The organism is Nocardia aurea (assembly GCF_003123685.1).
GTDB classification, from domain to species: domain Bacteria; phylum Actinomycetota; class Actinomycetes; order Mycobacteriales; family Mycobacteriaceae; genus Nocardia; species Nocardia aurea.
This window is the reverse complement of the sequence record NZ_QCYJ01000102.1, coordinates 57,360-114,558: the sequence shown is the minus strand read 5'-3', so window position 1 is coordinate 114,558 and position 57,199 is coordinate 57,360. Positions and strand designations below refer to the sequence as shown.

Sequence of the window (57,199 nt, the reverse complement as noted above, 5' to 3'; positions counted from 1 at the left end):
TGGGCAGATCTGGATCCGGCAACGTGGTGTGGAGCCGGCGAGCGCCGACCGGCTCGACACCGCGATCGTTCGCGGTGAGGGCATTCGGCGTCGGTGCGACCGGATCCGGGCCGGATTCGTGCGGTGACACGGACTCCGGCGACGGTCTGTCGCCAGAGGCGGACTCGAACTCGACACGCTCGCTCGGCCCCGATTCCGGCAGAGACGGTACGCCGGGGGATTCGCCGCGGTCGGTCGGCGCTGATTCCCGTCGAAGTCCCACGGGCGGTTCGACACTCTCGACCCGCGCGCGTGCCTCGCGCGGAATATCCGCGCCCGCTTCGCGCGGAACATCCTCGGCACCCGTCGACTTCGGTCGAAGCGAGGATTTCGGGCCCTCGTCTCCTCGATCGCCGTCGGGTGTCGGCAACGGCCGGGTCCGCTTCCTCGACACCGCCGCCGAGTCGACATCCCTGGCCACATCCGGCACCGATACGAGTTGCGGAATCGCGACCGAGGAGAGCGCGTCGTGCGCGGCTTCGGCGAGCGCGCCACAGGAGGGATAGCGGCGGTGGGGCTTCTTGGCCAGGGCCGTGGCGATGACGGCGTCGAATTCTGCCGGAAGGTCGGGACGCAACGCGCGCGGGGACGGTGGCCGCGCGGTGAGATGTGCGGCGATCACGGCGGCCTGATCGTCGCGCGGAAAGGGGTAGGTCCCGGTGAGCAGGTGGTAGAGGGTGCAACCCAGTGAATAGATATCGGAGCGGTGATCGGCGAGATTGGAGAACCGTTCCGGTGCGGCGTAGGCGAAGCTCGCCGAGATGGACGACATGGTGACGGTATCGTCGCGGGTGCGGGCGATACCGAAATCGGTGAGTAGCGCGCGAATTTCATCGCGTGGCCCGTATTCGACCATCAGATTGGCCGGTTTCACGTCGCGGTGCACCACACCCTGGTCGTGTGCGAAATCCAATGCTTCGGCGGCGTCTCCGACGATCCGAACCGCGTGTTCGGGCGCGAGCCCGCGCGGCGAGGCTTCCAGCAGTTCGCCCGCGTCGCCGCCCGCGATGTAGCGCATAGTCAGCCACAGCGCGTCGTCCTCGGGACCACTGCGGTCGTAGACGGCGACGATATTCGGATGGTCGAGCCGGGCCGCCACGCTCACTTCACGATCGAAGGCCGCACGCACTTTCGGATCCGCGTTGAACCCGTCGGTCATCAGTTTCAGCGCGACGGACCGTTCCAGGCGCGGATGCCGAGCCAGATACACCGATCCCATACCGCCGGTGCCGAGGCACCGTTCGATCACGTATCCGGCGAAATTCGCCCCTACCTGTAACTGCACTCCACTCCCCGAGATCCGCGTGCGTCGTACGCCACGCGTACCAACCTGCCACACCATGGTGCACTTTCACACTCGGTGGCAGTGGCATCGGCCCCGCACCCGGGGCGGTGGGTGACCGGCGTGCCCTGCTCGGTCGCAAGCCGTCGACGGCGATCGGTCCCGACCGGTTCGTGCGCCCGGCTCGGGCCGCGGAAAAGTCGAGCCGGTGTCGTGTAACGCCTCCGGGGTGCCGCGCGACAGTGAACGTGAGTGTTCGTGACCCGCTCGCGGGGAAGCGACATTCATCCGAAATCAGCCAAGCCCATTGCGCGTCTGTCTGTTTCAGGCACGACGCGGGCCTTGTATAGGGGGGACCTGTGCAGATCATGCAGATGTCGAATCGGGGGCGCCGATGGCGCGCGAGTATCGGACTGGTGCTCGGCGTCGTGGTGCCGGTACTGATCGTGACCGCGTGCTCGGTCGACGAACAGAATTCCGACCCGACACGCTCCGGAACCGCGGCGGCCACCGCGAGCAGTGTCTCGAAGACGCCGTCACCGACCGGTGCCGCGTCGACGAACAATCCCGGTGAGACTCAGGGAAATCCGGGCGGTGCGGGTGGAGGAGACACCGGACAGACCGGCGGGGAACAGCCGGGCGACCCCGGCGGAACCGATACCTGCGGTGCGACCCCGTGCGGTACCACGGGCAATCCCGCTCCGGCGCCCGGTGGCACCGATACCTGCGGCGGTGCGACGGTGTGCGGCGCCGCCGTGTGGGATCCCTGTTGGATATCCGACGCCGATATCACCGAACTGGGATTCCGTCCGGACAGCCGACAGGTGCTCAGCAACTCCGGCGGCGTGAGCGACAAGAGCTGCCAGTGGCAATCCCTCACGGGCAAATCCGAATTCACGATCGCGTCGACCTGGCAGACGCTGGAGGAATTCAAGCAGAGCGGGCGTTATGTGGACTTCGGCTCGCTGTCGGTCGGCGGCCGAGACGCCTACCGATATCGTGCGGCCCAGGACACGAACAAGATCGGGTGCTACATCGGCATTCCGGTGCAGGGCGGCCTCGTCGCGTTCGTCACGCGGAATCTGAAGCCCGACGCGCCTCAGGAACCGTGCGTTGCGGCGCAACGTATCAGCGAAGCTCTGGTCGGCTATGTGCCCCGAGCGATGTGATGGAGCCGAGCTCCTGCGACGCCGGTCACCACAATCGGTGACCTGATCACGTTTTCGGCCCCCGGTGCACCACGCGCCGGGGGCCGGTCTCGTTCCGGCGGCGGATCATCGGCCGATGTCGTCGTTTCTCGCGCCTTTGCCACCCGCCGCCGTGCTCGACAGCATCGAGCCAGGGCCGATCGTCCCATGACATACACCTGTCTAGGCATATGTCTGGACAGTGAAACGTTGCCCGCGTAGTCTCGGTCACTGCCGGGATAGACCACGCGATTCGGCGCCATGGGAAGGCCCCGATTGCCGGAGTCGGCTGACCGAAGAGGAGAACTATGACCATCGATTTGCCGGCGGAATTCGACTTCACCGATCCCTACCTCTGGGAAGCTCGTCGGCCGGTCGAGGAGTTCGCCGAGATTCGGCGCACCGCGCCGGTGTGGTGGAACGCTCAGACGAAAGAGCAGGCCGACCCGTTCGGTGACGACGGCTATTGGGTGGTCAGCCGACACGAGGAGATCAGAGAGATCTCCAAGAATCCGCAGTTGTACTCCTCGCATCGGAGTGGCGCCGTCATCCGTCTTCCGTCCGGCACCACCGCGGATATAGCCGAGGCGATGAAGAGTGCGCTGTTGCTCAATATGGACCCGCCGAAACACACCAAGATCCGGCGCATCGTTTCCAAGGGATTCACGCCGCGCGCGGTGGAGGGGTTGCGTGCCGCGCTGGCGGAGCGATCTGCCCGCATCGTGCACGAAGCCCGGAAGGCGGGCGGGGGAGACTTCGTGGAACAGGTTGCGTGCGAACTGCCGTTGCAGGCGATCGCGGAGCTGTTGGGGGTCCCGCAGGATGACCGGCACAAGCTTTTCGAGTGGTCGAACGATTTGCTCAATCATTCCGACGACCCGGAGTTCGGTGATCCGGCCGTCGCGTCGATGGAGATGCTCGGATATGCGATGGGCATGGCCGAGCAGCGCCGCGACAATCCACTCGACGATATCGTCAGCACGCTCGTCAGCGCGGATGTGAACGGCGAGGCGTTGACCAGCGACGAATTCGGCTTCTTCGTGATGCTGCTGGTGGTCGCGGGAAACGAGACCACGCGTAATGCGATCACCCATGGAATGAAAGCTTTCGTCGACCACCCCGATCAGTGGGCGTTGTTCCGCGAGCAGCGCCCTCGGACCGCGGTAGACGAGATCGTGCGATGGTCTACTCCGGTAACGGTGTTCCAACGGACCGCAACCGCTGATACCGAACTCGGCGGACAGCAGATCCGCGCCGGGCAGCGACTCGGATTGTTCTACGGTTCAGCCAATTTCGACGAAGACGCTTTCGAAGACCCGTTCACCTTCGACATTCTGCGTGACCCGAATCCACATCTGGGTTTCGGCGGAACCGGGACGCACTTCTGCGTGGGCGCCAACCTGGCTCGGCTCGAGATCGAGTTGATGTTCGGCGCCATCGCCGATGCCATGCCCGATCTGCGGCAGGAGTCGGAACCGCAGCGGTTGCGCTCCGGATGGATCAACGGCATCAAGCACTGGCAAGTCGCCTACCGTTAGCGCGTTCCGGGGTTGCGCCGTGGGTGGAGTCGGCGCCGTCCTGTCCGAGTCATGAGAAGGTGATGACCGGTTTCACGACGGCGCCGGAGGCGGCATCGGCGATCGCGTCGTTGACGCGGTCGAGGGGGTAGGCGCGGATCAGTCGTTCGATCGGCAGCTTTCCGTCCCGGTGCCACTGCACCAATTGTGGTAGGTAGGTGTGCGGATTCACGTCGCCTTCGATGCTGCCGCGTATCGTTTTGCCTCGGCCGATGAGTTTCGCGACCTCGACGGGAAGGGGGGAGGGGCCGAGGCCGACCAACGCGAGAACGCCTCGCGCGGTGAGGGAGTCGATCGCGGTCGCGATGACCGGTGCCGCGCCGGTGGTGTCGAGAGCGTGGGTCGCTCCTCCGTTGCCGAGGGCGGCGATCTGTGCGGCGACATCGGTGTCGCCGCCGTCGATGACGACATCGGTGCCCAGTTCGGAGGCGAGTTCCAGTCGTTCGGGGGACAGGTCGACCGCGACGACGGTCCCTACTCCGATTGTCCGCGCGGCCATGACTGCCGACATGCCGACACCGCCGACGCCGAAGATCGCCAGTACGGACGAAGTGTCCGGGGCCAGTACATGGGTGACCGCGCCCGCCCCGGTCTGGACCGCGCAGCCGAACGGAGCGGCCGACACCAGGTCGACATCCGGATCGATGACGACGATATTGCGCGTGGTGGCGAGCACGTGGGACGCGAAGCTGGATTGTCCGAAGAAGCCGCCGGTGACCGGTTCCTCACCCGCCCGCAGTGGTGAGTCGGGGCCGAATCGGCCCGCGTTGAGTGTCGCCCAGTGGGCGCAGTATCCGGGCAGGTCGCACGAACATTCCGCGCATTCCCCGCAGCTCTGATAGGTCATCAGTACGTGGTCGCCGACCGAGACCCCGGTGACCCGCGAACCGACGGCTTCCACTATTCCCGCGCCTTCGTGACCGAGCACGATGGGCAACCCCGGCGGAAAAGCCTCTCGGGTAGTCGAATCGGTGTGGCAGATGCCGGACGCGACCACTCGAACGAGAACCTCGTCGGCGGTGGGCGCACGCAGGGCGAGCGTTTCGATCGCCAAGGGGGCGTCGCCGCCACGCGACACTGCGGCGGTGATTTTCACAGCTCTTCTCCTTGCGGCCGGTTCGCACCAGCCTGTCGCTTCAGTACTTCATAGCTCCGGCGTCGACCGCTATCTGGCTCCCTGTGATCGACGCCGAACCGGGCCCGGCCAGCCATGCCACCACATCCGACACCTGTTCCGGTGACATGAACCCGGTGTGCCCGTTCGCGGCGGCCCGCAGCGGCGCAGGCGGAAAGCTGTGCAGGAAGGACGGGTGGTTGCCGAACAGTTCCACCATGGCGTTCGGTTCGACCATGGGCGTGTCGACCGAGTACGGATGGATGGAGTTCACGCGGATGCCGAACTCGCCCGCTTCCAGCGCCAAAGTATTCGTCAGTGCCACCAGTCCGTGTTTGGACGCCGAGTAGTGACCGTTGCCCGGTGTGGCCTTCAACCCGGCCGATGAGCTCACGATGACGATCGATCCGCCGTTGTTCGCGGCGATCATCGCGGGGACGGCGGCTCGGACGGTGCGCCACGTGCCGCTGAGATTGACTCCGACGACGGTGTCCCAGTGTTCTTCGCTCATTTCCCACAGGCGTCCCCAGCTCAGCACGCCCGCGTTGGCAACCAGGACATCAAGGCGTCCGAACCTCGTAACACCCTCGGCCACAACGCCTTCGAGAGCGGCCAAATCCCTGACGTCGACCACGCGGGTGAGGGCCACGCGTCCGAGCGCTTCGATCATGCGCGCTGTTTCGGCGAGATCCTCGGCGGTGGCCGGGGGATAGGTGATGGTGTCCGACAGCGGTGCGCAGGCGTCGATCGCGATGATGTCGGCGCCCTCGGCGGCCAGACGGAGTGCGTGCGCGCGACCCTGGCCGCGCGCGGCGCCCGTCACCAGGGCGACCTGTCCTCGCAAGGACTCGGTACGGTCGGTCGTCGGCGCGCTGCCTCGTGCGGTCATCGGATCACTCCCGTGTGTCGATATGTGGTGCGCGAGCGTGATCGCGCGCGGGTCCTTCGGATACCGTCCGGACCTCGCCCTCTATTGGACACTAGTCTAGACAGCTGCTCGATCCGCTTGTGGATTCGCCTGCCGTGCGCGGGTGATCAGGACCGCCATGACATCGGCGACTGCCTTCTCGAATAGCCCGGGTGTGCTGATCGTGGACGTCGGGGGAATTCGGCAGCGCCGTTGGGTCGAGTAAGTGCTCGCCTGCCGGGGCCGCGGAAGCCGAGTCTGCCTACAGACCGACCCGGCAGTTCCCTCAGCGTTGGGTCGTTCGAGGGGCGGAACGTCCGACGGATGGCGAACCGATCACCGACCGCGGAGTCGACCCCGGACCGAGCGGTGGTGCGGTGGGAATCGGTGTGCCCGCCCTCGGCACGCTCGTGCTCGTCTTCGGGACCGAGGAGGTCGTCCGGGAGGCTGTGGGCGCCTTCGTCGTGGTCGAGGTCGACCTCGTCGTCTTCGGAGGCGGCGTGGTGCCCTCCGACGAGGGTTGCAGCAGTGCGATTCCGGCACCGGTCCCGCCGGCGACGATCAGGAATCCCAGTGCTACGCGACGGCGCAACCGACGACGCCCGTCCGGCCCGGTGGAGGACGGCGCTCGCGCCGGGTTCCGCACCGTCGCAGCGGGATCCAGCGCGGAGCGCGCCGCCTCGGCGAGCGCGGCGCAGGTGCCGTACCGATCATCGGGGCTCTTGGCCATCGCGGTGGCGATCACGGCGTCGAGTCCGGCGGGCAGTTTCGGGCGGATATCCCGTGGCGCGGGCGGCGGGGCTGTCAGGTGCGCGGCGATCACGGCGGCCTGATCGGTGCGTGGATACGGATGACATCCGGTGAGCAGGTGGTAGAGAGTGCAACCCAGCGAATAGATATCGGATCGGTGGTCCACGGTCGCGGTGAACCGCTCCGGTGCGGCATAGGCGAAACTGGCCGCGACCGAGGACAGGGTGACGGTGTCGTCGAGTGTGCGGGCGATGCCGAAGTCGGTCAGCAACGCGCGTTGCCCGTGGCGGGGGTCGTCATCGATCACCAGGTTGGCCGGTTTCACATCACGATGGACTACCCCTTTCGCGTGAGCGAAGTCGAGAGCGTGGGCGGCATCGCCGATCAGGCGCACCGCCAACTCGGGTGGCAAACCGTCGGGGGCGGCAGCCAACAGGGTGTTTGCGTCGCCTCCGGCGACGTAGCGCATCGTCAGCCACAGGGCCGGGTCGTCGGGTCCGCTGCGGTCGTAGACGGCGACGATGTTCGGGTGGTCCAGTCGTGCCGCCAGCGCGGCCTCGCGATCGAACGCGCCACGGACTTTCGGGTCGGTGGTGAAGGTATCGGCGAGGACCTTCAACGCGACGAGCCGTTCCAGCCGCGGATGGCGAGCCAGATACACCGATCCCATACCGCCGGTGCCGAGCAGTCGAACGACGATATACCCAGCGAAGTTCGTTCCCGCCCGCAAATGCACGCCCGGCACCATTCCTCCCGTGGCGTACTTCGCGCACGCCGTCCCGAATATGATGACCGCGCGTACCGTCGTTCGCACGACAGTTGCTCGGAGCCGACCGGGATTTCGCCCTCGATGCTCGCACGTCGAGAACGCTGTACTCGGCTCCGGTCGGTGGAACCGCGTCGATTCATTTCTTCCCGCAGTGGATCGGCATTCCGGACGGTGGCGGCGGGTACCTGTACAGCCCCGAAAACTCACCGGCGGGCGTCGATCTCTACGGGGGCCCGTGTGTCGAACCGGTCGACCTCGGTGACGGCTGGTGGATGTGCGATTTGGCCCTCACCGGCTACTGACGCGGCATGTGGCGATCGCGTCCACGGATCCGGCTCCCCGCCGACAGTTCTCTGCCTACGCCCATTAGAGACATATACGCAAAATTTCTCAAATCCGGTTACATCGGTGATATGTGACCGTTTCGGGCCGTTCGTAGGCTCACGGAATCCGGCCGATCTCCGACAGAAGCGGATTCCATGACCGAAACCTCGCACCCGGCGCCGGAGCCCTCGGGCAGTAGCGCCGCCACCTCCGGCATCGTCGAGACGACGGTGTATCCCAAGCGTCCCGCCCGGGCCGTCGACCTGGCCAAGGCCGCGCCGCTGGGGTGGTGGCCCGCCGTGGCCATCGCGCTTGTCGCGTTCATCGACCGAGTCGAGATCAACCTGATCGCCGGTGCGCTACCCGCCATCCAGGACCATTTCGGCTTCAGCGACACTGCTGCGGGCGCGATCCCGACCGCCGCCAGTATCGCGGGCGCGCTCCTGCTGCTACCCGCCGGACGCCTCGCCGACCGGGCGCCGCGCGTCGCCACGATCGCGGTCGTGGTGCTGGTGTGGTCGTGCTGTTCGATACTCAGCGGCCTGGCGACATCCTTCGTGATGTTCTTCCTGGTCCGCGTTCTCATCGGCGCCGCCGGGCAGCTCTACAATCCGCCCGCGTCGAGCCTGCTCGCCGACTGCTATCCGGCCCGAAGTCGCGGCAAGGCATACGGATTCGAACGTGCCGGGTACTACCTGGGCCTGCCCACCGGCGTCATCCTCGGTGGAGCGCTCGCCGAGGCGCTGGGCTGGCGCGCGGTGTTCTTCGTCGCCGCGGTACCCGGTCTGCTGGTCGCCGCGCTGGTGCTCACCGTCCGGGAACCGTTGCGCGGGCTGGGTGATCGTCTCGACCGCCTACGCGCGGGCCCGGAAACCCGGCAGACCGACGAAATCCCCTCCACGCGTGGTGAATCCCTGCTCGGGGAAGCGCGATCCCTGCTGCGGGTGCGCACGCTGACCGGCATCATCATCGGACAGGCCCTGCTGTCGCTCGGTATCGCGGGCGTCTTCTACTGGCTGCCCACCTTCCTCGAACGCACCGAGAACCTCGACTACGACGCCGCTTCCGGGCTCGCGGGCGCGGTCGGCGGCACCGGAATCGTGATCGGAATCGTCGTCGGCAGCCGACTCGGTGACCGATTCCACGGTATCCGACCCGGCTGGCGCGTCACCGTCGCCACCGGATTCCTGCTGCTCGGCGCCCTGACCCTCACCGGTGCGGTCCTGCTGCCCGGTGTCGCCGTGCGCGTCAGCATGATCGCGCTGGCCTGCGTCGGTTTCGCGGGTGCCATACCGAATCTCACGGCGGCATCGGCCGATGTGGTACCGGCCGAACGTCGAGGTATGGGATTCGCCCTGCTCACCTTCCTCGTCACCCTGGGCGGCGCGCTCGGACCGTTCTTCGTCGGCGTCACCTCCGACCTGGTCGGCTCGACCGCGTACGGCGGCGAACCGCTCGCGCCCGCCATGCTGGCCCTGGTACCTGCCATCTTCGTGGCGGTCGCTGTGCTGCTTCGGATCCGGGCGCGCTACGAGGACGACGCGCGGACCGCGCGCCCGACCTGACGGTCCGCTCGGACTCAGCTCGTCCGGCGGTACCGGATGTGCGTGGCCAGTGGCGAATGCAGCACCTCGACGGGCTCGAACCCGAAGGAATCGACGCCGTCGAAGATCCGTTCGCCGGACCCGAGCAGGACGGGGGCGATGTCGAGCGTCAGTTCGTCGATGACCCCGGCGACGAGCGCCTGGCGAACGGTGGAGGCGCCGCCCGCGATGTCCACGCCGTCCTCGCCCGCCGTCTCGAGCGCCTGGGCGTAGGCGGAGTCGAAGCCGTCGGTGACGAAGTGGAAGGTCGTTCCGCCTTTCATCTCGATCGGCTCGTGGGCGTGATGGGTGAGCACGAACACCGGTGCGTGGTAGGGCGGCTCGTCCCCCCACCAGCCACGCCAGTCGTCCTCCCACTCGCCGCGGATCGGCCCGAACATGTTGCGGCCCATCACGTAGGCGCCGCGCGGGCGCATGAGCCAGCCCGCGGCGGTCTCGTCGTTCGCGGTGGTGCGCTCGTCGCCGATATGCCAGCCGTGCAGCTCTATTCCGCGCCTTCCGAGTGGGTGTGCGCGCCCCTGGTCCGGCCCGGCGACGAATCCGTCGAGCGAGATGGACATGTGACAGGTGGTGTCCGGCATTCGCGACCCTTCCAAGGTGATTGCGTTTTGCAAGTGGTGGATCGCATCTACCCGAGCCGACGGCAAACCGAAAGGACATCGGTGGACGGCGACTCGGCCGGTCCTTCATCCGACCCCACGGCCGGTATTTCGCGAGGTTCCGACGCGACAGGTCGATCAGTAGAGGTAGATGGCGAGCAGCGCGATCCAGATGACGGCCAGCCAGGCGTCGGTGGTGATCCGGAGCCAGAGTGGCGCGTGCCGGACTTCCATGAAGTAGCGGATGATCAGGCGGCATTTGATCAGTCCGAGGACGACGACACCGGTGATCAGACCGGTGTCGAGGCCGCTGGCGTCGGTGTGGCCGGGGGTGAGGCGCCAGGCGACGAGTGTCGACGCGGTCAGTGCGATCCAGACGTAGACGATGACGCGTTTGTCGCGGCGGAATTCGGTGGCGGTGGTCACTGGATCACCTCATGAGGTAGACGATGGCGAAGATGACGACCCAGAGCAGGTCGATCATGTGCCAGAACAGGGCGCCCTGTTCGACGATGCCGACGCGTTGTTCCGCGGTGTCGCGTAGTTCCCGGACGACGATGCCGAGGATGAGCATGCCCAGGAGCAGGTGTGCGAGGTGCACGCCGGTCAGGACGAAGTAGAAGCTGAAGAATTCTTCGGAGACGGTGTGGCCGTTGCTGATCTCACGGTGCCATTCGAAGATCTTGACCAGGGTGAAGATCAGTCCGCATGCCGCGGCGGCGAGCTCGAGCTGTCGTGCGCTGCGGATCGCCCGCTCCCGCACGGCGATGACGGCGAGGGCGACGAACATCGAGCTGGTGAGTAGTACGACGGTGTTGGCGACGCCGATGCCGATGTCGAGATGTTGTTGGGCGGCAGAGAACTCGTCGGCGGATCGGGTGCGGAAGACCATGTAGACGACGAAGTAGGCGCCGAAGAAGAACAGGTCACCCAGGATCATCACCCACATGTCGATGTCGCCGGGTAGGTGACGCGACCGCCGGGCTTCGGCGGGGCGTGTCTCGGGAGCGGAGAGGGTCATCGGGTGACCTCGGCGGGGTAGAGGGGCGGAGTGTGCGCGGTTTCGGCCTTGGTCGCGTTGCGCAGGATCGGGAGCAGGCACACGATCCACAGTGCGAAGACGACCACGGCGACGTAGAAGGTGATCATCCCGTTCCAGGCGAACGCTCCCGAGTGGAAGACCCACATCTGGGTGGCGAGGACTTCGGTGACGATCTGCCAGATCGAGATGTAGGCGAACCATTTGGGGAAGATGTGGTTGCGGTCGTAGAGGATGGCGATCGCAAGGACCGTGTAGGCGGCGGTGAAACAGCCCAGCGAGCCGTTGTAGGCCAGCATGCCCAGGTCGTAGAGCATGTGCTGGATGGCTGGGTCGCGGTCGGGGCGGAAGGTGGCGGTGAGCCAGCATACGAGCAGGAGATGGAATCCCGGGATGGCGCCGACTCCCATTCCGGCGATGTAGGCGTAGGCCAGCAGTGAACCCGAGGACATGCGTTTCATGAAGTAGCCGATGATGCCGTTGGAGACCGCGGCCCCGCCCGCGAGGACCAGCAGCACCGCGAATCCGGCCTGGATGCTCCACTGGTGTTTGTCGAACCACTGCGCGACCTGGAGGTCGGTCACGTCCGGACGTGGTGGCGGCGTGGCCCTGCCGAAGAACACCACGCCGACCGACAGTGCGGTGTAGAAGGCGGCGAAGAGCCAGTAGGTGATCCAGACATCCAGTCGCACTCGGCTTTTCGAGCCGACGCCGTCCGCGGGCGAACGGTCCGGCGCCGAGGCGGTCACCGCGGTCATGACGGGCTCACCTCCTGTCGGGCTTGGCGATCGAGCGCCGAGCGCACGAGGAAGAACATCACCGCGACGAACAGGGCGAAAGCGCCGTTGCGCAGCCAGAACGACACGAAACCGTCCCAGGCGAGCGGGCCGTCACGAAAGACCGCGGCACCGGCCGACGGGGCCATCGCCAGCGCGGTGAGCACCGAGTAGGGCGCCACCCACTTCGGGAAGATCGGATGCGCCTGATCGTCGAAATATACTGCGAGAGCGAGCAATACGAATTGAGCGACCAGCATGCCGATCGGTGCGATGAAGATGATCCACGCCAGATCGTTGAGCACTTGGATCAGTTCCGGTCCGCGGTCGGGTCGGAACGCGGCCACGGCGAAGAAGATGTTCGACAGCGCGAACAAGGTCACCCCGGCCACGATCGAGGTGAGGTAGGAGAAGGCGAAGATCTGACTCTGCCCTCTCATGCGCAGCATCTGGCCCATGATCAGCACGAAGAACGGGACGATCATGACCCCGCACAGGTTGAATCCGACCATGCTGAAACGGATCAGCGGGGTGTTCTCCTCGTAGAACCGCGCCACTTCCGTCGCGGTCATATTCGGTGACATCGGCGGGAAGAAGCCGGGAAACGCCACGAACAGCACCAACAGCGCCAGCGCGACCACGGGGGTCGACCACAGGATGACCTGTTGGGCTCGCAGATTCGTGGCCCCGGATCGCTCCTCGTCCTCGGTGAGTAGCTGCATGTTCGTGGCTCCTGCCGGATCGGTCGATGTCGCGGCCGCTGCGGGCGAGCGCCGCGCGGTGGACCATGGCGAGGAGCATCCCAAGTTTTCTGACTATGGTCAATAATTGAGACGCGGTAGAGTTCCTGCTATGGCGGTGGTTTCACGCGGATCAAAAGATGACGGTAGTCAGAAAAGGGCGACGCCGGTCCGGGCGCGTTCGCACGCCAGCCGGGAAGCGATCATGGGGGCGGCGATGGCGCTGTGGCGCACGAAGGGGTTCGCCGACACCACCGTCACCGACATCTGCAAAGCCGCCGGAGTGTCGAAAGCGTTGTTCTACGTGTACTTCTCACGCCGCGAGGACGTGCTGCTCGAGGTGGAGGTGTTCACCATGCGCGACGCGCACCTGGCCGCCGAGGCGGTGGTCTCGGGCGATTACACGCTGATCGAACTGATCGCCGCGGTCGTGGGCACCCTCGAACAGCGCGCCCGCCAATACCCGCCGGAACTGATCTTCGAGACGGTGCTGGAGACCTACCGGATCGAACGCCGCGCCCTCGCCGAGGGGGCGACCCAGGCCGATATCGCCTACCTGTTCCTCGAACCCTTCCGGCGAGCCCATCGCGACGGCCGCATCCACGCCGAGGTCGATGTCGTGCGTGCCGCGCGCATCGCGCAGATGCTGGTGGCCGACGGGATCCGCTGCTGGGCCGCCGCCGGTTTCGACGACCCCGCGCTCGCCGAAACCCTCGCCGCCGAGATCGGTGCGATGCTCGCCGCGGCCCACGTCAGCGCGTGAGAGGTTTCTCGAACACGCCGATAGCAATGGATCGCACCCACATCGGGTGGGGTCATCCGGCCGCCGCGATCCGATTCGCGAACCGATATCAACGCCGCGCCGTACCTGATACGCCGGTCCGCGACTCGTGAAAGGCGGCCTCGGCGGATCGCCGTGCGGCCACGCAGGTGCGGAGTTCCGTTTTCGATTTCGAAAACGGTGTTCTCGCTTCGAGCGAACTGTATTCTGATGCCGTCCGGATCGCAGGTCCGGTCGCGGCCCATTCCGACCGGGGGAGTGGGCCCCCGCGACAGGGCGTATCCGCGCCCCGGGTCGCGGCCGAGCGATGCTTGCAGCCGCTCTTCTCTATCCGATTCCAGTCGCAATTGGGAGCTGTCAATGAAGATTCGTCCTGCTGCTGTCGCCGTGGGGTTCGCCCTTGCCACCGTGATCGGCGCCGGTTGGAACACCGCCGCCGCGGCACCGCCGGCGTTTGTCGACCTTCCCGCGAGCGACTGCGCCGTGCTGAGCCAGATCGGTTCCGCGACGATCAGCACACTCGCGCCGTTGCAGTCGGCGCCTGCTGATCAGGCCGCGGCCGGTCTCGCGGCCTACGTCGCCCAATTGCGCGGTCAGGAGAGCCAGGTCAGTTCGCCGGAGGCGCAGGCCGCAATCGAAGGGCTGGCCAGCGCCCTCGAGAATTCCACTGGACCGGAGTCCGCGGGTGCGGTCTACGGTGCTCTCGGCAGGGTGAATTCCGCCTGCTCGTAGGTCCGACGACCAGGTGGTCGGTGCGCGGGAACGGTTCGCCGTCCGTCACCGACCTCCGCTGTCCGGGCGCGGAGTGGGTCGAGTAGCCCCGCTCCGCGGCTGACAGATCGAATACCGAAGGCCCGCTGTGGACAGTGGGCCTTCGTTGATTCTCGCGCAGTCCGGGGGCGAGGGGGCTCGGGCATGCCCCGGGGTGACGGTCGTCGGGTGGCGACCGTTCAGCATCGGATTCCGATGGGTACACGTGCGGCGAAGAAGCCGTCCGACCCTGTCCGAAAAACTTTTCTCGCGACAGCGATGATTCCTGCGGCGGTGCTCCGTCTTATCGGTTGACGCGCTACCAACCCGGCGCACCGACCAGGAGGACCTGACATGACCACCGCCAACCCCACCGCCGTCATCTCCGACACCGCCACCCACCGTCCCGGCAAGATCCGCAACCGCGTGCTGTGGACCCTGCAGACCCTGCTCGGCCTGTTCTTCGTCATCGCCTCCGGCGGACCGAAACTCGTCATGCCCAACGCCCTGACCGACAACGCCCCCGAGAACCTCACCATCCCCATCGGGCTGTTGATCTTCATCGGAGTCGTCGAGGTCGCCGGCGGAATCGGCCTGATGGTGCCCAAGCTGAGCGCCCTGGCCGCCGCGGGCCTGTCCGTCCTGACCGTGCTCGCCGCCGCGACCCAGGCCTTCATCGCCGACAAGCCCGCGATGGCGATCTTCCCGCTCGTCCTCGCCGCGATCTTCGCCTGGATCGCCTACGAGCGCCGCGCCACCCTCACCGATCTGCGTGACTCGCTGACACGATGACAAATCCATGAACACGATCGGCGATCGGTGGCCCCGCCCACCGATCGCCGATCGTGCGTGCCCGGGTCGATCGCCCGTCGGGTTGGCGGCGATCGATCCGTGGGGCCACCCGGCGCGCTACCGATCCGGCAGATCCGCCCGGACACGAGAACCGTCCGTGCTGCGTGCGTACTGCCCGGGCGTCATGCCCAGAATGCGTTTGAAGTGTCGGATCAGGTGCGGTTGGTCATGAAAACCGGTGGCGGCGGCCACCTCTCGCGCGGGCATCCCGCTCAGGAGCAGCGGGCGGGCGAGATCGACCCGTCGGGAGATAAGATACCGGTGCGGCGGCATCCCGAATTCGCGGCTGAACGCGCGTATGAGGTGGGTGGGATCGGCGTGCAGGACGGCTGCGGCGTCGGTGAGGGAAATGCCTTCGGCTGTGCGGGAATCGAGCAGTTCGCGCAGGCGGCGAGCCAACCGGGGATCGGCGCGCGAGGGCGCCGGGTCGGTGCCGTGCAACAGGTCGCGGAGTCGGTCATGGATGAGAGCGAGGCGACTACCGGCCTCCAACTCCTCGCCGACGTGGGTGAGCGTCGTATGCAGCTGCCGGACGCGGCGATGCAGGAGCGGGTCGGTGAAGGTCGGGGTGTCGACGGCGCAACCGATCATCGCCTCGGAGAAATAGGCATCATCGAGGTACAGAACGCGTTTGCGGAATCCGCGCGCGGTCGCGGCCTGCCCGTTGTGTGGAACATGCGGTGGCAGCAGCGACACCATCGAACCGAGGACCCCGTGTTCGTGACGGTCGAGGTCGTAGCGGACCGCCCCGTCGTCGACGATCAGCAGTGTCCAGGAATCGTGGGCGTGCATCGGGTAGACGTGCCCGACGAACCGGGCATGGAAGACCTCGACGATGCCGGGAACCCGCGGCTGCCAGGCCTTGACCTGCTCGACACTGCCGCCGACAACCATGCCAGGATCGTACAAGCCTCGGCAGCCATGGGGGCGGCAGAGTCGACGGCATGGAAAACCTGCGATTCGATACCAAGCTCGCGGTACTGCTGCGCGCGGACCTACAGACCTGGCAGCGGCTGAATGTGACAGCGTTCCTGGTCAGTGGCCTGGGCACGGCACAACCGGAGGTGATCGGAGCGCCGTACGAGGACGCGGACGCGACGGTCTACCTTCCGATGTTCCGGCAACCGGTACTCGTCTTCGAGGGTGGTAAGGAAGTGCTGCGCAGCGCGCACAGCAAGGCCCTGACGCGGGGACTGCCGACGGCGGTGTTCACCTCCGATCTGTTCACCACCGGAAACGACCACGACAACCGGGCCGCGGTGCGGGCGGTCGGCACCGACGCCATGGACCTCGTCGGCATCGCCGTGTACGGACCGCGCAACGTCGTGGACAAGACGCTCAAAGGCGCGCGAATGCATCCGTGACAGGGCCCTGTGGTCCGAAACCGATCACCGCCGCGGTGCCGACTGCGGCTGCCGGGATCGAGATGTCTGTCAGGGTGGGGAACTCGCGGCGCGGTCGAGTAGCAGGGACATCGTCGCGGCTTCGCGGGTCTGGTCGGTGAATATCGAGCGCGCGAATCGGGTGATCGGGCCGTCGGGGAATTGTTCGGCGGCGGCCTTGGCCATCGTGGCTCCGCCGCCGTGGTGGCGGCGCATCAGAGTGAGGAACAGCTGGTCGGCGCGTTCGCCGTGGGCGAGAGCCAGTTCGTCGAGTTCGGTAATGGTCGCCATGCCGGGCATCACCGCGGTGTCGGCCTGTGTCGGTGTGCCGTGGTGCTCGTGCGCGGGGGTCTGCGACATCCATGCCATGGGACGGGGATTGGTCGGTAGGGCTTCGGCCACGGTGAGCCAGCCCATCATGGTGCCGATCTCGATCCGCTGGGTATCCCCGATCTGAGCGGCCAGTGAGCGCACCGAGGGGTCGGCGTCAGCGGACAACCTGGCCACCATCAGCACGGCCTGCTGATGGTGGGCGGTCATGTCCTGGAGGAAGCCGATCTCGGCGTCGGTGAATACCGGCGCTGCCGGAGTGTCGGCTACCAGCAGCGGTCGGGCGGCGGCGCCGAGGACCAGCAGCAGGGCCGCCGCGCACACCGCGGCGGCCGTGCCGAACACCGAACGTGCGGTCATGAGCCCTGGGTGGAGCGTTGATCCGCCGGCGGGGTGTAGACGGCGGGATCGAGATCCAAGGCGAGGAAGGCGTTGTCCGCGCAGCTGGTCCACAACTGGTTGCCCCGCCACAGCGGACCGGAGAAGCACCAATCACCGGACAGGTCACCGCCGACGACCATGCCCGTGCGTGCGCTCAACGCTTGTGCCGGGTCGAATTTCCCCTCGGTCAAGGCGGTGATCACCGCTGGACCTGCCAGCAACGGAATTCCGGCGATCGAAGCCCAGGCGTGCGGGGAATTCCACAGTTCGAGGTTGCGTCCGGTCTGCGCGGGCGGGTTGTAGTAGGCGATCTCGCGGACGTCGAACGGGTCGCGGATGTCGAAGACCCGGATTCCGGAGGTGACCCATCCGCAGGCCAGTGCGGTCGGGTTGTGCGGTCGGTCGGTGCTGCAGTAATGGGCGTCGTAGCCGAACACGCCGCCGCCCATACTCGAGGCGATCGCGCTGTCCTGGTTCTCCGGCAGGTTGATCTCGAGTTTGACGGTGTTGACGATGCGCGGGCGGGTGTCGTCCTCGACGTCGATGAGTTTCACACCACCGGATCCGGCCTCGTCGACGGTGAACAGGTAGTGGTGTCCGTCGTAGGTGATCGGGATGCTGTGCTGGGTCGCCCAGCCGTCGTTCCATGTCATCCGCGCCAGCACCGGGACCTGCGGGTTCGGGTCGCGCCGCTGCACCGCGCTCGAGTCGAGTACGACCAGGCCGCCCATGTTGTCGGACAGATATACGCGGTTGCCGTCGTCGCTGATTCCCATGCCGTGCATCGCCAGACCCGGCATGCCCTGCCAGACCACCCGCGGATGCGAAGGGTCGGTCAGGTCGACCGCGTTGACCAGACCGGGTGCGACACCGGAAGTCCAGTAGGTGAAGCCGTCGGGGGAGAACCCGCCCTCGTGGGCCGTGATCGGAAGCAGTTGCAGCGGATCGGTTCCCGGTCCGGGATTGAGCAGCCGCGGATGCGCGCAGTCGCTGAGGTCGTAGACCGAGAGCAGGCCCGCGCCGGTCAGTAGCGGCACGCCCGCACCGACGAGCAGTTTGCGAGGGTTGTTGACCTTCAACGTCTCCCACGTACCGGCCAGCATCGCCGGTTCGGTCAAGGTGTCCGACAGGATCGGATTCGCCGGATCGGTGACGTCGAGGACCTGGACGCCTTGGGCGGGTCCGGCGATATTGCCGGGGAACAGCGAGCCGACGTAGACGCAGTGGTCGAAGCCGGCCGAGGTGATCCCGCCGCCGCGGCCGGAGTAGCCGCCGACCTTGGTCAGGTTGCAGTTGTAGCCGAGCGCGCTGCGGCGCGAATCACGGTCCGCGGCAGGGATATCGCCTTGCAACCCGGTCTCCGGTGACGACCCGGGGCCGCATTCGGCCTTACCGGCCGCGGTGTCGGCGATGCGGCCGACGTGATCCACGACCCCGCCGCCGACGGGCGGCCCGGCCGACGAGGGGACGGCCACGGCGAGCATCATCGACGCCGAGACCGCGAGTCCGGCGCCCAGTGCGCGACGCGATGACTTCGATGTCATATCTCTGCTGCCCTCGCCGATGAGGGCCCTTTCTGATCCTGTAATCGGCACTACCCGTGACCACACGATCCATCGGCGCACCGCGACGAAGACCGATTTCACGATCACCAACCGGAGTAATAGCTCCGGTGCGCTGGGTAGTGTGCGACAGCCCGGCCCGGCGCGTCAACACCCTCCCGTCTCCGATGGGGACCGAGCACAACGTTCGGGGCCGTGTGATCTGCGTTCACACACATCACGTCGAACGGTGACACACGACTCCGACCCGAATTGCCGAGTGATGTTCAGCGACAGAACTTGTCGACGGCGTGGCGGATGGCGGTGGACGGTGATCACCCGCGTGGTGCGAGAACACCGATCAAGGCATTGCGGGTGCGCACGGCGCGTTCCCGACGAATGGTGAGTCGTTCGTACATCGGCACGAAGACATTGCGCCGATATCGGCGATCGGACACGATCCACGGTTCCTGCACCGCGAGAAGGGCTTCCAGGACGCGGGTGAGCTGGACGTGGGTCAGCGCGGCGCCCAGGCACAGGTGCCTGCCGCCGCCGAACCACAGTTGCCGAAGGTGCGGGACCTTCCCGAGATGCAGGTCGTAACCACCGAGTTCGTTGTTGATGGTCAGCGTCATGATCTTGACCTTGTCCCCGGCGTGGAGGTCGTGCCCGCCCAGGGTGACGTCGGCGGTGACGCCGCGTCCGACGATCGGCATCGAACTGGTGACACGCAGTGCTTCCCGGACCGCGGCGGGGATCAGCGAACGGTCGGCGACGAGTTCGCGCACGGCGCCGGTGTCGTGCAGCAGGGCGACCATTCGTCCGAGCGTGCTCGCCAAGGTCGCGGTCCCGGCGACGAGCATGAGGGTGGTGATGCCGCGGGTTTCCTCGATACCCAAACCGAATTCGCGGCACCGCCCGATCACCGTGTCGGGCGCTGCCGTCGCGTAGACCTCGGGCACCGCGGCGGAGAGTCGACGCCCGGCGTCGCGGCCCCGCGCCTCGACGCGCGCGCCGACGGTAGTGGTCGCCCAGATGCCCTTGGCCTGGTCGGCCATCCGCTCGACGGTGTCGAACAGTGCCAGGCATTGCGCGGTGCCGTCGTCGGCCGAAATCGGGATGCCCGCGATGTCGGCCATGATGCGGCCGGTGTATTCCCGGGCGAACGGGCCGATATCCACGCTGCGTCCGGCGTGCAGGTCGGCGGTCAGGGCCTCGAGCATGGGACCGACGGCCCGGTCGACCAGGGCACGCGACCGGGCGGGGGTGAACATATCCGCCAGCGCTGCCCGGAATTCGGTGTGTCCGGGGCCTTCGAAACGGTGGTAGACGAAATCGCCCAGCATCTGCGCCCACCAATGGCCGGACGCGCCCTCGCCGACAAGGCTGAAATGGTTGCCGTCGCTGTGGATTTCGCGAGCCAGCTCGGGATCGGCGACCAACCACCCGAGCATCGGCACCTTGCGCATCGGCCGCACCAACGCGCCCGCGTTCAGAACCAGGGGGAGGGCGGGCTGCGCCGCACCGTGCAGAGCGAATTCGTGGCGCGCGGCGGCGGTGATCACGCGTGCGCTCCCGCCGTCTTCACGGCGCCGAACCGATCGAGCACCATATGCGTGGAAAGTACTGCCATGCACGACCATTCGGCGGCTGTCGCGGCCAGGGTGCCCGATTCGGTGGTCGCGGTGCGCCACATGCGTTCGGTGGCTACCGGATCGAAGATGCCGTGGCCGCGTACCGCGTCGGCGGAGAGGTGGTCGTAGGCGAGGTCGGCGCCGGGCCCGCTCAGATACCAGGGGGCGACCGGCGTCATGAACGGTTTCTTACGGCGGCGCACGATGGCTCGGGGCAGTATGTCGGCGGCGGACTTCTTGAGCACGTACTTCTCGGTCCCGTGGTGCACGAGCATGTCGGGGGACAGTTCGGTGCAGACGTCGATGACGTCACGGTCGAGGTAGGGCACGCGCACCTCGATGCTGTTGGCCATACCGAGCCGGTCGGAGATCGGCAGCACCCAGTGCGGCAGCCGGGTGTAGAACTCGAAATGCAGCTGGCGGCGCAGGGTGTCGTGTCGTGGTGGTGTCGGTAGCGGAGACGGCGCGGGCAGGTCGCCGGAGCGGATCGGTGTCGTGGTGTCGTCCAGGGCGCTCCACAGGTAGATCCACGGCGGCACTTCGCCGTAGCGTGCGCTCAATTCACCGCGCCGGTCGGCGACCGAGGCCATCAGGGTGTCGATGCCCGCGGGTGCGCCGGACCACGCGGTGGCGCCCTTCCAGACGGCGTTGCGCACGGCGGCCAGACGGAGTTTCTCGACCGTGCCGCTGAGTTTCATCAAGCGATAGAAGTCGTAGCCGGCGAGAAGTTCGTCGGATCCGTCGCCGCTGAGCCCGACGGTGAGTCCCCTGGCGCGCATATCCGCGGTGAGGTCGAGGAACGGGGTGGCGACGGCGCCGTACCAGAACGGCGATTCGAAATGCCACAGGCTGGTCGGCAGGAGTTCGACCGCGCGGGCGCCGGTCATGTCGATCTCGGTATTGGGCAGACCGAGGGATTCGGCCACCAGACGCGAGAGCGGCGTCTCGTCGAGCGCCTCGTCACGCAGGCGCACGCTGGCGGTGTCGAGCGGAGTGCCGCAGCGCCGCGCGGCGACCGCGGCGATGGTGGAACTGTCCAGACCGCCGCTGAGGGCGACCCCGGCGCGCACTTCGTCGGGCAGTCGTTTGCGCACCGCTTCGGTGAAGACCTCGGTGAACCGTTCCACGGCGGCACGACCCCGCAGCAGCGGCAGGTCGGGATCGGCACGTTGGAAGGGGGTGAAATACCGGCGCTCGGTGGTGCCCGTCGGGTCGACGGTGAGGACGGTGGCGGGTGGGAGGTCGGTGATGCCGCGCCAGAAGGTGCGCGGTGCGATGGTGTGGCCGTAGAACAGGCAGTCGCTCAGCCCCTGCGGGTCCATGTCGATCTCGCACAACCCCGAGGCGAAGATTCCCTTGATCTCCGAGGCGAAGATGATCCGCTCGCGGTCACGGTGGTAGAAGAGCGGTTTCACTCCGACGCGGTCGCGGGTGAGCAGGAGTCGGGATCGCGCGGAATCCCAGAGCGCGATGGCGAAGTCGCCGTCGAGGTGGTCGACGAATCCGGAGCCGTACTCCTCGTAGAGGTAGGGGATGACCTCGACGTCGCATCGGCTGCGGAAGCGGTGTCCGCGCGCGGCGAGGTCACGTCGCAGGGCGCGATGGTTGTAGATCTCGCCGTTGCACACCACGTGCACGGTGTCGTCCTCGTTGCTGACGGGCTGGTCGCCGTGCGAGAGATCGACCACTGCCAGGCGCTGGAACCCGAACGCCGCGTTGCGGCGATGCCACACCGCGGCGGAGTCGGGTCCGCGGTGGCGCTGGATATGGTTCATCGCCGAGATCGGAGCCGGATCGACCGCCCCGGCGAAATCGATGATGCCGGATATGCCGCACATGCTCAGATCCTTTCGAGCCGGTGTGCCGCAGCGGCACGGTGACGGTAGACGAGGCATCGTGAGGACGCGCCGTCGGCGGCGAGAAGCACCGCTGTGCCTGCTTTTCCGTCGCCGATCGGGGACTCCGGTCCCGCGAGGGCGGCGAACGGCGCCGCGGAATAGAGTCCCGGCGCGGTGGCGGAGGAGCCCTCCGGGGACGGCAGTTCGAGTTCCGCACGAAGACGCGCGCCGAAGCCGGGAATCGGTTCCGGGGCGAGCAGTACGGCGTCGCCGTCGCGGAAGTCGGCGGCGGTGAGACCTTCGGCGTCGAGGCAGGAACGCACGGCTCGTACGCTCCTGCCGAGGATATCCGCGTCGCCCTCACGCACCACGATCGTCTGCCTGCCTCGTGCGCCCGCTTCTGCCAGCGGCAGATACCCGAAGGGCTCGATACCGGCGGTGACGCTCGCGGTGTGGAGGTGTCCGAATCCGGTCGCGTCGCCGTCGCGAGCCAGCAGGATCGCCGCGGCGCTGGGGCGATACGTGAATCCGGGTACGTCGCGACCGGTCGAGGGATGGACGTCACCGGCGACGAGTACCGCGTATTCGATATCGCCGTGCGCCATGAACGACGCGGCGACGCCGATCGCCTCCAGCGGACCGCCCGCGCCGTCCATCAGATCGAAGGAGAGCGTGGTCGTGGCCTCGGCAGGCACGGAAATGCCGATACCGCAACGCTTCTGGATCAACGCCGCGACGGCGGGCTCGAGCAGGTTGTCCTCCCGGTAGACCCCGCTGTTGACCAGCATGCCGATCCGCGCGACATCTGTCCCCGCCTCCCGCAGGCAGCGCAGGATCGCCCGCGCGGCCAGGTCGACATAGCTCGCCGAGTCGGTGTCGGCGTGCGTGCTCGCCGCCGCGACGATCGTGATCCCCATATCAGTTCTCCAACCGGGAGACGGTGGTGGCGAGGTAGCCGTAGACCATTCCCGAGGCCGAGGGGATCATGAGGATCTTCGAGCCCTTCGAGACCCGCCCCCGGCGCAGATACTCGTGCAGGACCAGGAAATGGGAGGTGGACGCGGTATTGCCGAAATCCTCCAGCACGTTGAGCACCTGCGGGGCGGGCGCGCCGAAATATGCTTCGTAGCGGTCGACGATCTGCCGCAGCGCCGGACCGCTGAACTGGTGGTAGATGAGGAAGTCGAAAGACTCTGTACCCCAAGATCTCCCGGTGCTGTGGAAGAAGTGGTCCAACTGCGCGATCGCGCGGCTGTAGCGGCGATCGTTCTGCATGGCGCGGTTGTCGGTGTACATCGCCAGTCCGCCGGTCCGGTCACTGGGCATGCCGAGGCAGCGTTCGGCATCGGCGGCGTCGGTCATCAATCCGACGTAGTGGATTTCGTCGTCGTCGTCACCGCGCGCGTCCACGACGACCGCGGCGGCGGCGTCGCCGACGGTCAGTGAGGCGAACTGGGGATCGTAGGGTTCGCGGATCTCCCGCGCCGCGGTCTCCGCGATCGGTGTGATCTGTTCCCCGCTGACGACGAGTCCGGTGCGGACGACGCCCGCTCTGATCATCCGGTCCAGGACCATGACTCCGGTGACCATGCCCGCGCAGGCGTTGGAGATGTCGAAATGCCTTGCACGCGTTGCGCCTATCGAATTCGCGAGTCGGTGCGCGAAGGCGGGGGCGAAGCTCAGTCGCCGGTCGTTGTCGGTGCGGGTGATCGACACCGAGATGACGATGTCGAGGTCGGAAGGCGCGTAGTCGGAGCGGCTCAGGCAATCGTCGATCGCGGCCCGGGCCAGGGTGAAGGAGGATTCGTAGGTGTCGGGGTGCGGATCGTAGACCCTGCGGTTGCGTATTCCGGTGATCCGGGCGAGATCGAACTCGCGTGGAGTCGAGAAGCTGTGGAGCAGTTCGTCGTTGGATCGGATGGTGGCCGGGGTATACGAGCCGATCGACTCGAAGCGGGTACGTTCCACAGAACTCTCCTCTTGGCCGTTGCCGACGACCGCGCGCACCGGGAATCCACGGGATCGCCGACCTGCCGCTCGAACGTGCGCTGCGCGCGACTACGGGATCTATGGCGCGATACACGGCGGTTTCGGAAGTGTTGCTGAACAAGATGATTCGGCGGTTCATGCCTGCTCACGACATCGTGTCGGAGGCGCCCCCTGCCTTTTCTCACTCTATCGATCGAAAGTGTCGCACGCAATGGTGAATCGTCTATCTTGTGGCCGACGACACATTCGAATGTATCGGCGTCGAAATCTCGCACCGGATGGTCCGAACGCGGATTCCGTTTTCGGCGGGTTTTCGCCACATAATTCGCATAATTACTCGACGCGGAATTTCATATCGAGTCCTGCGAAAAAGGTATCGAATTACCCTACGATCGCGTGCACCACTCGGAGCACGGACCCGCGAAATCCGGTACGACGCTCGATATCGTCGGCGGTGTCGCGTTCCCAGTCCCGCAGCAGGAGTCGTCGCCGTTCCAGACGCGCGGTGATCGCGCCGCCGGGGTAGACGAGAGTGTTGGTTCCGTCCTTGTCGACGAAATAGCTGGCGCATCCGCCGGTGGACCAGATCCGGGTCGACAGCGTCGCGCGCGCTTCGGTGACCCACCTGGTCTCGGCCTCGACCGAGGGCGTGTAGCGGGTGACGCCGTCGTCGCGCATCCGCGTGATGATCCGGGCGATCAGCCCGCTGCTCGCTTCGATGCCGAGGAACTGAGAGGTGTGCGGCAGTGCCGTATTCGGACCGGTGACGGCGAACAGATTCGGCAGGCCCGCGAAGGCGACGCCGCGGTAGGCGGTGAATCCGTCGCGGGCGAATTTCGTGCGGGTGGACAGGCCGGGTGCGCGGAAATCCGGAAAATGGTCGATCGAATCCTGTACGCGGAATCCGGTCGCCCAGACGATCGCGTCGACATCGCGCTGTTCGCCGTCGGCGGTCCGCAGCCCGGTCGGGGTGATCTCGGCGAGTTCGGCGGTGACGAGTTCGACGTTGTCGCGGGTGAAACTGCGGTAGTACTCGTCGGAGACCATCGGTCGCTTGCAGCCGAAGCGGTAGTCGGGAGTGAGGCGGGCGCGCAGCGCGGGATCGGGAACCTGCTGTGCGAGTGCGAATCTGCACACTCTTTCGAAGATCGAGAGGAAACGGGGGTGGAATTCGGCCAGGTGCAAGGCTTCGAGCAGGAGCAGGATCATCGCTCTCGCCGCGATCCTCGCCGCCGGAACACGTCGGAGGACGGCCCTGATCGGTCCCGGAATGCGGCGGTCGCCGCGGGGGAGCACCCAGGCGGGGCTGCGCTGGACGGAGACAACCTCGGCTCCGGCGCGCGCCAGCGCGGGAACGATCTGGACCGCGCTCGCCCCGGAACCGATGACGGCGACGCGCTTGCCGGAGGCCACGAATTCGTGATCCCACCTGCCCGAGTGCATCTGGACGCCACGGAAGGTGTCGAGGCCGGGCATGTCCGGGAGCGCCGGGACGTGCAGGGAGAAGTATCCCATCACCACGGTGCGTGCCCGCACGGCTGACCCGTCGCGCAGTCGCAGTACCCAACGGTCGTCGTCGGGGTCGAAATCGGCCTCGGAGACCTCGCTGCGCAGCCGGATATGGGGTCGCAGGCCGAATCGGTCGACCACGGATTCGGTGTAGGCGCGCAGTTCGGCGGCGGGCGCGTACAGCCTGCTCCAGTCGTGATCGGCGGCGTAGGAGTAGGAGTACAGCAGTGAGGGGACATCGACGGCGCAGCCGGGATAGGTGTTGTCGCGCCAGGTTCCGCCGACCGCGTCGGCTCGTTCGAGCATGACGAAATCGGTGATGCCGCGACGCCGCAACTCGATCGCCACCGCGATGCCGCTGAAGCCGGTGCCGATGACGGCGACCTCGTAGCTCCAGGTCACGGCGACGGCCTCCTCGCCTCGGCGCGCATCGGCAGCCGATCGGGGTGGACGAGCGCGCCGATCACGGTCTCGCCGACCGGGACGCCGGGGATCGGGCGCAGCCGCCACCGGGCCGCGATCGTGGCGACCTGCAGGGTGATCTGGGTGAGGGCGAATATATTGCCGGGGCATTGGCGGGCGCCCATCCCGAAGGGGATGTGGGCTCCCTTCGACAGGGACTCCGCGCGCTGCGGCGTCCACCGGTCCGGATCGAAACGTTCGGGTTCGGCGTGGTTGCACGCGTCCCGGTGGATCGCTACCGGGCAGACGAAAAGCATGCTGTTGGAGGGGATCTCGTAGTCACCGAGCCGATACGGGCGGTCGACGTGACGTACTGTCAGCCACGGTGAGTACCGGCGGAGAGTTTCCAGCACCACCCGTTTGGTGAATACGAGATCGGGCAGGTCGGCGAAGGTAGCGGTCCTGCCGCCGAGCCGATCGACCTCGGCGTGCAGTGCCGCTTCGACGCTCGGGTTGCGGCCCAGTTCGTGGAATGTCCACGCGGTGGTCACGCCGATCGCCTCGGTGCCGCCGACGAGGAAATTGATCAGTTCGTCGTGTACCTGCTTGTCGGACAGACCTGTTCCGGAATCGGGATCACGCGCGGTGAGCAGGGTGCCCAGCAGATCGTCGTGCTCGAAATTCGCGTCGGCGGCCATATCTGCGCGGTACGCGGCGATGATCGAGCCGGTCGCGGCCTGCAACTCCCGCACGAGCCGGGCGAAACGGCGGTTGCCCGGCAACGGGAGCCGATCGATCCACGCCGGACGCGTGACACGGCGCGACAGCAGTGTCATCACCGGCGGGAGCAGGGTGTGGATGCGTTCGGCGGTTTCCGCGCCGAGTTCGCCGGTGAACAACGCGCCCGCGACGGTACGCAGCGCCAGATCGTGCATCTGCGCGTCGACCGCCAGAAATTGGCCGTCGTGCCATGATTCGGCGCGTTCGGCACCGAACCGAGTCATGACCTCGGCGTATGTCGCGATGCGCGCCTTGGCGAACGCGGGCGCGATCATGCGGCGCTCACGACGGTGCCGCGCGCCCCGCAGGACCGTGACGCCCTCGCCGAGTAGCGCTTCGGCGCGTTCGATCATCATGCCCTGGTCCGACAGGGAGACCAGCGCCTCGCGGACCAGGTCCGGGTCGGTCACCACATAGGTGTCGTATCCGGGGATGCGGATACGCACGACCGATCCGTGGGCCGGGAGCGTGGCGAGGAATTCGTGTGGCCTGCTGCCGAATCGCGGCCAGTGCCCGAGAAGGGGCAGTGCGCCGGGTGCTCGAGGCGGAACTGCCGGGCGTGCGGGAGCGGTGATGGTCATGGAGCACCTCGATCTGCTGTGGCGGAATCCGATGATCGATGGACGGCGGCGTCCGTGCCGAAATGCGCTGGAATTCTTTCGAACCTAGAAGCGGGCAGCCGGTGTCGCAACGGAGGTACTCGATATTGGATCGCTCGACAAGGCCCGGACGGCTTGTTGGAGGTGGAAACAAATGCGCCACCGTGTCTTTCGTGACCTGCGTCTCGGGTCGAATTCGTTCCCGGTGGTCGTGCTGTTTTCGGCCGGAAGTTCCCGGTTGACGAGTTCGGGAGGGGTTCCTATCGTCGGGCTACGGGGACAAAGTGGGTCCCAGGTTCCTTTCGGGCGTTCCGCTCGAATTCCTCCTCATTTCTGTGGGGTATTGCTGTGAATGCTGCGCGTCTCGGTGCATTGGGCACCGCACTCCCGAACACTCGCTTCACTACCGACGAAGTCCTGTCGCGCATGTCCAGCGGCGGTAGTTTCGAAGTCGAACGCATCACCGGAATCCGGACCAGGCATCTCGTACAACGTCCGGAAGAGGACACCTTGTCGCTCGGTGAACTCGCCGCGCGCGACTGCCTGCGTCGCTCGAACTACACCGCCGCCGATTTGGACGTGATCATCAGCGCCGGAACGACCGTGCACGACGGTTTCCACATGGTGTTCGAGCCCGCCGCCGCCCACGAGATCGCCCGGCGCATCGGCGCCGACAACGCCGCCGCCTACGACGTCGTCAATGCCTGCGGCGGCACGATGACGGCGATCTATCTGCTGGAGAACATGATTCGAGCCGGACTGGTGCGCACCGGGATGGTGGTCACCGCCGAGATCATCTCTCCGGTCACCGAGGGCGCGCTCGCCGAGGCCACCGATCCGCGCGATATGCAGTTCCCGGCGCTCACCCTGGCAGACGCCGCCGTGGCGATTCTGGTCGATCGGGCCGTCGACGACGCCGATCGCATCCACTACGTCGAGATGATGTGCGCCTCCGAATTCGCGCCACTGTGTATCGCCGCGCCCAGCGACCGCACCGAGAACATGGTCATGCTGACCGACAACAAGGCCATGCAGGCCGCACCCCGCCGGGAGACCTGGGCCAAACTCCATCGAGACCTGCTGATGAAGCGCGGCAGCAGTTTCGCCGAGGAGCGATTCGATTTCATCGTCTTCCACCAGCTGGGCGTGATGTTCACCGAGAAGCTGGCCGAATCGGGGGAGGTGATCCACGAGGCGCCGATGCCGCCGCGACTGCGAACGGTGGACAAATACGCCAATACCGGTGCGAGCACCCACTTCCTGGCCTTGCGCGACTATATCGACCGGGGCGAGATCCCGAAGGGCTCCAAGATCTGCCTGGTGCCGACGGCCTCGGGAATGATCTTCGGCGTCATGTCGGCCACCATCGATTCGCTGGTGGGGTGACCATGTCCGTCATCATCGAGAGTACGGCCACCGCCGACCGCGCGGGCCAGGGTTCGATCGACGGCGCGATCTCGGCCGCGCGCGAATGCCTGGAACGTGCGGGCTTGCGTCCCAACGATATCGATGTGCTCGTCAACGTCGGCGTCTACCGCGACGGCAATGTCGTGGAGCCGGCGAACTCGGCGCTGATCCAGCTCGGACTCGGCATGCATCCGGACTACGTCGCCGGATCTGGCCGGTCCACCTTCTCCTTCGATCTGCGCAACGGCGCGTGCGGAGTGCTCGACGCCGTGCACGCCGCCACCGCGCTGCTGTACAACGGCACGGCGGAGAAGGTGCTGATCGTCGGCAGCGAGGCGCATCCGGGCGGTGTCGATACCCCCGCGGACTTTCCCTACGCCGAAACCGCTGCCGCGCTGCTGCTCGCGCGCAGCACCGATCCGGGTGCCGGATTCGGGCCCGTGCGGGTCGGCCCGGCATTGGGGCGGGCCTCCCGCACCGATCCCGGTGTGCGAGGGTATCTGGACCTGAAAGCGATGGGCACCGACGGCAGGCGAACCGTCAGCGTGGATGTGGCCGACGGCTACGCCGATATGCTCGAACAGGCCGCGACCGAAGCACTGACGTCCTATCTCGCCGCACATCCCGTCACGGTCGCGGCCGCGACCCTCGTGGTGAACAATGCCGCGCCGGGACTGGCCGATTCGCTGGCCGCCGCCTTCGGCTTCGCCCGTGGCGTGCAGCGCACCGGACCGGACGCGGGCAGCGCCGGGCTCGGTCTCGCGATCCACGATCTGCGTGAGCGGTTGAGCCCGGGGGACGAGTTGGTGCTCCTGGCCGCGGGGGCGGGGCCCGTCGCCGGATGCGCGCATTACGTCGTCGGAGAAGACGGCCGATGAGAATACGAATGCACGGGACGGCCCTATGACACTCACCAGCGGATCGCCCGATACGGATCTCTCCGAACAGTCCATCGCGGTCGACATCCACGCGCGCCTCACGGCGTATGTGAACTCCTCACCAGATCGGGTGGCGATCAGCTTCCCCGGTATTGGTGCGCCGGAGCGGGCCGCTGCGGTGGACGACCTGCGCTACCGGACGATGACCTACGGCGAACTCGGCGTCCGAGTGCGCGACTACGCCCGCGGGTTCGAGGCCATCGGCATCGAGCGCGGTACCAAGGCGATCGTCATGCTCAGGCCGGACCCCGACCTGTACGCGGTGCTGTTCGCCCTGTTCCGGATCGGCGCGGTGCCGGTGGTCGTCGATCCGGGCATGGGAGTACGTCGGATGCTGCACTGCTTCCGCAGTGTCGGGGCGCAGGCGTTCATCGGGATTCCGAAAGCCCACCTCGTGCGGCTGCTCGCGCGCGGCACCTTCTCCTCGGTGCGAATCTCGGTGAGCACCGGTCGAATAGGCTGGGACGCACACACTCTCGGCGCGGTGGCGCGGCAGGGCAGGAAGGCCGTGCCCACCCTGCCCGCCGTGCACCGCACCGACGACCTGCTGTTGATCGCGTTCACCACGGGCAGTACCGGTCCGGCGAAAGGTGTCGAGATCACCAGGGCCGGTTTGGCGGCGTCCCTGCGCGTGGTCGAGCGACTGCACGATCGTCACGACGGATTCTGCTCGCTGGCGACGGTTCCACTGTTCGGATTGTTCGACCTCGCTCAGGGCGCCCACATCGTGCTCGGCCCCGTCGACCCGATCCGGGTCCGCGACGCCGATCCGGCGTTGCTGTGCGAGGTTATCGAGCACTTCGCTGTCAGCGATCTCACCGCTTCGCCCGCTCTGTTGGGTCCGCTGAGCACCTACGTGAGTCGACACGGGACCGGCCTTCCGACGTTGCTGCGCGTCATCTCCATGGGCGCGCCGGCCAAACTCCAGGCCCTGGCGGCGCTGCGGGCCGCGATGCCCCCGGGCGGGACCGTCTACACCACCTACGGGTCCACCGAGGCCCTGCCGCTGACCACGTTGGAATGGGACGAGCTGGCGGGCACCGAGGACGCGACCGCGAGGGGCGCGGGCAGCTGTGTCGGTCGGACGGTGCCGGAGCCGGACGCCGACTACCTGGTTCGCCTGATCCGGATCCACGACGACGCGATCCCGGTCTGGAGCGACGATCTGCTCGTCGCTCCGGGCGAGGTCGGTGAACTCGTCGCCACGGGGCCGCAGATCAGCGGCACTTACCACGCCGACCCGGCGGCGGTGGCGCGCGCGAAGATCGTCGAGCACCGCGCCGACGGCTCCGTTCGGCTCTGGCATCGCGTCGGCGACCTGGCGCGGCAGGACGAACATTCCCGACTGTGGTTCTGCGGGCGCATATCCCAGCGTGTCCGCACCGCGGGCGGCGACATGTACACCGTCATGATCGAGCGTGTCTTCGATACCCATCCCGCCCTCGCGCGCAGTGCGCTCGTCGGTGTCGGTCGGCCCGGCACCCAGGTGCCGGTGCTGTGCTACGAACTGCGCGACGGCGTCGATCCCGCTGAACGCGACCGGATCGAGCGCGAACTGTGGCGTCAAGGGCAACAGCGCGACATGACCGCGAAAGTCCGTGTCTTCCTGTGGCATCCGGGCTTTCCGGTCGATATCAGGCACAACGCGAAGATCGGGCGCGAACAGTTGGGGCGTTGGGCGGCGGGGGTTCTCGGATACGGCACGGACGGAGGCGAACGGTGAAGGTACTGGTGACCGGCGCGACGGGATTCCTGGGCAGCCACATCGTCGAGGCCGCGCTCGCGGCCGGTGACGAGGTACGCGTGCTGACCAGACCCGGCAGCGACAAGAGCTACCTGCGTACCCTGCCAGGTGTCGAGATCTTCCACGGCGATCTCGGAGATCCGGACTCGCTGCTGAGCGCGTGCCGTGGCGTCGAGGTGGTGCATCACAGCGCCGGGCGGGTCGAGGAGACCGGACGGCGCGCGCAGTTCTGGGACGCGAATGTCGTCGGCACCCGCAATCTGCTCGACGCGGCCCGCACAGAGGGGGTCGCCCGGATGGTCTATGTCAGCAGTCCCAGTGTCGCGACGGACTATGTCGGCGATCGTTTCGGCATCGACGAGTCCGAACCCTATGTGCGCGAACCGAAGAGCCTGTACGTGGAGACCAAGGCGATCGCCGAACAGGAGGTTCTGGCCGCGAACGGTCCCGATCTGCTGACCTGCGCGCTGCGTCCGCGCATGATCTGGGGGCCGCGCTCGGGCGGCTGGATGAGCCTGTTGCTGCGCAAGATCCGCTCGGGCCGATTGCCGGACCTGTCCGGCGGCAGGCCGGTGATGGTGTCGATGACCTACTGCGAGCACGCGGCGGCGGCGAGCGTGCGGGCGTCGCGGTCCGACCGCGTCGCCGGAAACGCCTATTTCCTGGCCGATGCCGAGGACGTCGACCTGTGGCGATTCGCCCGCGATCTCGCCACCGCGCTGGACCTGACACCGCCCACCCGCACCGTGCCCGCGCCGGTGCTGAAGGCCGCGGTCACCGCCTTCGACACCCTCTGGCGGCTGCCCGGGCTTGCCGAGCGGGTGTCGCCGCCGCTGTCGAGTTGGACAGTCGCCGCGCTGACGGTGTCGAGCACCTACGACACCACGGCCGCGCGCCGGGATTTCGGGTACTCGCCGTCGGTGTCGCGTGAGGAGGGACTGCTGCGCTATGTCGAGTGGGTGCGCTCGGTGGGAGGTGTACCAGCCGTCGTCGGCTGAGATTCCGAGATGCCCGTCGCGGCCGACCCGTTCGTGGGTCGGCCGCGACTCTCGTTATCCGGCCAGACGTGTCGTCGCGGTGAGCGTGGCCAGTTCGTCCAGTGCGGCGTGCAGTGCGTCGACGAAATGGGTCAGCGGGGGGAGCAGGTCGGCGGCGCCGAGGATTCCGAAGTGCACGGTCCCGGCGTAGCTGATGCAGGTGAGATTGAAGGTGTTGCCGTGCATGAGAAGTGAGATCGGATACATGGATTCCAGACGCGCGCCGTCCCAGTAAAGATATTCGCTCGGTCCCGGGACATTGGAGATACCCATCGGATGCGACGCGGGAGTCCGGCGGAATCCGAACTGGAGACCGATCACCCACGGCGCGGTCACGGCCAGTCCGTAGCCGATGACGGCCGCGGGCGCCATCTCGGCCATATCGGCCTTGGCGGCGCGGATATGGCGTCGCACCGCCGCCAAGCGTTCCAGCGGGTCGGCGATATCGGTGGCCAGCGAGGTGAACATCATCCCCGCGCGGGTTCCGACCCGATCGTCGTCGCCCTCGCGCAGATTCGTCGGCACCCCCGCGGTCAGCGATCGATCGGGGAGGGTGGCGTGCTCGGTCAGGTAGGTGCGCAGAGCGGTGCTCGTCAGATACAGCACGACGTCGTTGACCGTGCATCCGGTCGCCCGCGCGAGTTGCTTCAGGCGTTCGAGATCACAGGTCGGCAGACGCAGGTCCCGCGCCGCGGTGATCGGACCGTCGAAGATCGACGACGGCTGGCTGTAGATGCGCTGCGCACCGGCACGGCGTCGTGCGCGCCCGCCCGACATGTCACGGATCGCCTTGGCGATTCCGCGCAGCGAATCCGAGCGACGCCCCCGCTCGGTCCCGGCGTCGTCGTCCAGGGCCACCCTGCCGAGTGTGAAAGCCGCGGGCGCACCGCGGAAATGGGGATCCTCGGTGAACATCCGGGTGAACAGGCGCATGACGGACATGCCGTCGAAGAGACTGTGGTGCACCTTCAGCAGCAGGGCGAACTGCTGCGTGTCGGCGGTCGTGACGAGGTGCAGTTCCCACGGCGATCTGCTCATATCCAACTGCGCGGTGTGCAGACTCGTGACGAATTCGGTGAGCTCGGAGGTGCCGCGCAGGTGCGGCAACTGCCAGGTGCGCAGGTGGGCGGCGGGATCTATCTCCTCGACCTGACGGGCCAATGGCAACACCCCGGCGGGCCACCGCCGCAGCGGCCGGAGGTTCCACGGTGCCGGAACCTGCACCGGCGCGGGCCATCTGGATCGCCAACGGCGGACGAAGCCCTGGGCGGTCTGCCCCTGCGGTGCGCTGAATTCGAGCAGGAACGAGATGTGCATCGGCATCTCGGCGGATTCCAGCGACAGCCACACCCCATCGGTGAGAGACAATCTCGTGATCGACATGACATCTCCTTGCACGGTGGCACGAGAACAATCGGATGGTGTTGCTCAGGCGCTTCGTCGCACCAGTTCGAGTCGAAGATCAACGGGCACGACCGCGAAATCGAACCGTTCCCTCGGCGGCGCGACGCCGTCGGGCACTCGGATGTCGAAGGTGTCGCAGGCCATCGCGACCACGCTTTTCAACTCCGCCATCGCCAATCCGCGCCCGGGGCAGAACCGTGGCCCGGCCCCGAACGGCATCGAAATCTCCGGCCGATGATTGCCGTGGGCGGTCTCGCCGAGCCAGCGCATCGGGTCGAAGGATGTCGGGTCGCTGAAGTTCGCGGGTTGGACGGCGGCGTAGCCGACATCGACGACGACCCAGGTGCCCGCCGGAATACGGACACCGCCGACGGCCGTCTCGCGTACCGCCTCCATCAACAGCAGCGGCGTGGTGGGGCGCAGCCGCATGGATTCGGCGACAACGGCTTCCAGATACGGCTGCCGATCCAGCGCCGACGGGATCTCGGCGACCTCGTCGCGGATCCGCTGCTGCGCGTCGGGCCGTCCGGCCAGGTGGTAGAGCAACCACGCCAGCGCGTTGCTCGTGGTGTCCTGGCCCGCCACCAGAATGGTGAGCGCTTCGGCGAAAAGTTCCTCGTCGGTGAAGAATTCGTCGTCGTGCTGGGCCAGCAGCAGCGCCTCGATGAAATTCCTGGGTTGTTCCGGGACGGTCGCGCGGGCGCGGGCGAGCAGATCGTCGGTATCGGCGCGCAAGGCGCGTAGCGCGCGGTCGAGTGCGCGATCGGCGGGCAGTTTCACATAGTGCCAGTACGGGATCGGCAGGTTCAGGCGCCGGTTGAGCATGGGGAAGATGTGCTCGAGGTGCTGCTGGATGACATCTCCGGCCTGCTCGATGGTGTTGATGTCGTAGTCGAAGGTGAGTTTGGCGGTGACATCGACGGTGTAGCGGGTGAGGTCGGCGCGCATATCGTCGGGAGAGCCACGCAACCAGCGGTTCCGCAGCCGCTCGGTGATCATCTCGAGGGTGGGATGGAAACTGCGCAGATTCGCGGCGTTGAAGGCGGGCATCGCGAGTTTGCGGCGACGACGCCACGCATCGCCTTCCAGTGAGAACAGGCCGTTGCTGCCCATCTCGTCCATGATCGATTCGATCGTGGACTGCCTGCGGAAATCCTCGGGACGACGACGCAGGATATCGCGGTTGAGTTCCGGGTCGCTGACCACGACGATGCCGCGCCCCGGCACGCTCACCCGATACAGCGGTCCGTATTCGGCGCACCACCGATCCAGGACGCGGTGCAGTCGGGACGGGGCCATCCACGGCAGGTTGCCCAGGATCGGGATTCCGGGCGGACCGGGCAGTTCTCGTACCGAAGTGGCGGTGAGAGCAGTGGACACGGGCCAACCGTAGAACGGTCACGGCAGGGTTGTCGGGTGCCCGTTCGGTGTTGTGATCGGCGCACAAATATCCGGACCGGCCTTGTAAACCGGTCCAGGCCAAGCGTTCAGATCGACGGCGGCAGAAGCTGATCGCCGTAGGCGGCCAGACATCGCAGTGCGAGTTCGACGTGCAGGCGGCGGGCTTCGAGCGGATGTCCCAACCGGTGCTCGGCCTGCTGGATGCGATAGCGGACGGTGTTGGTGTGCACGCCGAGTTGTTCGGCGGTCACCGCGACATTGCCGCCGTTGGCGAGATATTCGCGTACGGTGTCGCGCAGTCGGGAGGCGTTGTCGCTCCGGCCCGCGATCGCCCCGATCTCGCGTTCGATCAGGACGCGCGCGCCCTCGATACTGCCGTCTCCGGTCAGCATGCTGACCAGATCGACGTCACGGTAGGTGGTGAGCGCGGCGACGGTGGTGTGGCTGGTGGCGATTCGCTGCGCGGCGAGCGCCTCGCGGTGGCTGCGGCGGAAACCCTCGGGTCCCGGCCAGGGTGTGCCGACCGCCAGGTGGGTGCCGGGCACCGGCGGTGCGGGCACGGCACCGATCTCGCAGGGCTGCTCGGTCGCGATCCACGCCCACAGGCCGTGGGAGCCGCTGATCAACGTCAACGGCGCCGGTGCGCCGAGCGCCGCCGCGGTATCGGTCGCGAGCCGGGCCAGCACCCGCGTGGCGGTCGACGCCGGATAGGAGCGCTCCGCCCACAGCGACAGCGCGGTCTGGAATTCGTCGACATTGTGGCCCAGGCGATGCGAGACGAGATCCTGATCGGAGGCCTCACCGCGCAGCAGTGCCTGCACGGTCGCGTTGCGCCTGGCCTCGATACCCGCGGCCCGGCGTTCGCGTTCCTCGAAATAGGACAGGATGAGCGAGTCGAGGCAATTGTCCAGCCACCGCGAACAGCGTTCCCAGAAGGTGACCAGGACCGCGCCGCGCAATTCCGGGTCGCGGATCTGTTCGGCCAGCAGCACATTGACATGTCGCCACAGTCCGCGTTGACCGACCCGGTAGGTTTTGAGCAGCACGTTCAGTTCGTACCCGCGCTTGGCGACCGTCCTTGCCCCGTCGACGGCCTCGAGCGGTGGCCGGATATCCAACGTCGTGCGTCCGATGGTCGACATCAGTCCGAGCCAGTGCGCGCGGGCACTGGTGCGGACCTCACCGTGTAACTCGGCATCGCCGAAGAACTGCGGAAATTCCTCCACCATCGCCCGGTCGACCGAGAGCAGTACCCGCTCGGTCTCGTCCTGCCCACGCATCCGCTCGGCGAAATCAGCCAGCCACGACTGCACGATCGTGCGGTCAACACTCACCACGACAACTCCCCAGAAATCCGCCGACAGATATCCCGCACCGTGGAACCGGGGTCCGCCACCACGGACTCTGGCGTTTCAACGGCTCCAGAAACCAGGTTACTCGTCGGTATGTGAGTACGGAATCACGTTTGCCGCTCGTCACAGCTCCAGTCGTGACCGTATCGACGGATTCGTGCGATCGTTCGAGTTCACGGGCGCGGGATCGTTCGCGGGGGCAATCGGCCCGACGTTGTGTCCCGAGGCGTCGGGCCGTACGCCGTGGCCGTCGCCGACGGCGAAGGTCTGTTCGCCCGGCCCCCTTCGACGCGGGGGTTCCCTCGCGGTGAGGGGCAATAACAGGGCCTGGTTGATCGCGAGCGGAATTTGTATTGTGCATAAATGGACCATCGCAGTGAGGTTCGCGAATTCCTGTCCTCGCGACGTGCGCGAATAACGCCCGAGCAAGTCGGACTTGCCACGGACGGCGGTGTCCGGCGGGTTCCGGGTTTGCGACGCGAGGAAGTCGCGGCACTGGCCGGCGTTTCGGTGGACTATTACACCCGCGTCGAACGGGGAAATCTCCGTGGCGTGTCCGGTCGTGTGTTGAATGCCTTGGCGCGCGCTCTGCGAATGGAACAGGACGAGCGGATGTATTTGTTCGCTCTCGCCAGAGTCGCGGAATCCGACGCGGATCGGGCGCCATATAATTCGCGACCCGCCGCGCTGCGGCCCAGTGTCCGCGCGATCATCGACGGGCTGGTCGGATTACCGGTGACGGTGAGCGACAGCCGGATGCAGATGGTCGCGGCGAACGCGTTGGGACGTGCGCTGTGCGCGCCACTGTTCGATTCCCCCGACGGACTCGCCAACCACGCCCGGTTCATCTTTCTCGATCCGAGGGCCTGCGAGTTCTGGGTGGACTGGGAGGACCTGGCCGCCGAGGCCGTCGGGTCGTTGCGCAATGCCGTGGCCCGCGATCCCTACGACAAGGATCTGTCCGATCTGATCGGCGAGCTGGCGACCCGCAGCGACCGGTTCCGTCAACTCTGGGCTTCCCGAGATGTCTACGTGCACAAGGGCGGTCTGATGCGGATCAATCACGCCGTGATCGGGCGGGTCGATCTCACCTACGAGATCCTCCGACTCGAGACCCAGCCCGAGTTGGCGATGCTGGCCTTCTCCGCGGAATCCGGATCGCCGTCGCACGACGCGCTCACGCTACTCGCCTCGTGGGCGAGGACTGTCGACGGTTCGAGCGTCGAGAACCTCCGCCACCGATTCTGACCGACGGCGGCCGACCGGTTCGGTGACGCCGATTCAGCGAATACACAAAGGAGTGGAATTCCGGCAGTGAAATCGTCGCGCGCGAATGGTCGCGTGTCGTCATTCTCCGGGCATATCGCCCGTCGTACTCCAGGAGCATCAATTATCGTGAAATCGCATCGCAGACTGGCCATTCTCTCGGCCACCGCACTCGTGTTGATCTCGGGCTGCGGCCGCGACGCCAACGATGTCGAACAGGCGCAACCGGGCGCGCCGCAATCCGCGGTACCGGCGGTGTCCGGTGAGTTCGCCGACCTCGGTTCGGTGTGCGGGAAGGGCACGCCCACCAAGGCTTCGGCGCAGGGCGTGACCGCCGACAAGATCGCCGTGGGCGTTTTCAGCGACGTCGGCTTCACCAAGAACCCCGAATTCGTCGACGCGGCGAAGGTTTTCACCTCGTGGTGCAACGACCACGGTGGCATCGCGGGCCGCGAACTCGAGGTGAAGGTCCGCGACGCGAATCTCACGGAAGTGCGTCAACGGATGCGTGAAGCCTGCCGTGACGACTTCGCACTCGTCGGCGGCGGCACCGGGCTGGACTCCCTCGGGGTCAAGGACCGACTCGCGTGCCTGCTTCCCAGTTACCCCGCGCAGGTGGCCCAAACCGGAAGTATCGCAGCGGATCTCGAGGCCAGTGCGTCGCCGTCGGCCTTGCCGTTCCACGATATTCAGACCGGATTCCGGCGCTGGCTGATCACCGAGGGATATCCGGATTCGATCGGCCGCATCGGTATGGTCGACGCGGATTCTCCGGTGACCAAGGTTTTGGCGGACAAATCGTCGGAAACGCTCGAAGGGCTCGGCGCGACGATCGTCTACCACGACCGCTATCCGGTCGCGGGCGTCTCGGACTGGACGCCGTACGCGCACGCCATCAAGGAAAAGCAGGTTCGCGGCTTGATCTTCAACGGTCAGCCCTCGCAACTGCCGAAACTCGAAGAAGCGCTCACCCAGATCGGCTACCGACCGGACTGGATCGACGCGACCAACAACAACTACACGCCGTCCTTCGCGAAAGCCGTGGGAAGCTCCGCTTCGTTCCAGAACAACCTGGTGGACCTCGGCGGTGTGGCGCCTTTCGAGAAGGCCGATTCCGTGCCGGCTCTGCGTCAGATCGAAGCGATGTTCGCGCAGTACCTTCCGGGGAAGAGCGAGATCACCTTCCCGCAATTGCGTGCGATGTCGGCCTGGTTGCTGTTCGCGAAGTCCGCGGCGAGCTGCGGTGACAATCTCACACGACGCTGCGTGTACGAGGCGGCGTTGTCGAATACCTCGTGGACCGCGGGTGGGCTGCACGCTCCGGTGGATATCTCCAACCGGGAAAACCCCGTCGAATGTTTCAACGTCGAACAGGCGACATCCGACGGCTGGAAACCGGTCGATCTCGGAACCGGCACCGGGCTGTACCGCTGCGGAGTCGACAACTACAAATTCACCGCCGACTACGGCAAGCCGGCCACCCTCGGCGATGTCGGCAAATCCATCACCGAGTTCGAATAGATTCTCCCGCAGCGTAGTTCAGCAACGCGCGGACGAAACGACTCCGAGAACATGCCGCCAGGAAGGCGGCAGAGAGGCTGTTCGATCATGACGGGTGACCGAATCCATCCCGAGTTGCGTCGCCGGGCACGTTTCGTGCCCCGGCAACCGGTATCGCCGAGGACCCTGCCGATCATTCGCCGATTGCACAACGCGGCAGGCAACGGCCGTGACCGCGACATCGAGATCGTGGAACTCGACAACGATGTGCAGGTCAGGATTCACCGTCCGGCACAGACAAACGGTCCGACTCCCGCGCTGCTGTGGATTCACGGCGGGGGATACGTCATCGGCCGCGCGCAACAAGACGATGCGCTGTGTCGACGTTTCGCCGACACCCTCGGGATCGTCGTCGCCGCGGTCGACTATCGACTCGCCCCCGAACATCCCTATCCGCAACCACTGCACGACTGCTTCGACGCATTGCAGTGGTTGGCCGACCGTAGCGAGGTGGATTCCACGCGCCTGGCGATCGGCGGTGCCAGCGCGGGCGGGGGACTCGCCGCCGCCCTCGCACTGCACACACGTGACCACGGGCCGGTGGTCCCGGCGCTGCAACTGCTGCTCTACCCCATGCTCGACGACCGCACGGTCCCGCGCCCGGAGGTCGCCGATCACTATCGACTGTGGAGCGACCGAAGCAACCGCTGGGCCTGGGACTGCTACCTCCGCGACGCCGACCGTGAACTGGCGGTCCCCGCCCGGCGGCAGGACCTGAGCGGCGTCGCACCGGCCTGGATCGGAGTCGGCACCTGCGATCTGTTCCACGACGAAAGTCTCGACTACGCCGAAAGACTGCGCGCCGCGGGCGTGGACTGTTCCCTCGAGGTCGTCCCGGGCGCGTTCCACGCCTTCGATCTGGTCGCACCCAAAGCACCCATTTCCCAGGCCTTCTTCTCGAGCCAATCGGCCCGTCTGTCCGCGGCACTCGGCACTGCCGTCCGATAGGCGTTCGGCTGCCTTGCGCACGAGAACTATTCGAGAGCGTGACCGAATACCGCGGCGCTATGGCGTCCACCAGGTCATGTGCGCATCGGCGATTCGAGCTCGATCCCGCAGGACGAAAAGTGAGCACTCGTCCAGCTTCTTGCTCCGGTACCGTGTCGCGAGCGCGGATCACCGACCATTCGTACTGGTAGAAGCATTTCGTTCGCGGGCAACGATGACGGCCAAAGCGGAGTAGTAGTCGAGCTACCACTCGGCTTACTGTTCTGCATGACCGGAAAGAGCAGTCGGTCATCGGGATTCGATCAACCTCGTCGCTCCCGACGGTCGGCAGCTCCGCTGGGAGACAGGAGGTCATCGGTGATCGCCGAGAATCAAGCGCGGACGGGAACATGTCGGCGCGCGTCCAAGGATTATCGGGAGCCGGTGCGGCCGTACCGCCGCGACGTGTGGACGCGCACGATCGTGGATCACGTTTCCGCGCAAGCGCCGGAGCTGCGGAATTCTTTCGCGATCGATCCGCACCGCGAGATCACCCTCGTGGTCAAGATCTGTGTGGACTGGTCGATCAGCCGACTGCAAGGCACCCTGACGATCGAGGATATCGATCGTCTACAGGGGGTTTTGGCCTCGTGGGCGGGAGACGGCATCGGCATCGACGCGGTGCTGCACGGTGTCCACGAAGGTTTCCGGGCCGGTATGGATCTGATGTTCGCGCAGCGTCGCTCGACCACCAGCGAGGAGGTGCGCGCGGTGACCGGAGCCGTTCTGGAATTGCTGCGGGTCGTGACCGCGACGGTGGGCAAGTCGTATGTGCGTGAGTACCGTGCCCTGGCCATCGAACACCAGGTCGGTGTGCACACGTTGACCTCGGCCCTGCTCAGGGGCAAGCCCACATCCACCATGGCCACGACATTCGGGGCCCTGGTCGCCGAGCGGTACCACGTCCTCGCGGTCTCGATGCCTTCGCATCCGGACGAGGCGAATCCAGATCTGAACGGTCAGGTCGTGGCCAGGCGCAAGCTGCGGCGGTTGCAAGCGGCGCTCGCCCTGCACACCCGGGCCGCGCCGCTGTCGCTGCTGTCCGTCGACGGCGGCACGATCCTGGTGCCGTGTGCCAAGGGGGACAGCGACACGATGACCGATGAACTCGTCGACAAGCTCTCGGCGGCGGCGCAGGTTCCGCTCCGTGTGGCCACCGTCGTCGCCGATGCCGCCGATGTACCGGCCGCAGTCGGTCACGCGCACGAACTCCTCGACACCGCGGACCAGCTGGGACAGGCGCCGGGGGTGTACCGGTTCGAGGAGTTGGCGCTGCAGTATCAACTCACCCGGCCCGGCGAGGCGCGTGATCGGCTCGCCGGACAGTTGGCGGTACTCGACGAGCACCCGGAACTTCTCGAAACGCTGCGTGCGCATATCGGCACCGGGCTGCGTCGCCAAGCGACCGCGAAGCTGTTGCATCTGCACCCCAATACCGTGGACTACCGGCTGCGGCGTATCGGCGAGCTGACCGGTCTCGATCCCAGCAGTTCCACCGGCCTGTGGCACCTGCGTTCGGCCATGATCGCGAGGGCCGGGACCTCGTGCGAGCCTCGCTGAGGCGCACGGAGGCAGTGCGGTATCGGGTGCGACCGGGTCATCGGACCTAACGGTCGGAAATGTGCACGAACTCGTGACCCGGGCGCACGGGGTTCTGCGATAGTACGGACCGGAGGTGGAACAGTGGCTGACGGAATACCCACCGGACGCGTCCGGCGCGGCGGCAGGCTGGGGTTGTTGGCCGCGGGGGAGGTCGTGCGCGGCGTCGGAATTCGGCTGTCGACGATCACGGCCACCGAGGAGGCCCGACAGATCCTCGCCGAGCGGTCGACGCTGCGGACCGCGCAGCAACTGGTCACGGTGCTCGGCGGCATGAAGGGCGCCGCGATGAAGTTCGGCCAGATACTCTCGGTGCTCGACCTCGACCTGGTACCGGAGTCGCATCGGGAACTGTTCCGCACGAAACTCGCCGAACTGCGCGATCGCGCGCCGGCTGCCCCGTTCGCCACCATGCGCGCGGTCATGGAAGAAGAGTTGGGGCCGCTGGCCCGAGTGTTCGCCGATGTGGACGAGACACCGATCGCGGCGGCGTCGGTGGGGCAGGTGTATCGGGCTCGGCTGCGCGACGGGCGTGCGGTCGCGGTCAAGGTCCAGTACCCCGGAATCGATGACGCCATCGCGGCGGACCTGCGCAATCTCGAACTGCTGAGCAACCTGTGGCGATCGATGCTCCCCAGCGCCGCCGACGATGCCGTGCTCGCCGAGATCGCCCGCAATCTCGATCGCGAACTGGACTATCCGGCCGAGGCACTCACCCAGCATCGAATCGCCACTCGCTATCGCGACCACCCCTTCATCACGATTCCCGACAGCGTGCCGCCGTACTGCACCCGCCGGGTCCTGGTGACCGAATTCGTCGACGGTCATCCTTTCGGGCACATGCGTGATCTACCGAGCGCGGAGCGGGATCGGATCGGCGAGTTGATCTATCGTTTCTATCTCACCTCCCTGTTCGTCGATCACGAGTTCTGCGGTGATCCGCACCCCGGCAATATCCTGCTCGCCGCCGACGGGCGACTGGCATTCGTCGATTTCGGCCTCTACAACCACATGGATCCGGCACATGTCGAATTCGAGCGCGCATGTCTGCGCGCCGCCGCGGAGGGACGCGGCGACGATCTCTACCGGGCCTGGGTGGGTCGCGGCATCATCGACCCGAACTCCGAGGTCGACGCGTCGGAATGCCTCGACTACGTCCGCGCGGCGGCGGGGTGGCATCTGGTGGACGAGCATCTCACTGTCACACCGGAACTCGCCACCACGGCGGTGATACTCGCCGTCGATCCGAGGGCGGCTCTGTTCCAGCGGATGCGGCAACAATCGTTGCCCCCGGAACACGTGTTCTCCCGTCGCGCGGATCTGTTCACCTTCGCCACGATCGGACAACTCGGAGCGGGAAACAATTGGCACCGGATCGCGCGCGAATGGCTCTACGACGAAGCGCCCGTGACCGAGGTCGGCCGGGCGATCGCGGCATGGCGAGATCGGCAACCGATCCGAGTGCCCGATGGTCACCAATAGTCAGTTTCTTCTGTCAGCGAATACATCCAGGGAGTGCGATGGGTTCCAAGGTCGCGGGGCAACGTCGTCGTCCGACACAGGAACGGGCGAAGGCGACCAGAGAACACATACTCGACACCGCCGCCCGGTTGTTCGGAGAGCGGGGTATCACGAACACCTCGACGAATCGAATCGCCGCCGAAGCTCAGCTGAGCGTCGGCACCCTCTATCGGTATTTCGCCGATCGTGCCGTCATCGTCGACGAACTGCTCGAGCGCTTGCTGAAGAATATCGAGCGTCGGCTCACCGAACAGGTCTTCGATGTCGCCGACCGCTCGATCCACACGCTGTTCACCGATATCCTCCAGGTCATCTCCGACGAATTGGTCGCCAATGCGCGTCTGGTGCGCGCGCTGGTCGCGGGTGTGCAGTTCTACAGCAGTGGTCTGCCCGAATTCGAGCCGCGGCTGCATCTGCTGGTGAAAGTGGCGCTGATCCAGATCCTCGGCCCCGGCGACGACCACAAATTCGACGTCATGACCTTCGTCATCCTCAACACCAGCTTCGCCGCCGTCCTGCGTGCCTCGGCGGTGGAAGTGGCGCGCACCGACCGCGACGAGGCCATCGACATGACCGCGCGGATGTTCTCGGCGTGGATCGAAGCCGAAGCCGCCCTCGCGGCACCGTGATCGCAGACCCCGGCGGGCTACGGTGTCGGCTGGGTCTCCGGGCGTGGGGCCGAGCGTCCGGCGAAGCGATTCATCACCGGTACGTCGACCCAGTGATAGAGCGCGGCCGCCGCCGCGGTGGACAGTGCCAGGACGAGTAGGGCGAATCCGGTCCAGCCGAGGATGCCGAACTGTCTGCCGCCGATGAGGAAGCGGGTGACGAGCACCATGATCGGGAACTGGATCAGGTAGAAGGCGTAGGAGATATTGCCCAGCCACACCATTCGCGGATGCGTGTTCAGTCCGCGAATGCCGTGCAGGTCTCTGGCGGCGAGGGTGGCCACGACCGCCGCCATGGGTGCGATCAGCAGAGCGGACATCTTGAAATCGACCGGCACCACCCAGGTCGCGGCGTAGGTGAGGACCAGGGCCAGCATCGGTGGCGCGAGACGGGTATTGCGCCACCGCCCTTCCAACACCATCCGGGCGGTCAACACGCCGAGATAGAACTCGGGCAACCGTGAGAGCGGAAAGGTGTAACCGAGCCAATACGACTGTGCCACCGGGATATCGGGCTGGGCGAACCATGCCTGGGAGGCGTGCAATTCGAAATACGGTGAGGTGTCGCCCGGCACCAGCCGGGGCGCGAAGGCGTTCGCGATCCCTTTCGGCCCTGGCACCCACAGGTAGTAGGCCGCGTGCAATGCCAGCACGACGATCACCAATACGGCGGCCGCGAGAAGCAGTTTGCGCGTCGGGATACGCCGCACCACCGGCAGCAGCAGCGGAAAGGTCAGGTAGAACAACAGTTCCGAGGCCAGCGACCAGGACGGCACGTTGAGCCCGCCGACGGTACTCCATTTCGGTACCCAGGCGTGGACGAGCAGCACATTCGGCAGCCACACCACGAGCCGATGCAACGGCACACCGGCGGCGAGCACGAACGCGGCAGCCGCCACCAGGTGCGTCGGATAGATCTTCAGCACCCGCCGCCGATAGAACAGCCGTATCGACATGCCGGGCCGGAACGACCAGTAGATGATGAAGCCGGACAGCACGAAAAAGAAGGTGACCCCCGCGGCCCCGAGTTGCATCGGCATCCACTGGTGGATCTGCCGGAACAGTTCGGACTTCTGGAACGGGTACACCGGCAGGAACACCAGGGCGTGCAACACGAATACCGCGAACGCCGCCCACCAGCGCGCGCCGGTCAGCGATGGCAACGCGGAATGTCGCTGGTCGGGAGCCGCGACCGGAGCGGGCCCAGCCGGAGCGGCCCTGACCTCGGCCGTGGCGGCGGCCGTGACCGGGGCGGGCAGTGTCTTCGGTGGGCGGGTCATCGTAGGTACCTGTCGTACAGGGCGGTCGCGACGACCGCGTCACCACGCGACGACGGGTGCAGCGGCAGCCCGATGACATCGGTATGCGGATCGAACACCCCGTTGATCCACGGTTCGGCCGAACACAAACCGTGCCCGACGGTCAACGCGCGCGCGTCGAAGAAGTCCAGTCCCAGCAGTTGGGCGCCCTCGCGCTGGGCCAGGTCCATCCGGTCGAAGTATTCGATGATGGCCCGTCCTCGTGGCTGGATGTACGGTGCCACGCCGAGGATGCTGACGCAGGCCGTGCTCTGCCCCGCAGGCAGGATCTCCGGGTATCCGACGATCACGACGCGCGCGGCGGGTGCGTAGTACCGGATGTATGTGACTGCGGCACGCACTCTTTCGGCGTAGACGACACCGGTCACTCCGCGGATGTCGGGAATGCGTCCCTGTTCCACCGCGTCGAGATCGCAGCCGCGAATCAGGTCGAATACGCACTGCTGCAACGCGTACCAGAGCGTCTGGTCGGTCTCGCCCCAGTGGTCGTCGAGGCCCAGCTGTATGGTCACCAGCTTGGTCGCGGGGCCGAAGGCACCGTCGTGGTCGGCCTGTAGGACCTGCATGGCCAGGGTGTATCCGGGACCGCTGTCGATGGTCGCCCCCGAACAGGACGGATCGGCCACCTCGTCGGAACCGTGCGGCCCGATCAGGCGGCCCAGTTGTGCGGGCCACGCCGTGGCGCCGCGTACGCAGACGTCTCCGAGAGTCAGCGGATCCCATCCGTTCGCGGTGTAGGAATCGCCCAGGACGACCACCTTCTTACCCTCGGTCGGCGAATCCGCCTGTGCCGCGGTGGCTCCCACCGTCGAGGCGGTGATCGCGAGGGCGACAGCGCACAGTCCGCGCAGTCCTCGGCCGACACCGTCGGCTGCCGATCCCATGGTGGCGCCCGTCCTCAGTAGCCCGCGCGTGGTTCGAAGCCGGGCGCGTCCAAGGTGGGCGGCGCGGGCTTCGGTTCCGGGGCGGGCTTCGGCGCGACCGGTTGCGGGACAACTGGTTGTGGGGCAACCGGTTCCGGGGCGGCCGGTTGTGGGGCGGCCGGTTGTGGGGCGGGCGGTTGTGGGGCGGGCGCTTCGGCGGTGGCGGCGGGCTGCGGGCCGGGCGCGTTCACCTCGGCGGGAACGGGTGTGGCATTGCTGGGCGGTGCGGGCGCGGCGGCAGGCGCCGGAGTCGTCGGGGCGACGGTGCTGCTGCCGGGGCTCGGCTGCTGCTCCGTGGTGTTGTCACCGCAGGCCGCGGCACCGAACAGGCACGCCCCGGCGACGAGAACACCCGCCGCCCGGAGGAGGGAGACATCCGAGGTACGACGCTTCATGGAACCTCACCAATCAAAAAATGAAATGCAACTACTTCACTTTGGCGGAGTGTACACAGGTTGCGCGCGGCTCAGGGGCCCGATTCGCCCGAATTCGATCATCGCCCAGCGTAGGTCGCCGATCGCTGGTTCCTCGATGCCGTCGATGGCGGGCAGGGGGACGCGCTCGGCGCACGGTCCTCGGCGTCGACCGGTCGACACGGCCGGGTCGGCTACCGGCGTTCGCGTTCTCGACGTTTGCCGACAGCGTGCTCGGCTCCGGCGTCCGGGCGCTTCGATCAATCGAATTCCTCTGCCCGCGTTGGCTCGTGCGGCGCGGTATGCGAGGCGGCGAGGGCGTCCAATGTCTGCCTGGAGGTGTGGAACGGGTGCCAGCCGAGGCGTCGCTTGGCCTTGGTGGTATCCATCACGACCGAGGTGCGTGCGAGGTGCAGCCATTCCAGAACCGGCGGCACGAACGGAAGCTGGGCGATCGCCCTCGAGACCATCGTGGCGGCCGCGGCGGGCACCCGGACCGGTCGCCCGCCGAGCGCCGACACGATCTGGGAGATGGTGACCACCCCGTCGCCGGCGATGTTGTAGGCCCCCGGCGGCGCGGACGCCACGGCCGCCAGGGTGATCGCGACCGCGACATCGTCGTGGTGCACCAGTTGGAGCGGATGTCCCGGATCCGGCACGACGGGTTTGAGCGCGGGCACCGATCGGCTCACCGTCCGCGCCATCGACGGGAGTTTGCTCCACGGCAATTCTGCCAGCGCGGGCGCTTTCGGCCCCGCCACGATGGACGGCCTGAGAACGAAAACCTCCAGCGCCGTTCCTCCGGTGATCTGATCGAGCGCGGTCTCGCACTCCGACTTCTGCCGGGAGTAATAGTGTTCCGGCGAGCCGGGCACCGGCATCTCTTCGGTCAACGGCGTCGGATTGCCGCGGTGATAGCCGTAGGCCACGACCGAGGACGTATAGACCAGGCGACGCACGCGTGGGGCATGCACGCTGGCCTCGAACACATTACGGGCACCGGCGAGATTGACCGCCGCACTCTCCTTACGTGTGCCCATGATGACGAACGCCAGGTGGATCACCACATCGGCGTCACCGACGAGCGCGTCGACGGCGGCCCGGTCCGAGATGTCGCCCCGACGGTAGGTCGTCTTGGTCCACCCCTGCGCGGCCGGATCGAAGGGACGGCGTGCCATGCCGATGATCCGATCGACCTGGGGGTCGCGCTCGAGCGCCGAGACCGCGGACAGGCCGATCTCTCCGGTCGGTCCGGTCACCGCCACAGTCAGTCCCATATAGGCCGAATGCCCGTTCGTGGCTCTCGGAAACGTCGCGGTGCCCGTCACTTTCCGTACCGCGCGTACAGCGCGTTCGCGATCACCGTGTCGCCGTGCGCCGAGGGATGGAACGGGATGCCGACCGGATCGGCCCGCGGATCGAAGGCGCCGTTGAGCCACGGATCGTTCGAGCACAGTCCGTGACCGGTGGTGACCGCCCTGGTGTCGAAGAACTCGATGCCGAGGATTCGGGCCGCCTCGCGCTGGGCCGCGTCCACGCGGTCCAGGTACTCGATCAGCCCTTCGGCCCTCGGCTGGATGAAGTTGCCCGCCCCGAGGATGTTGACGCACGCGAAATCCTGTCCGGCGGGGAAGAGTTCGGGATACCCGACCAGCACCACCTCGGCGTTCGGGGCGTAGTAGCGCACATAGGTCACCACCGCGCGGATCCGCGCCGCGTATTCCTCACCGGACACCCCGCGGTAGTCGGTGACCCTGCCTTCGGCGGCGGCGTTCGGGCCGCATCCCTGTTCGAGGTTGAACACGCACGGCAGCAGCGAAGTCCACAGCGTGGTGGAGTGTTCGGTACCCCAGGCGTCGTTGAGTCCGAACTGCAAGGCGACGACTCGCGTGCGCGGACCGAACCCGCCCGCCTTGTCGGCGTTGATCGCCTCCTGGGTGAGGGAGTAGCCCGAATCGGTCTCGATCGCGGCGCCGGAGCAGGACTCGTCCCGGAAGTCCGTGGTGCCCGCGATACCCATGAGTTTGCTGAGTTGCGTCGGCCAGGACGCGGGGCCGCGCAGGCACTCCTTCGCGTCGCTTTCCCAGCGGAAACCGTTGGCGGCGAACGAATCGCCCAGCACGACGAGCGTGCTGCCCGGTGCGGATTCGGCCGCGGCGGTCGGTGTGCCGGGTGCGAACGCGACGGCGGCCAGCGCGAACACGGCGAAGCGGTGAGACAGCTTGGTTGCGAACATGATTCCCGCTCCTCAGTAACCGGCTCGGGGCTCGAAGCCCGGGGCGGTGAGAGTCGGTGGCGCTTCCTGCGCAGGAGCCGGAGCGGGGGGCTGCTGCGTCTGGGGACGGGGCGCGGGCTGCTGCGCCGGTTCGGGGGCAGGCGCCGGTTCGATTCCGGGGGCGGGCGCGGATTCCGGCTGCGCACCACCGGTCGGCGTCTGCGCAGCGGGCTCCGTCGCCGGGGTCGACCGCGCCGGAGTGGTCGGCACCGATATCGATGTGCTCACCGGTTGTGTCGAACCGTCGCCGTCTCCACCGCATCCGGTCAGCATCACGGCCCCACAAGCGACGACAATTGCGAGACGAATCCTCATGATTCCCGTTTTCTCTCGGCAGTGAGATGTTGGCGTCGGCGAGTGCGGATCCGCTCCCGCCAACCTGACATGCTGCGCTGTCCGATGCGTGGTTCCGAGACGCTATTTCTTCCGGCTGGTGGCTTGCCTTGGAACCGAGTAGGCGGCGCTCGGAGCTGAATTCTTTGTCGCCCAACTTCTCTCGGTCGCGCGGGCATCTGTGAGGGCATGAGAGGTCGCCGCGCGGATCACGGCCCCCGGCAGAGCACCTGTCGGGACGAACGTCCGGGCGTCGACGCTCTCCCGCACGATCCGGGGCACCGTCGCGCGCACGGAGTTCGATCCTCCGCTGTCGACCGCGCGAACGTCCCGGACCCACCGACGTATGCGTAGGTTCAGTTGAGATTCGGATCCAGCGTCGAGTGCGTGGTGTCGAGCAGAAGCAGCCGGTCCAGGCGAGCGCGGACGCGTGCGGCTTCCTCGGGATGGCGCGGATCGGGCAGTGCGGCGACCACCCGGGCAGCCAGCTCGGCGAGGTCGATACCGCAGTAATGGGCGCGGGCCCGCAGGATCGCCGCGGCGGCGGGCTCATCGAGACCGTAGAGCAGGATGATCGCGCCTTCGGCCTGTGCGATCACCCCGAGCCGGGGAGCGGTGGGGTCTTCGGCGCCCGCACTGGGGTCATCGATGTCGTTCATGTCGGCGCGCCTTTGCTGATCGCCCCCGTGGGCAACCCGACGGAAATGGGTATTCAACCAGCTTGCCCGAGAAAACGGGAAACCAGGTCGGACACCAGGTGACATTTTCAAGTGGAATCGACACATTGCTCGTGGCCGGGTGTCTATCCACACCACATCGTCATGTGGGCTGCGGCGGCGGTGCAGGAACCCGGACGCCGATAGTCGAGGTCCTGTCCGAGGCGGCTGTCGGCTCCGGCTGGTTCCGCCATCGGGTGGGGGTGCAGCCGTGGTGGTGACGGAACCAGCGCGAGAAATTCCCCGGTGAGGAGAAGCCGAGCGATTCGGCGATCTCGGTGATGCTCCGGTGCCGATCGGTGATCATGTGCCGGGCCAGTTCGGCGCGGGTGGCATCCAGCAATGAGGTGAAGGTTTCCCCCTCAGCGGCGAGGTGGCGGTGGATCGTGCGGCGATCGACGCCGAGGCTGCGGGCGACCTGCTCGATCGAGCAGCCCCCGGTGGGCAGCAGTAGTTCGACGAGTTCCCGGACACGTTCGACGGTGGTGGCGGGCCGGGCGGCGCGATAGGTGGAAGCGGACAGCAGTTCGTGGGTGTAGGCGCGTAGCTGCGGATCGGACATGTCGTTGGGCCGATCGAGATCGGTGGTGTAGGTGAGTATGCCGTCGAAGTCCTGGCCGAAGCGGACGTGAGAACCGAACACGCGCAGATGGGTTCGCGGATCGCCGGGAGCCGGGTGAGCGAAGCGGACTTCCAGCGGTTGCCATCCCGGCCCGGCGAACCCGCGCAACAGGGTGTGCAGGACGCCGACGGACAATTCGACGGCCTGCCTGGTGTCTCCCGGTCCGCCGAGGTCGAGTCTCACGTGGACGACGGCGATACCGTCGTGTTCGGTAAGCCCGACGTGCAGGGCTTCGTTGAACATGTTCCCGTGCCGGGAGATGACGTGCAGGGCGCTGCGGACGTCGGGTTCCTCGCGGACGACGAGGCCGAGCGGGCCCAGGTTGCCGAAACGGCGGCGTTCGGCCAGCCGGAGCCCGAAATCCGCACGGCCGGAATCCCTCGCCGATCGGGTGAGCAGGTCGGCGATCGCCGCGGCGGGGATCCAGCGGTCCTGCACGCTCATCGCCACCGGATCCAGGCCCGCGCCGCGCAACTGTGCGAGCGGATCCAGGCCCACCGAGCGGGCGAGATCCACATATCCGTGCAGCGCCGCGTAGCGGGCCAGCGGTTTCACCGGACCTCCCGGGTGTCCCGAAATGAACATATTCCTGTCCCGAAAGGATAAGCAGGTGCTGATGATCCTGCCTACCGTGGAACCCGAGAGCGCGAGGGGCACTCGCAGAGGAGGTTCGAGGTGGCAGGCGCGGTTCGCTTCTACGAGACCGGCGGTCCGGAAGTATTGCGTTGGGAAACAGTCGATGTCGGCGCGCCGAGCCGAGGAGAAGTGCGTGTCCGGCACGAGGCGGTGGGGCTGAACTTCGCGGACACCTATTTCCGCAGCGGACTGTATCCCGCGGCACTGCCCGCGGGCATGGGTGTCGAAGCGGCCGGTCGGATCGAAGCCGTCGGCCCGGACGTGCACGGCTTCGGTGTGGGCGATCGCGTGACCTACACCGGGAGTCCGCTGGGGGCCTACAGCACCGAGCGTGTGCTGCCCGCCGAACATCTGATCGCCCTGCCGGGGACCATCGCCGCCGATACGGCGGCGGCGATGACGATGCGCGGGCTCACCGCCGCCTATCTTCTGCGCCGCATCCATCCTCTGCGCGCCGGTGACACCGTGCTGCTGCACGCCGCCGCGGGCGGCGTGGGATCGATCTTCACCCAGTGGGCGAAGCTGCTCGGAATCTCGGTGATCGGCACGGTGTCGACCGAAGAGAAGGCCGAGATCGCCGTGGCGAACGGATGCGACCACGTCGTGATCCACACACGCGAGGACATCGCGGCCCGGGTTCGGGAACTCACCGACGGCGAGGGTGTGCCGGTGGTCTACGACAGCGTCGGCGCGAGCACCTACGACGCCTCGCTGCGCGCGCTGTCCCGTCGTGGCCTGCTGGTGTGTTTCGGTACCGCGTCGGGCCCCGTGCCGCCCATCGACGCCATGCGGCTGGCGGTGGGTGGCTCGCTGTTCGTGACCCGCCCGGCCCTGGCCGACTACATCGCCGATCCCGCCGAGCGGGCCGAGCTCGCGGGCGAACTGTTCGCACACGTCACTTCCGGGCGCATCCGCATCGCGATCAATCAGCGCTACGAACTCCCCGACGCGGTCCACGCGCATCGTGAGCTGGAATCGGGGCGCAGCATCGGCTCTTCGGTCTTCGCCGTCTGACGCCGACCCCGAAACATCCGACCTTCCGGAGGATCTCGATGACAGTTGTCGCTCCGCAGTCCGTATCGTGCGGCTCGATCGGTGTCACGCTGCTGACGTGCACGATCGGTGCGGAACTCACCGATGTGGACCTCGCCAGGGCCGCCCACGACGACGCGTTGTTCGCCGAGTTGCGCGCCCTGTTGCTCGAGCACAGGGTGTTGTTCGTGCGTGATCAGGACATCAGCCGCGCCGACCACGTCGCGCTCGCACGGCGATTCGGGCCGTTGGAGGATCATCCGGTGGCGCCGAGCGATCCCGACCACCCCGGCCTGATCCGGATCTACAAGGATCTCGACAGTCCCCCGGAGCATTTCGAGAACGCCTACCACTGTGATGCCACCTGGCGCCCGAACCCGCCCATGGGCTGCGTATTGCGTTGCGTCGAAACCCCTCCCGTCGGTGGCGACACCATCTGGGTGAACATGGTCGAGGCCTACCGGCGGTTGCCGGACGAGATCAAACAGCGCATCCGGAAATTGCGTGCCCGGCACAGTATCGAGTCCAGTTTCGGTGCGGCCATGCCGATCGAGCAGCGACACGAACTCGCCAGACGGTTTCCCGACGCCGAACATCCGGTGGTGCGCACCCACCCCGAAACCGGCGAGCAGATCCTGTTCGTGAACTCGTTCACCACCCATCTGGTCAACTACCACACCACGGAGAATGTGCGCTTCGGCGCCGACTACGCGCCGGGGGCCGCCGAACTGCTGCACTATCTGATGCGCCAGGCCGCCGTGCCCGAATTCCAGGTGCGGTGGCGATGGACGAAGAACAGCTTCGCCATCTGGGACAACCGGTCGACCCAGCACTACGCGGTCCAGGACTACCGGCCCGCGGTCCGGAAGATGGAGCGCGCCGGAATCGTCGGCGACGCCACCTACTGACCCGCCCTCGGGCGCCGGGGCGCCGCAGTGCGGTCCGACAAGGGGCGTGGACCTCTACCCGCGACACCGTCGCGGAGCCCCGGCGTGGTCCACCGCGCCGAGTCGGCCCGGGACCGTGGCACCGCCCGATACCGTGGCGGTATGCGTCTCAAGCCGGGCCGTCCGGACCTGCGTGACTACACCGCGCGATTCGACGTGCCCGCGGCACGTGAGGGGGCGGGGGTCACGGTGACCTGGCTGGGGGTGACGACGATCCTCGTCCAGGACGGGGAGAGTTCGCTGCTCACCGACGGCTTCTTCTCCCGTCCTCCGTTGGCGGCTGTCGGTCTGGGGCGGATCGCCCCGGCATCCGATCGGATCGAGGCGTGCCTCGCGCGTGCGGGAGTGCGTGCCCTGGACGCGGTGATTCCGGTGCACACCCACTTCGATCATGTGATGGATTCACCCGCCGTGGCAGAACGCACGGGCGCGGTGCTCGTCGGCGGCGGCTCGGCGGCGAATGTAGGGCGTGGCGCGGGCCTGCCCGAGGACCGGATCGTCCTGGCCACCGCCGGTGCGGTGATGACCTTCGGGAACTACGGGGTGACCCTCATCGAGTCCGGGCACTGCCCGCCGGACCGCTATCCGGGGGAGATCACCGGCCCGGTCGTCGCGCCGGTACGGGCCTCGGCGTATCGATGCGGCGAAGCGTGGTCGACATTGGTGCACCACCGGCCCACCGGGAAACGCCTGCTCGTCCAGGGCAGCGCCGGATTCGTGCCCGGCGCGCTGGCCGGGCATCGGGCCGAGGTGGTCTACCTGGGCGTCGGTCAGCTCGGCCTGCGCCCCGAGCGCTACATCACCGAATACTGGAACGAAACCGTCCGTGCCGTCGGGGCGCGCCGCGTGGTGCTGATCCACTGGGACGACTTCTTCCGGCCGCTGAGCCTGCCGTTGCGGGCCCTGCCCTACGCCGGGGACGATCTGGACGTCAGCATGCGAGTTCTCGGTGAGCTGGCCGATCGAGACGGAACAGCCCTGCACATGCCGTCGCTGTGGGAGCGAGCCGATCCCTGGAGCTGATCACCCGCGCCGCGGGCCCGCCATATCGATGATGGTCTTGTCGCTGGCATGGCCGGTATCCAGGACCGCCCAGGCCGTGCACCGCTGGATCACCGGCCGCAGCACCGACGAGTCGGCGGGGTCGGCGAGGGTGTCCAGGTCGACGCGACGCGACCGGGCGACCGGCATCGCACGGTCAACGGGTCGGGATCGAGGTCACTGCGGACGGCACCAGCGACGCCATACACCCACCGGGACGCGCCAGCCGATGGTCTTCGCGCAGACGTGTGCCGTGGCAATCGAGTACTGCGTCGAAGGGACCGGCTGTCAGGGGCCGGTCCGCGAAGTCGCTGACCCAACACACTCAGCACCGACGACAGGGCCACCAGTAGAACGAATCGGCCCTCAGTTCGATGCCCAGAGCCGATTCGGAATATTCGTGGATTTCGGTGCTACAGGCGATCGAATTCGCCGTCACCGACGCCCGCAACAAAGGCGGACCACTCGGATGGCGTGAACAGCAGTGCGCCGTCGCCCGGCTTCTTGGAGTCGCGAACGCCGACTTTGCCGCCGTCGAGGAACGCGACTTCCACGCAGTTGTCGTTGCCCCCACTGTGGCTACTCTTGAACCAGCGTGCCCCGGACAGGTCCATGCTCACGGCACATACTCCTTCGCTACACGCCTCAGAAGGCGTCTACTCTCGACCGGCTCCAACGCTACTCGTTGGATCACCCGAAACGCGTCTCGGTACGCGCGGACGCTGCGCGGAGTTTCGAGGTGCATGCTGCCCGCGAAACTTTCGACGTAGACGACGGGCGGCTCCTTTGTTCTCCCGGTGCTGTCAGGACCGAAGTCCAAGAGGGTGAACGCGTCGACGGCCTTGCCGATGGGGTAGCCCGCCTGGTCCGGCAACACACGTATCGACACGTTCGACGGCATGTCCGCCAGGTGCTTCAGCTGGCGACTCATCGACCTCGCCCCTCCGACAACCCTACGCAGCACGCCTTCGTTCAGGATGAGGTCGACTCGCAGGGGAGACATCGTGCGGTTGATCAGATTCAGACGTTTGCGTCGTATCTCCATTCGATGGTTGCGCTCGTCGGCCGAGTCGTCACGGAAGTAGATGCGATCCAACACTTCGGCGTACTCGTTGGTCTGGAAGAGACTCGACACTATGTCCGGCCGGTAGACGGTCAGCTGTTCCGCAGCGGCCTCGAGCCCCAGGTATACCTTGAAACTGGGAGCCAGCAGGTCGGTTCGCTCGTCCCACCAGCTTTGCTCTCTGCGCTGTGCGGCAAGGGTTTTCAGCTCATCCAGTCGGTCCAGCCGTTGATAGAGGCGACACAACTTGGTCAGTTTCGCGTCTTCGATCTTGGATGCCTGCCCACTTTCGAGGCGCTGTAGCGAACCCGACCCCATTCCGACCGCCTTGGAGGCGATCAGAATGGATAGGCCGGTCTCGCTGCGCATTTCCCTGAGGATGCGCCCGAGTTGGCGGTGCGGCACACCCGCCGCGATCGGTTCCTCGGACGGAACCGCTATCGACTTGGGTGAGGTAGCACTGTCCTGGTCCTCGATCATCTCCCTGGTCAGGGGGTCGTTCATCGCTCACTACTCCCGCTTCGTTCTGGCAGTTTCTGCCGTCCACTGGGTGATAGGTTCCATCGATTCTGGGTGATGTGTTCCACGAATTATGGGTGCGGCCAGACCATTTCGATGGGTGCATCTACCTGCAATTATGGGTGATCTTCAGGAGAAATGGAAAGGTTTTCGCGGGTGACCCATTGGGTGACCCAATTCGGTCGGCCAGGTGTTGTGCTGGCGATGCGCCCGGCCGAGGTCTCCTAACTCGCAAGAGTTGATTCGGTGCACACCGGGCGCACCCACATCACACGGGAGGTGGCCAGTTGGCACAGGAACATGATTTACCGCAGCGGGTACCGGAATTCGTGGCGCAGGGCCGTTGGGAGCCGCCGTCGGCTCTCGCGCTGGCCGATGTCGCTACGGCACTGAGGGACTGGGACGCCGGTGAAGCTCCCGCTCGTCTGTCGCGGGGGCGAGGGGAAGTTGCCCCTGCGGCCGCGGTGACCATCTTGGAGGCATTGGCGATGACCACGAATCGAGTCGGTGACACGCCCTCGTCGCGTTGCGGCTACTACCGCAAGATGTGTGATCTGCCGACGCGGTTCGATCCCGACAGTGGGCGGATCACGATGCGGGCCAGCCTGATCTGGGCGATCGTGATGCCTTCCGACCTCGGGCAGCGCACCAAGGTCGGTTTGGAACATCGGGGGCGTGGAGGTGGACCGATCATCTCCCATCCTCGCAGCGGAAGCTGGACCTTTCTCGTGCGCTCCGATATCGCGCTGGCGACCCTGAACGGGGTGAAACCGTATCGCGTGCGGGTCATCGGCCACGGCGAAGAGATCGCGTTGCCCTCACCTACCGATCGCGGCTCGTTCTTCCGTGCGTGGATCGTCGCCGCCCATACGGCGCATCGTCCCTCGGGCGGTGAGGTGATGGACGCCGTCCGCACCGTCCTGGATCTACCTCGTGTTCGGATCAGGTGAGTGAGGGGCGTGACGGTGCGGTCCGACTTCGCCGGTGGTGACAAGGTGTAC

At 66.7% G+C, this 57,199-nt stretch carries 54 protein-coding genes and 1 pseudogene (2 of these 55 only partly in view); 24 read left to right on the top strand and 31 right to left on the bottom strand.

The window, feature by feature from the left end; translation table 11 throughout:
* Positions 1–1,324, bottom strand: partial view of a serine/threonine-protein kinase gene (locus DAT37_RS21135; protein ID WP_157978598.1) — the 5' portion only. Its footprint begins 743 nt before the window's first position; only the first 1,324 of its 2,067 coding nucleotides appear in the window; it begins with the start codon at positions 1,322–1,324; its stop codon lies off the left edge, out of view.
* Positions 1,325–1,689: 365 nt separating this feature from the next.
* On the opposite strand from DAT37_RS21135, the gene DAT37_RS21130 reads away from it, so the two are divergent.
* A complete protein-coding gene (locus DAT37_RS21130; protein WP_232839907.1) occupies positions 1,690–2,490 on the top strand; it encodes a DUF3558 family protein in 801 nt (266 codons plus the stop codon).
* Positions 2,491–2,816: 326 nt separating this feature from the next.
* Entirely contained in the window at positions 2,817–4,046 is a 1,230-nt protein-coding gene (locus DAT37_RS21125; protein WP_109526543.1) for a cytochrome P450, read from the top strand.
* A 49-nt stretch (positions 4,047–4,095) separates the two neighbouring features.
* Here the strand turns inward: DAT37_RS21125 and DAT37_RS21120 are convergent, their stop codons facing one another.
* From DAT37_RS21120 to DAT37_RS21110, 3 genes are all read right to left on the bottom strand, one after another.
* Positions 4,096–5,181 (bottom strand): NAD(P)-dependent alcohol dehydrogenase, encoded by a 1,086-nt coding sequence (locus tag DAT37_RS21120; protein WP_109526542.1) that lies wholly within the window; start codon positions 5,179–5,181, stop codon positions 4,096–4,098.
* A gap of 40 nt (positions 5,182–5,221) precedes the next feature.
* Positions 5,222–6,088, bottom strand: a complete 867-nt coding sequence (locus tag DAT37_RS21115) for a mycofactocin-coupled SDR family oxidoreductase (protein WP_109526541.1) — start codon at positions 6,086–6,088, stop codon at positions 5,222–5,224.
* A 304-nt stretch (positions 6,089–6,392) separates the two neighbouring features.
* Positions 6,393–7,592: a serine/threonine-protein kinase gene (locus DAT37_RS21110; RefSeq protein ID WP_198654374.1), complete on the bottom strand. Its 1,200-nt coding sequence runs from the start codon at positions 7,590–7,592 to the stop codon at positions 6,393–6,395.
* An 83-nt stretch (positions 7,593–7,675) separates the two neighbouring features.
* Here DAT37_RS21110 and DAT37_RS21105 point away from each other — a divergent pair, with 83 nt between their 5' ends.
* Together DAT37_RS21105 and DAT37_RS21100 are read left to right on the top strand one after the other, a co-directional pair.
* Entirely contained in the window at positions 7,676–7,927 is a 252-nt protein-coding gene (locus DAT37_RS21105) for a hypothetical protein (RefSeq protein ID WP_109526539.1), read from the top strand.
* Positions 7,928–8,104: 177 nt separating this feature from the next.
* A complete protein-coding gene (locus tag DAT37_RS21100; protein ID WP_109526538.1) occupies positions 8,105–9,514 on the top strand; it encodes an MFS transporter in 1,410 nt (469 codons plus the stop codon).
* Positions 9,515–9,528: 14 nt separating this feature from the next.
* Here DAT37_RS21100 and DAT37_RS21095 read toward each other — a convergent pair whose 3' ends face one another.
* The 5 genes from DAT37_RS21095 to DAT37_RS21075 form a co-directional block, all read right to left on the bottom strand.
* The gene (locus DAT37_RS21095; protein WP_109526537.1) at positions 9,529–10,134 is read right to left on the bottom strand and encodes a dihydrofolate reductase family protein; all 606 of its coding nucleotides are present in this window, start codon (positions 10,132–10,134) and stop codon (positions 9,529–9,531) included.
* Positions 10,135–10,290: 156 nt separating this feature from the next.
* Positions 10,291–10,578: a cytochrome C oxidase subunit IV family protein gene (locus DAT37_RS21090; RefSeq protein WP_109526536.1), complete on the bottom strand. Its 288-nt coding sequence runs from the start codon at positions 10,576–10,578 to the stop codon at positions 10,291–10,293.
* Positions 10,579–10,582: 4 nt separating this feature from the next.
* Entirely contained in the window at positions 10,583–11,173 is a 591-nt protein-coding gene (locus DAT37_RS21085; protein WP_109526535.1) for a cytochrome c oxidase subunit 3, read from the bottom strand.
* Positions 11,170–11,949: a hypothetical protein gene (locus DAT37_RS21080; protein WP_232839901.1), complete on the bottom strand. Its 780-nt coding sequence runs from the start codon at positions 11,947–11,949 to the stop codon at positions 11,170–11,172. The genes DAT37_RS21085 and DAT37_RS21080 overlap by 4 nt, the downstream gene beginning before the upstream one ends.
* Entirely contained in the window at positions 11,946–12,689 is a 744-nt protein-coding gene (locus DAT37_RS21075) for a hypothetical protein (RefSeq protein ID WP_109526534.1), read from the bottom strand. Before DAT37_RS21075 ends, DAT37_RS21080 begins: the two co-directional genes overlap by 4 nt.
* Before the next feature lie 223 nt (positions 12,690–12,912).
* Here DAT37_RS21075 and DAT37_RS21070 point away from each other — a divergent pair, with 223 nt between their 5' ends.
* The 3 genes from DAT37_RS21070 (at position 12,913) to DAT37_RS21060 (ending at position 15,030) form a co-directional block, all read left to right on the top strand.
* Positions 12,913–13,470 carry a TetR/AcrR family transcriptional regulator gene (locus DAT37_RS21070; protein WP_109526533.1) on the top strand — a complete coding sequence of 186 codons (558 nt, stop codon included), beginning with the start codon at positions 12,913–12,915 and terminating at the stop codon, positions 13,468–13,470.
* A gap of 378 nt (positions 13,471–13,848) precedes the next feature.
* A complete protein-coding gene (locus tag DAT37_RS21065; protein WP_157978597.1) occupies positions 13,849–14,220 on the top strand; it encodes a hypothetical protein in 372 nt (123 codons plus the stop codon).
* 372 nt (positions 14,221–14,592) lie between these two features.
* Positions 14,593–15,030 (top strand): DoxX family protein, encoded by a 438-nt coding sequence (locus DAT37_RS21060; protein WP_109526531.1) that lies wholly within the window; start codon positions 14,593–14,595, stop codon positions 15,028–15,030.
* Between the two features lie 117 nt (positions 15,031–15,147).
* Here DAT37_RS21060 and DAT37_RS21055 read toward each other — a convergent pair whose 3' ends face one another.
* Positions 15,148–15,984 (bottom strand): AraC family transcriptional regulator, encoded by an 837-nt coding sequence (locus DAT37_RS21055; RefSeq protein WP_109526530.1) that lies wholly within the window; start codon positions 15,982–15,984, stop codon positions 15,148–15,150.
* A gap of 50 nt (positions 15,985–16,034) precedes the next feature.
* On the opposite strand from DAT37_RS21055, the gene DAT37_RS21050 reads away from it, so the two are divergent.
* Positions 16,035–16,454: a DUF2000 domain-containing protein gene (locus DAT37_RS21050; RefSeq protein ID WP_109526529.1), complete on the top strand. Its 420-nt coding sequence runs from the start codon at positions 16,035–16,037 to the stop codon at positions 16,452–16,454.
* Positions 16,455–16,523: 69 nt separating this feature from the next.
* Here the strand turns inward: DAT37_RS21050 and DAT37_RS21045 are convergent, their stop codons facing one another.
* The 8 genes from DAT37_RS21045 to DAT37_RS21010 form a co-directional block, all read right to left on the bottom strand.
* The gene (locus DAT37_RS21045) at positions 16,524–17,162 is read right to left on the bottom strand and encodes a DUF305 domain-containing protein (RefSeq protein ID WP_109526528.1); all 639 of its coding nucleotides are present in this window, start codon (positions 17,160–17,162) and stop codon (positions 16,524–16,526) included.
* On the bottom strand, positions 17,159–18,727 hold the full coding sequence (locus DAT37_RS21040; protein ID WP_109526527.1) for an LVIVD repeat-containing protein: 1,569 nt from the start codon (positions 18,725–18,727) through the stop codon (positions 17,159–17,161). Before DAT37_RS21040 ends, DAT37_RS21045 begins: the two co-directional genes overlap by 4 nt.
* A 332-nt stretch (positions 18,728–19,059) precedes the next feature.
* Positions 19,060–20,289 (bottom strand): cytochrome P450, encoded by a 1,230-nt coding sequence (locus DAT37_RS21035; protein ID WP_232839900.1) that lies wholly within the window; start codon positions 20,287–20,289, stop codon positions 19,060–19,062.
* The gene (gene asnB / locus DAT37_RS21030; RefSeq protein WP_157978596.1) at positions 20,286–22,196 is read right to left on the bottom strand and encodes an asparagine synthase (glutamine-hydrolyzing); all 1,911 of its coding nucleotides are present in this window, start codon (positions 22,194–22,196) and stop codon (positions 20,286–20,288) included. Before asnB ends, DAT37_RS21035 begins: the two co-directional genes overlap by 4 nt.
* Positions 22,197–22,198: 2 nt before the next feature.
* Positions 22,199–23,113: a hypothetical protein gene (locus DAT37_RS21025; protein ID WP_109526525.1), complete on the bottom strand. Its 915-nt coding sequence runs from the start codon at positions 23,111–23,113 to the stop codon at positions 22,199–22,201.
* Between the two features lies 1 nt (position 23,114).
* Complete coding sequence (locus DAT37_RS21020) at positions 23,115–24,164, bottom strand: 3-oxoacyl-ACP synthase III family protein (protein ID WP_109526562.1); 1,050 nt, start codon at positions 24,162–24,164, stop codon at positions 23,115–23,117.
* Between the two features lie 402 nt (positions 24,165–24,566).
* Positions 24,567–26,096, bottom strand: coding sequence for a flavin-containing monooxygenase (locus DAT37_RS21015; RefSeq protein ID WP_157978595.1), 1,530 nt, complete (start codon positions 26,094–26,096; stop codon positions 24,567–24,569).
* Positions 26,093–27,457: a cytochrome P450 gene (locus DAT37_RS21010; protein WP_109526523.1), complete on the bottom strand. Its 1,365-nt coding sequence runs from the start codon at positions 27,455–27,457 to the stop codon at positions 26,093–26,095. The genes DAT37_RS21015 and DAT37_RS21010 overlap by 4 nt, the downstream gene beginning before the upstream one ends.
* Positions 27,458–27,901: 444 nt before the next feature.
* On the opposite strand from DAT37_RS21010, the gene DAT37_RS21005 reads away from it, so the two are divergent.
* Genes DAT37_RS21005 through DAT37_RS20990 form a run of 4 tightly spaced genes read left to right on the top strand, consistent with a single transcriptional unit; the run spans position 27,902 to position 32,562 of the window.
* Positions 27,902–28,861, top strand: coding sequence for a 3-oxoacyl-ACP synthase III family protein (locus DAT37_RS21005; RefSeq protein ID WP_109526522.1), 960 nt, complete (start codon positions 27,902–27,904; stop codon positions 28,859–28,861).
* Between the two features lie 2 nt (positions 28,862–28,863).
* Entirely contained in the window at positions 28,864–29,760 is an 897-nt protein-coding gene (locus DAT37_RS21000; RefSeq protein ID WP_109526521.1) for a beta-ketoacyl-[acyl-carrier-protein] synthase family protein, read from the top strand.
* 25 nt (positions 29,761–29,785) lie between these two features.
* Positions 29,786–31,543 (top strand): fatty acid CoA ligase family protein, encoded by a 1,758-nt coding sequence (locus DAT37_RS20995; protein WP_109526520.1) that lies wholly within the window; start codon positions 29,786–29,788, stop codon positions 31,541–31,543.
* Entirely contained in the window at positions 31,540–32,562 is a 1,023-nt protein-coding gene (locus DAT37_RS20990) for an NAD-dependent epimerase/dehydratase family protein (RefSeq protein WP_109526519.1), read from the top strand. Before DAT37_RS20995 ends, DAT37_RS20990 begins: the two co-directional genes overlap by 4 nt.
* A gap of 54 nt (positions 32,563–32,616) precedes the next feature.
* On the opposite strand, the gene DAT37_RS20985 is transcribed toward DAT37_RS20990, so the two are convergent.
* The 3 genes from DAT37_RS20985 to DAT37_RS20975 form a co-directional block, all read right to left on the bottom strand.
* The gene (locus DAT37_RS20985; RefSeq protein WP_109526518.1) at positions 32,617–33,984 is read right to left on the bottom strand and encodes a wax ester/triacylglycerol synthase family O-acyltransferase; all 1,368 of its coding nucleotides are present in this window, start codon (positions 33,982–33,984) and stop codon (positions 32,617–32,619) included.
* Positions 33,985–34,029: 45 nt separating this feature from the next.
* Positions 34,030–35,385: a cytochrome P450 gene (locus tag DAT37_RS20980; RefSeq protein WP_109526517.1), complete on the bottom strand. Its 1,356-nt coding sequence runs from the start codon at positions 35,383–35,385 to the stop codon at positions 34,030–34,032.
* Between the two features lie 107 nt (positions 35,386–35,492).
* The gene (locus DAT37_RS20975) at positions 35,493–36,740 is read right to left on the bottom strand and encodes a PucR family transcriptional regulator (protein ID WP_157978593.1); all 1,248 of its coding nucleotides are present in this window, start codon (positions 36,738–36,740) and stop codon (positions 35,493–35,495) included.
* 381 nt (positions 36,741–37,121) lie between these two features.
* On the opposite strand from DAT37_RS20975, the pseudogene DAT37_RS45580 reads away from it, so the two are divergent.
* From DAT37_RS45580 to DAT37_RS20945, 7 genes and pseudogenes are all read left to right on the top strand, one after another.
* A pseudogene (locus tag DAT37_RS45580) lies at positions 37,122–37,358 on the top strand (helix-turn-helix domain-containing protein); the annotation flags it as partial.
* A 12-nt stretch (positions 37,359–37,370) separates the two neighbouring features.
* A complete protein-coding gene (locus DAT37_RS20970) occupies positions 37,371–38,006 on the top strand; it encodes an MmyB family transcriptional regulator (protein ID WP_232839906.1) in 636 nt (211 codons plus the stop codon).
* Positions 38,007–38,153: 147 nt separating this feature from the next.
* On the top strand, positions 38,154–39,545 hold the full coding sequence (locus DAT37_RS20965; RefSeq protein ID WP_109526514.1) for an ABC transporter substrate-binding protein: 1,392 nt from the start codon (positions 38,154–38,156) through the stop codon (positions 39,543–39,545).
* Between the two features lie 87 nt (positions 39,546–39,632).
* A complete protein-coding gene (locus DAT37_RS20960; RefSeq protein ID WP_109526513.1) occupies positions 39,633–40,532 on the top strand; it encodes an alpha/beta hydrolase in 900 nt (299 codons plus the stop codon).
* Between the two features lie 357 nt (positions 40,533–40,889).
* Positions 40,890–42,131 carry a PucR family transcriptional regulator gene (locus DAT37_RS20955; protein WP_157978592.1) on the top strand — a complete coding sequence of 414 codons (1,242 nt, stop codon included), beginning with the start codon at positions 40,890–40,892 and terminating at the stop codon, positions 42,129–42,131.
* A gap of 123 nt (positions 42,132–42,254) precedes the next feature.
* Complete coding sequence (locus DAT37_RS20950) at positions 42,255–43,652, top strand: ABC1 kinase family protein (protein ID WP_109526511.1); 1,398 nt, start codon at positions 42,255–42,257, stop codon at positions 43,650–43,652.
* A 38-nt stretch (positions 43,653–43,690) separates the two neighbouring features.
* Positions 43,691–44,320 (top strand): TetR/AcrR family transcriptional regulator, encoded by a 630-nt coding sequence (locus tag DAT37_RS20945; RefSeq protein ID WP_109526510.1) that lies wholly within the window; start codon positions 43,691–43,693, stop codon positions 44,318–44,320.
* Between the two features lie 17 nt (positions 44,321–44,337).
* Here the strand turns inward: DAT37_RS20945 and DAT37_RS20940 are convergent, their stop codons facing one another.
* The 7 genes from DAT37_RS20940 to DAT37_RS20905 form a co-directional block, all read right to left on the bottom strand.
* Positions 44,338–45,639: an acyltransferase family protein gene (locus tag DAT37_RS20940; protein WP_232839899.1), complete on the bottom strand. Its 1,302-nt coding sequence runs from the start codon at positions 45,637–45,639 to the stop codon at positions 44,338–44,340.
* A complete protein-coding gene (locus DAT37_RS20935; RefSeq protein WP_109526509.1) occupies positions 45,636–46,562 on the bottom strand; it encodes an SGNH/GDSL hydrolase family protein in 927 nt (308 codons plus the stop codon). The genes DAT37_RS20940 and DAT37_RS20935 overlap by 4 nt, the downstream gene beginning before the upstream one ends.
* Before the next feature lie 14 nt (positions 46,563–46,576).
* The gene (locus DAT37_RS20930) at positions 46,577–46,996 is read right to left on the bottom strand and encodes a hypothetical protein (RefSeq protein ID WP_109526508.1); all 420 of its coding nucleotides are present in this window, start codon (positions 46,994–46,996) and stop codon (positions 46,577–46,579) included.
* Positions 46,997–47,274: 278 nt separating this feature from the next.
* Positions 47,275–48,291 carry an NAD-dependent epimerase/dehydratase family protein gene (locus tag DAT37_RS20925; RefSeq protein WP_109526507.1) on the bottom strand — a complete coding sequence of 339 codons (1,017 nt, stop codon included), beginning with the start codon at positions 48,289–48,291 and terminating at the stop codon, positions 47,275–47,277.
* Positions 48,292–48,338: 47 nt separating this feature from the next.
* The gene (locus DAT37_RS20920; RefSeq protein ID WP_109526506.1) at positions 48,339–49,250 is read right to left on the bottom strand and encodes an SGNH/GDSL hydrolase family protein; all 912 of its coding nucleotides are present in this window, start codon (positions 49,248–49,250) and stop codon (positions 48,339–48,341) included.
* Between the two features lie 728 nt (positions 49,251–49,978).
* Positions 49,979–50,281, bottom strand: a complete 303-nt coding sequence (locus DAT37_RS20910) for an ANTAR domain-containing protein (RefSeq protein ID WP_157978591.1) — start codon at positions 50,279–50,281, stop codon at positions 49,979–49,981.
* 160 nt (positions 50,282–50,441) lie between these two features.
* The gene (locus DAT37_RS20905; protein ID WP_109526503.1) at positions 50,442–51,515 is read right to left on the bottom strand and encodes an AraC family transcriptional regulator; all 1,074 of its coding nucleotides are present in this window, start codon (positions 51,513–51,515) and stop codon (positions 50,442–50,444) included.
* A 120-nt stretch (positions 51,516–51,635) separates the two neighbouring features.
* Between DAT37_RS20905 and DAT37_RS20900 the strand changes: the two genes are divergently transcribed.
* From DAT37_RS20900 to DAT37_RS20890, 3 genes are all read left to right on the top strand, one after another.
* Positions 51,636–52,610, top strand: a complete 975-nt coding sequence (locus tag DAT37_RS20900) for a quinone oxidoreductase family protein (RefSeq protein ID WP_109526502.1) — start codon at positions 51,636–51,638, stop codon at positions 52,608–52,610.
* 38 nt (positions 52,611–52,648) lie between these two features.
* Positions 52,649–53,536, top strand: coding sequence for a TauD/TfdA dioxygenase family protein (locus DAT37_RS20895; RefSeq protein WP_109526501.1), 888 nt, complete (start codon positions 52,649–52,651; stop codon positions 53,534–53,536).
* A 141-nt stretch (positions 53,537–53,677) separates the two neighbouring features.
* The gene (locus DAT37_RS20890; protein WP_109526560.1) at positions 53,678–54,598 is read left to right on the top strand and encodes an MBL fold metallo-hydrolase; all 921 of its coding nucleotides are present in this window, start codon (positions 53,678–53,680) and stop codon (positions 54,596–54,598) included.
* On the opposite strand, the gene DAT37_RS44185 is transcribed toward DAT37_RS20890, so the two are convergent.
* The 3 genes from DAT37_RS44185 to DAT37_RS20880 form a co-directional block, all read right to left on the bottom strand.
* A complete protein-coding gene (locus tag DAT37_RS44185; protein ID WP_157978590.1) occupies positions 54,599–54,766 on the bottom strand; it encodes a hypothetical protein in 168 nt (55 codons plus the stop codon). It lies immediately after the preceding gene.
* A gap of 263 nt (positions 54,767–55,029) precedes the next feature.
* Positions 55,030–55,230: a DUF397 domain-containing protein gene (locus DAT37_RS20885; RefSeq protein ID WP_408637426.1), complete on the bottom strand. Its 201-nt coding sequence runs from the start codon at positions 55,228–55,230 to the stop codon at positions 55,030–55,032.
* A 2-nt stretch (positions 55,231–55,232) separates the two neighbouring features.
* Complete coding sequence (locus DAT37_RS20880; protein ID WP_109526499.1) at positions 55,233–56,183, bottom strand: helix-turn-helix domain-containing protein; 951 nt, start codon at positions 56,181–56,183, stop codon at positions 55,233–55,235.
* 302 nt (positions 56,184–56,485) lie between these two features.
* Between DAT37_RS20880 and DAT37_RS20875 the strand changes: the two genes are divergently transcribed.
* Positions 56,486–57,148, top strand: a complete 663-nt coding sequence (locus tag DAT37_RS20875; RefSeq protein ID WP_232839898.1) for a hypothetical protein — start codon at positions 56,486–56,488, stop codon at positions 57,146–57,148.
* Positions 57,149–57,157: 9 nt separating this feature from the next.
* A protein-coding gene (locus DAT37_RS20870) for a hypothetical protein (RefSeq protein WP_109526498.1) crosses the window boundary here: on the top strand, positions 57,158–57,199 show its 5' portion. Its footprint extends 207 nt past the window's final position; the window shows 42 of its 249 coding nt (coding positions 1–42); the start codon lies at positions 57,158–57,160; the stop codon falls past the right edge of the window.

What these genes read in the sequence shown, in the direction of transcription:
- DAT37_RS20940 (WP_232839899.1), bottom strand. Translation starts at nt 45,639, where the DNA reads ATGACCCGCCCACCGAAGACACTGCCCGCCCCGGTCACGGCCGCCGCC.
- asnB (WP_157978596.1), bottom strand. Translation starts at nt 22,196, where the DNA reads ATGTGCGGCATATCCGGCATCATCGATTTCGCCGGGGCGGTCGATCCG.
- DAT37_RS21060 (WP_109526531.1), top strand. Translation starts at nt 14,593, where the DNA reads ATGACCACCGCCAACCCCACCGCCGTCATCTCCGACACCGCCACCCAC.
- DAT37_RS20995 (WP_109526520.1), top strand. Translation starts at nt 29,786, where the DNA reads ATGACACTCACCAGCGGATCGCCCGATACGGATCTCTCCGAACAGTCC.
- DAT37_RS20930 (WP_109526508.1), bottom strand. Translation starts at nt 46,996, where the DNA reads ATGAAGCGTCGTACCTCGGATGTCTCCCTCCTCCGGGCGGCGGGTGTT.
- DAT37_RS21055 (WP_109526530.1), bottom strand. Translation starts at nt 15,984, where the DNA reads ATGGTTGTCGGCGGCAGTGTCGAGCAGGTCAAGGCCTGGCAGCCGCGG.
- DAT37_RS21070 (WP_109526533.1), top strand. Translation starts at nt 12,913, where the DNA reads ATGGGGGCGGCGATGGCGCTGTGGCGCACGAAGGGGTTCGCCGACACC.
- DAT37_RS21010 (WP_109526523.1), bottom strand. Translation starts at nt 27,457, where the DNA reads ATGACCATCACCGCTCCCGCACGCCCGGCAGTTCCGCCTCGAGCACCC.
- DAT37_RS21000 (WP_109526521.1), top strand. Translation starts at nt 28,864, where the DNA reads ATGTCCGTCATCATCGAGAGTACGGCCACCGCCGACCGCGCGGGCCAG.
- DAT37_RS21025 (WP_109526525.1), bottom strand. Translation starts at nt 23,113, where the DNA reads ATGGGGATCACGATCGTCGCGGCGGCGAGCACGCACGCCGACACCGAC.
- DAT37_RS20895 (WP_109526501.1), top strand. Translation starts at nt 52,649, where the DNA reads ATGACAGTTGTCGCTCCGCAGTCCGTATCGTGCGGCTCGATCGGTGTC.
- DAT37_RS21045 (WP_109526528.1), bottom strand. Translation starts at nt 17,162, where the DNA reads ATGACCGCACGTTCGGTGTTCGGCACGGCCGCCGCGGTGTGCGCGGCG.
- DAT37_RS20880 (WP_109526499.1), bottom strand. Translation starts at nt 56,183, where the DNA reads ATGAACGACCCCCTGACCAGGGAGATGATCGAGGACCAGGACAGTGCT.
- DAT37_RS20920 (WP_109526506.1), bottom strand. Translation starts at nt 49,250, where the DNA reads ATGTTCGCAACCAAGCTGTCTCACCGCTTCGCCGTGTTCGCGCTGGCC.
- DAT37_RS21130 (WP_232839907.1), top strand. Translation starts at nt 1,690, where the DNA reads ATGCAGATGTCGAATCGGGGGCGCCGATGGCGCGCGAGTATCGGACTG.
- DAT37_RS21115 (WP_109526541.1), bottom strand. Translation starts at nt 6,088, where the DNA reads ATGACCGCACGAGGCAGCGCGCCGACGACCGACCGTACCGAGTCCTTG.
- DAT37_RS20945 (WP_109526510.1), top strand. Translation starts at nt 43,691, where the DNA reads ATGGGTTCCAAGGTCGCGGGGCAACGTCGTCGTCCGACACAGGAACGG.
- DAT37_RS20970 (WP_232839906.1), top strand. Translation starts at nt 37,371, where the DNA reads ATGTATTTGTTCGCTCTCGCCAGAGTCGCGGAATCCGACGCGGATCGG.
- DAT37_RS20890 (WP_109526560.1), top strand. Translation starts at nt 53,678, where the DNA reads ATGCGTCTCAAGCCGGGCCGTCCGGACCTGCGTGACTACACCGCGCGA.
- DAT37_RS21065 (WP_157978597.1), top strand. Translation starts at nt 13,849, where the DNA reads ATGAAGATTCGTCCTGCTGCTGTCGCCGTGGGGTTCGCCCTTGCCACC.
- DAT37_RS44185 (WP_157978590.1), bottom strand. Translation starts at nt 54,766, where the DNA reads ATGCCGGTCGCCCGGTCGCGTCGCGTCGACCTGGACACCCTCGCCGAC.
- DAT37_RS20885 (WP_408637426.1), bottom strand. Translation starts at nt 55,230, where the DNA reads ATGGACCTGTCCGGGGCACGCTGGTTCAAGAGTAGCCACAGTGGGGGC.
- DAT37_RS21100 (WP_109526538.1), top strand. Translation starts at nt 8,105, where the DNA reads ATGACCGAAACCTCGCACCCGGCGCCGGAGCCCTCGGGCAGTAGCGCC.
- DAT37_RS20910 (WP_157978591.1), bottom strand. Translation starts at nt 50,281, where the DNA reads ATGAACGACATCGATGACCCCAGTGCGGGCGCCGAAGACCCCACCGCT.
- DAT37_RS21005 (WP_109526522.1), top strand. Translation starts at nt 27,902, where the DNA reads ATGTCCAGCGGCGGTAGTTTCGAAGTCGAACGCATCACCGGAATCCGG.
- DAT37_RS21095 (WP_109526537.1), bottom strand. Translation starts at nt 10,134, where the DNA reads ATGCCGGACACCACCTGTCACATGTCCATCTCGCTCGACGGATTCGTC.
- DAT37_RS21080 (WP_232839901.1), bottom strand. Translation starts at nt 11,949, where the DNA reads ATGACCGCGGTGACCGCCTCGGCGCCGGACCGTTCGCCCGCGGACGGC.
- DAT37_RS21075 (WP_109526534.1), bottom strand. Translation starts at nt 12,689, where the DNA reads ATGCAGCTACTCACCGAGGACGAGGAGCGATCCGGGGCCACGAATCTG.
- DAT37_RS20960 (WP_109526513.1), top strand. Translation starts at nt 39,633, where the DNA reads ATGACGGGTGACCGAATCCATCCCGAGTTGCGTCGCCGGGCACGTTTC.
- DAT37_RS20935 (WP_109526509.1), bottom strand. Translation starts at nt 46,562, where the DNA reads ATGGGATCGGCAGCCGACGGTGTCGGCCGAGGACTGCGCGGACTGTGC.
- DAT37_RS21050 (WP_109526529.1), top strand. Translation starts at nt 16,035, where the DNA reads ATGGAAAACCTGCGATTCGATACCAAGCTCGCGGTACTGCTGCGCGCG.
- DAT37_RS20925 (WP_109526507.1), bottom strand. Translation starts at nt 48,291, where the DNA reads ATGGGACTGACTGTGGCGGTGACCGGACCGACCGGAGAGATCGGCCTG.
- DAT37_RS20985 (WP_109526518.1), bottom strand. Translation starts at nt 33,984, where the DNA reads ATGTCGATCACGAGATTGTCTCTCACCGATGGGGTGTGGCTGTCGCTG.
- DAT37_RS21125 (WP_109526543.1), top strand. Translation starts at nt 2,817, where the DNA reads ATGACCATCGATTTGCCGGCGGAATTCGACTTCACCGATCCCTACCTC.
- DAT37_RS21085 (WP_109526535.1), bottom strand. Translation starts at nt 11,173, where the DNA reads ATGACCCTCTCCGCTCCCGAGACACGCCCCGCCGAAGCCCGGCGGTCG.
- DAT37_RS21040 (WP_109526527.1), bottom strand. Translation starts at nt 18,727, where the DNA reads ATGACATCGAAGTCATCGCGTCGCGCACTGGGCGCCGGACTCGCGGTC.